62 protein-coding genes, 1 other RNA gene and 1 pseudogene (1 of these 64 cut by a window edge) are annotated in these 54,055 nt (G+C 62.4%); 39 read left to right on the top strand and 25 right to left on the bottom strand.

The features are described from left to right. The 6 genes from AC0L25_RS20865 to AC0L25_RS20840 all read left to right on the top strand — a co-directional run. A protein-coding gene (locus AC0L25_RS20865) for an ABC transporter ATP-binding protein (protein ID WP_473597251.1) crosses the window boundary here: on the top strand, positions 1–134 show its end. Its footprint begins 595 nt before the window's first position; 134 of the gene's 729 nt are visible here — the last part of the coding sequence; the start codon falls outside the window, past its left edge; it ends in the stop codon at positions 132–134. A gap of 17 nt (positions 135–151) precedes the next feature. After that, a complete protein-coding gene (locus AC0L25_RS20860) occupies positions 152–499 on the top strand; it encodes a DUF6867 family protein (RefSeq protein WP_473597250.1) in 348 nt (115 codons plus the stop codon). A gap of 139 nt (positions 500–638) precedes the next feature. Then, on the top strand, positions 639–1,757 hold the full coding sequence (locus AC0L25_RS20855; RefSeq protein ID WP_352965987.1) for a branched-chain amino acid ABC transporter substrate-binding protein: 1,119 nt from the start codon (positions 639–641) through the stop codon (positions 1,755–1,757). Positions 1,758–1,986: 229 nt separating this feature from the next. Further along, complete coding sequence (gene pyc / locus AC0L25_RS20850; RefSeq protein WP_473597249.1) at positions 1,987–5,445, top strand: pyruvate carboxylase; 3,459 nt, start codon at positions 1,987–1,989, stop codon at positions 5,443–5,445. A gap of 160 nt (positions 5,446–5,605) precedes the next feature. Further along, a complete protein-coding gene (locus AC0L25_RS20845) occupies positions 5,606–5,866 on the top strand; it encodes a DUF2312 domain-containing protein (RefSeq protein WP_023800031.1) in 261 nt (86 codons plus the stop codon). Positions 5,867–5,919: 53 nt separating this feature from the next. Continuing rightward, a complete protein-coding gene (locus tag AC0L25_RS20840) occupies positions 5,920–6,375 on the top strand; it encodes a hypothetical protein (RefSeq protein ID WP_473597248.1) in 456 nt (151 codons plus the stop codon). A 27-nt stretch (positions 6,376–6,402) separates the two neighbouring features. On the opposite strand, the pseudogene AC0L25_RS20835 reads toward AC0L25_RS20840, so the two are convergent. Beyond that, positions 6,403–6,914: pseudogene (locus tag AC0L25_RS20835) on the bottom strand (arsenate reductase ArsC). Between the two features lie 216 nt (positions 6,915–7,130). Between AC0L25_RS20835 and AC0L25_RS20830 the strand changes: the two are divergent. Next, entirely contained in the window at positions 7,131–7,475 is a 345-nt protein-coding gene (locus AC0L25_RS20830; protein ID WP_473597247.1) for a hypothetical protein, read from the top strand. A gap of 60 nt (positions 7,476–7,535) precedes the next feature. Here the strand turns inward: AC0L25_RS20830 and msrB are convergent, their stop codons facing one another. The 7 genes from msrB to AC0L25_RS20795 form a co-directional block, all read right to left on the bottom strand. Continuing rightward, entirely contained in the window at positions 7,536–7,940 is a 405-nt protein-coding gene (gene msrB / locus AC0L25_RS20825; RefSeq protein ID WP_473597246.1) for a peptide-methionine (R)-S-oxide reductase MsrB, read from the bottom strand. Between the two features lie 111 nt (positions 7,941–8,051). Then, positions 8,052–8,873, bottom strand: coding sequence for an MBL fold metallo-hydrolase (locus AC0L25_RS20820; protein WP_473597245.1), 822 nt, complete (start codon positions 8,871–8,873; stop codon positions 8,052–8,054). Next, positions 8,874–10,064: a vWA domain-containing protein gene (locus tag AC0L25_RS20815; protein WP_473597244.1), complete on the bottom strand. Its 1,191-nt coding sequence runs from the start codon at positions 10,062–10,064 to the stop codon at positions 8,874–8,876. Between the two features lie 9 nt (positions 10,065–10,073). Beyond that, entirely contained in the window at positions 10,074–10,478 is a 405-nt protein-coding gene (locus tag AC0L25_RS20810) for a type II toxin-antitoxin system HicB family antitoxin (RefSeq protein ID WP_354492713.1), read from the bottom strand. A 9-nt stretch (positions 10,479–10,487) separates the two neighbouring features. After that, a complete protein-coding gene (locus AC0L25_RS20805) occupies positions 10,488–10,682 on the bottom strand; it encodes a type II toxin-antitoxin system HicA family toxin (RefSeq protein WP_473597243.1) in 195 nt (64 codons plus the stop codon). Positions 10,683–10,744: 62 nt separating this feature from the next. After that, the gene (locus AC0L25_RS20800; RefSeq protein WP_473597242.1) at positions 10,745–11,191 is read right to left on the bottom strand and encodes a GNAT family N-acetyltransferase; all 447 of its coding nucleotides are present in this window, start codon (positions 11,189–11,191) and stop codon (positions 10,745–10,747) included. A 115-nt stretch (positions 11,192–11,306) separates the two neighbouring features. Further along, positions 11,307–12,146, bottom strand: coding sequence for an AAA family ATPase (locus AC0L25_RS20795; protein WP_473597241.1), 840 nt, complete (start codon positions 12,144–12,146; stop codon positions 11,307–11,309). A 182-nt stretch (positions 12,147–12,328) separates the two neighbouring features. Between AC0L25_RS20795 and ssrS the strand changes: the two genes are divergently transcribed. From ssrS to AC0L25_RS20765, 6 genes are all read left to right on the top strand, one after another. After that, positions 12,329–12,484: non-coding RNA, 6S RNA (gene ssrS / locus AC0L25_RS20790), on the top strand. A gap of 132 nt (positions 12,485–12,616) precedes the next feature. Beyond that, entirely contained in the window at positions 12,617–13,204 is a 588-nt protein-coding gene (locus AC0L25_RS20785; RefSeq protein ID WP_473597240.1) for a 5-formyltetrahydrofolate cyclo-ligase, read from the top strand. An 81-nt stretch (positions 13,205–13,285) separates the two neighbouring features. Then, entirely contained in the window at positions 13,286–14,110 is an 825-nt protein-coding gene (locus tag AC0L25_RS20780) for a TIGR00282 family metallophosphoesterase (RefSeq protein ID WP_095495408.1), read from the top strand. 71 nt (positions 14,111–14,181) lie between these two features. Next, the gene (locus AC0L25_RS20775) at positions 14,182–14,949 is read left to right on the top strand and encodes a TerC family protein (RefSeq protein WP_473597239.1); all 768 of its coding nucleotides are present in this window, start codon (positions 14,182–14,184) and stop codon (positions 14,947–14,949) included. 11 nt (positions 14,950–14,960) lie between these two features. Continuing rightward, positions 14,961–15,221: a BrnT family toxin gene (locus AC0L25_RS20770; RefSeq protein WP_473597238.1), complete on the top strand. Its 261-nt coding sequence runs from the start codon at positions 14,961–14,963 to the stop codon at positions 15,219–15,221. Further along, positions 15,178–15,564: a BrnA antitoxin family protein gene (locus AC0L25_RS20765; RefSeq protein ID WP_473597237.1), complete on the top strand. Its 387-nt coding sequence runs from the start codon at positions 15,178–15,180 to the stop codon at positions 15,562–15,564. Before AC0L25_RS20770 ends, AC0L25_RS20765 begins: the two co-directional genes overlap by 44 nt. Before the next feature lie 9 nt (positions 15,565–15,573). Here the strand turns inward: AC0L25_RS20765 and AC0L25_RS20760 are convergent, their stop codons facing one another. Genes AC0L25_RS20760 through AC0L25_RS20750 form a run of 3 tightly spaced genes read right to left on the bottom strand, consistent with a single transcriptional unit; the run spans position 15,574 to position 16,952 of the window. Next, on the bottom strand, positions 15,574–16,041 hold the full coding sequence (locus AC0L25_RS20760) for an SRPBCC family protein (RefSeq protein WP_473597236.1): 468 nt from the start codon (positions 16,039–16,041) through the stop codon (positions 15,574–15,576). 49 nt (positions 16,042–16,090) lie between these two features. Next, positions 16,091–16,453 (bottom strand): hypothetical protein, encoded by a 363-nt coding sequence (locus AC0L25_RS20755; protein WP_473597235.1) that lies wholly within the window; start codon positions 16,451–16,453, stop codon positions 16,091–16,093. A gap of 16 nt (positions 16,454–16,469) precedes the next feature. Next, positions 16,470–16,952 carry an SRPBCC domain-containing protein gene (locus tag AC0L25_RS20750; RefSeq protein ID WP_473597234.1) on the bottom strand — a complete coding sequence of 161 codons (483 nt, stop codon included), beginning with the start codon at positions 16,950–16,952 and terminating at the stop codon, positions 16,470–16,472. Positions 16,953–17,003: 51 nt separating this feature from the next. Here AC0L25_RS20750 and AC0L25_RS20745 point away from each other — a divergent pair, with 51 nt between their 5' ends. The 3 genes from AC0L25_RS20745 (at position 17,004) to AC0L25_RS20735 (ending at position 18,667) form a co-directional block, all read left to right on the top strand. Next, positions 17,004–17,327, top strand: coding sequence for an ArsR/SmtB family transcription factor (locus AC0L25_RS20745; RefSeq protein WP_473597233.1), 324 nt, complete (start codon positions 17,004–17,006; stop codon positions 17,325–17,327). A 225-nt stretch (positions 17,328–17,552) separates the two neighbouring features. Further along, entirely contained in the window at positions 17,553–18,302 is a 750-nt protein-coding gene (locus AC0L25_RS20740) for a YebC/PmpR family DNA-binding transcriptional regulator (protein WP_473597232.1), read from the top strand. Next, on the top strand, positions 18,299–18,667 hold the full coding sequence (locus AC0L25_RS20735) for an Rdx family protein (protein ID WP_473597231.1): 369 nt from the start codon (positions 18,299–18,301) through the stop codon (positions 18,665–18,667). Before AC0L25_RS20740 ends, AC0L25_RS20735 begins: the two co-directional genes overlap by 4 nt. Before the next feature lie 31 nt (positions 18,668–18,698). On the opposite strand, the gene AC0L25_RS20730 is transcribed toward AC0L25_RS20735, so the two are convergent. Together AC0L25_RS20730 and AC0L25_RS20725 are read right to left on the bottom strand one after the other, a co-directional pair. Next, the gene (locus AC0L25_RS20730; RefSeq protein WP_473597230.1) at positions 18,699–19,178 is read right to left on the bottom strand and encodes an anthrone oxygenase family protein; all 480 of its coding nucleotides are present in this window, start codon (positions 19,176–19,178) and stop codon (positions 18,699–18,701) included. Position 19,179: 1 nt separating this feature from the next. Beyond that, a complete protein-coding gene (locus AC0L25_RS20725; protein WP_473597229.1) occupies positions 19,180–20,013 on the bottom strand; it encodes an NAD(P)H-binding protein in 834 nt (277 codons plus the stop codon). A gap of 112 nt (positions 20,014–20,125) precedes the next feature. On the opposite strand from AC0L25_RS20725, the gene AC0L25_RS20720 reads away from it, so the two are divergent. After that, positions 20,126–20,767: a TetR/AcrR family transcriptional regulator gene (locus AC0L25_RS20720; RefSeq protein ID WP_473597228.1), complete on the top strand. Its 642-nt coding sequence runs from the start codon at positions 20,126–20,128 to the stop codon at positions 20,765–20,767. Positions 20,768–20,836: 69 nt separating this feature from the next. Here AC0L25_RS20720 and rpmE read toward each other — a convergent pair whose 3' ends face one another. After that, positions 20,837–21,058, bottom strand: a complete 222-nt coding sequence (gene rpmE / locus AC0L25_RS20715; RefSeq protein ID WP_006327661.1) for a 50S ribosomal protein L31 — start codon at positions 21,056–21,058, stop codon at positions 20,837–20,839. Between the two features lie 204 nt (positions 21,059–21,262). Between rpmE and AC0L25_RS20710 the strand changes: the two genes are divergently transcribed. Then, on the top strand, positions 21,263–23,065 hold the full coding sequence (locus tag AC0L25_RS20710; protein WP_473597227.1) for an ABC transporter transmembrane domain-containing protein: 1,803 nt from the start codon (positions 21,263–21,265) through the stop codon (positions 23,063–23,065). 58 nt (positions 23,066–23,123) lie between these two features. Here AC0L25_RS20710 and AC0L25_RS20705 read toward each other — a convergent pair whose 3' ends face one another. Both AC0L25_RS20705 and AC0L25_RS20700 read right to left on the bottom strand, forming a co-directional pair. Further along, entirely contained in the window at positions 23,124–25,148 is a 2,025-nt protein-coding gene (locus AC0L25_RS20705; protein WP_473597226.1) for a DUF3857 domain-containing transglutaminase family protein, read from the bottom strand. A gap of 206 nt (positions 25,149–25,354) precedes the next feature. Continuing rightward, positions 25,355–26,839, bottom strand: coding sequence for a carboxypeptidase M32 (locus AC0L25_RS20700; RefSeq protein WP_473597225.1), 1,485 nt, complete (start codon positions 26,837–26,839; stop codon positions 25,355–25,357). A gap of 186 nt (positions 26,840–27,025) precedes the next feature. Between AC0L25_RS20700 and AC0L25_RS20695 the strand changes: the two genes are divergently transcribed. Then, positions 27,026–27,379: a DUF1304 domain-containing protein gene (locus AC0L25_RS20695; protein WP_473597224.1), complete on the top strand. Its 354-nt coding sequence runs from the start codon at positions 27,026–27,028 to the stop codon at positions 27,377–27,379. Between the two features lie 150 nt (positions 27,380–27,529). On the opposite strand, the gene AC0L25_RS20690 is transcribed toward AC0L25_RS20695, so the two are convergent. From AC0L25_RS20690 to AC0L25_RS20655, 8 genes are all read right to left on the bottom strand, one after another. Beyond that, positions 27,530–28,561 carry a peptidoglycan -binding protein gene (locus AC0L25_RS20690; protein ID WP_473597223.1) on the bottom strand — a complete coding sequence of 344 codons (1,032 nt, stop codon included), beginning with the start codon at positions 28,559–28,561 and terminating at the stop codon, positions 27,530–27,532. A gap of 1 nt (position 28,562) precedes the next feature. Continuing rightward, positions 28,563–29,588, bottom strand: a complete 1,026-nt coding sequence (locus tag AC0L25_RS20685; RefSeq protein ID WP_473597222.1) for a MotA/TolQ/ExbB proton channel family protein — start codon at positions 29,586–29,588, stop codon at positions 28,563–28,565. A gap of 113 nt (positions 29,589–29,701) precedes the next feature. Next, on the bottom strand, positions 29,702–30,394 hold the full coding sequence (gene trhA, locus AC0L25_RS20680) for a PAQR family membrane homeostasis protein TrhA (RefSeq protein WP_473597221.1): 693 nt from the start codon (positions 30,392–30,394) through the stop codon (positions 29,702–29,704). A 108-nt stretch (positions 30,395–30,502) separates the two neighbouring features. Beyond that, positions 30,503–31,303 carry an inositol monophosphatase family protein gene (locus tag AC0L25_RS20675; RefSeq protein WP_473597220.1) on the bottom strand — a complete coding sequence of 267 codons (801 nt, stop codon included), beginning with the start codon at positions 31,301–31,303 and terminating at the stop codon, positions 30,503–30,505. A gap of 96 nt (positions 31,304–31,399) precedes the next feature. Then, positions 31,400–31,966, bottom strand: a complete 567-nt coding sequence (gene efp / locus AC0L25_RS20670) for an elongation factor P (protein WP_473597219.1) — start codon at positions 31,964–31,966, stop codon at positions 31,400–31,402. 160 nt (positions 31,967–32,126) lie between these two features. Next, positions 32,127–33,113 carry a tetratricopeptide repeat protein gene (locus AC0L25_RS20665; protein WP_473597260.1) on the bottom strand — a complete coding sequence of 329 codons (987 nt, stop codon included), beginning with the start codon at positions 33,111–33,113 and terminating at the stop codon, positions 32,127–32,129. Positions 33,114–33,159: 46 nt separating this feature from the next. Continuing rightward, positions 33,160–33,807 (bottom strand): thiamine phosphate synthase, encoded by a 648-nt coding sequence (locus tag AC0L25_RS20660; RefSeq protein ID WP_473597218.1) that lies wholly within the window; start codon positions 33,805–33,807, stop codon positions 33,160–33,162. Between the two features lie 134 nt (positions 33,808–33,941). Next, positions 33,942–34,859 carry a DMT family transporter gene (locus AC0L25_RS20655; protein ID WP_473597217.1) on the bottom strand — a complete coding sequence of 306 codons (918 nt, stop codon included), beginning with the start codon at positions 34,857–34,859 and terminating at the stop codon, positions 33,942–33,944. Between the two features lie 134 nt (positions 34,860–34,993). On the opposite strand from AC0L25_RS20655, the gene AC0L25_RS20650 reads away from it, so the two are divergent. The 11 genes from AC0L25_RS20650 (at position 34,994) to AC0L25_RS20600 (ending at position 42,358) form a co-directional block, all read left to right on the top strand. Beyond that, positions 34,994–35,452 (top strand): Lrp/AsnC family transcriptional regulator, encoded by a 459-nt coding sequence (locus AC0L25_RS20650; protein WP_473597216.1) that lies wholly within the window; start codon positions 34,994–34,996, stop codon positions 35,450–35,452. A 113-nt stretch (positions 35,453–35,565) separates the two neighbouring features. After that, the gene (locus AC0L25_RS20645) at positions 35,566–36,336 is read left to right on the top strand and encodes a sulfite exporter TauE/SafE family protein (RefSeq protein WP_473597215.1); all 771 of its coding nucleotides are present in this window, start codon (positions 35,566–35,568) and stop codon (positions 36,334–36,336) included. Positions 36,337–36,592: 256 nt separating this feature from the next. Next, positions 36,593–36,997, top strand: coding sequence for a hypothetical protein (locus AC0L25_RS20640; RefSeq protein WP_352954824.1), 405 nt, complete (start codon positions 36,593–36,595; stop codon positions 36,995–36,997). 379 nt (positions 36,998–37,376) lie between these two features. Continuing rightward, positions 37,377–37,907 carry a protease adaptor protein RcdA gene (gene rcdA / locus AC0L25_RS20635; RefSeq protein WP_095495383.1) on the top strand — a complete coding sequence of 177 codons (531 nt, stop codon included), beginning with the start codon at positions 37,377–37,379 and terminating at the stop codon, positions 37,905–37,907. 75 nt (positions 37,908–37,982) lie between these two features. Continuing rightward, positions 37,983–38,492 (top strand): crossover junction endodeoxyribonuclease RuvC, encoded by a 510-nt coding sequence (ruvC, locus tag AC0L25_RS20630; protein WP_473597214.1) that lies wholly within the window; start codon positions 37,983–37,985, stop codon positions 38,490–38,492. Positions 38,493–38,652: 160 nt separating this feature from the next. Next, the gene (locus AC0L25_RS20625) at positions 38,653–38,922 is read left to right on the top strand and encodes an AbrB/MazE/SpoVT family DNA-binding domain-containing protein (RefSeq protein WP_352954827.1); all 270 of its coding nucleotides are present in this window, start codon (positions 38,653–38,655) and stop codon (positions 38,920–38,922) included. Beyond that, entirely contained in the window at positions 38,900–39,319 is a 420-nt protein-coding gene (locus tag AC0L25_RS20620) for a type II toxin-antitoxin system VapC family toxin (RefSeq protein ID WP_473597213.1), read from the top strand. The genes AC0L25_RS20625 and AC0L25_RS20620 overlap by 23 nt, the downstream gene beginning before the upstream one ends. A 27-nt stretch (positions 39,320–39,346) precedes the next feature. Then, on the top strand, positions 39,347–39,967 hold the full coding sequence (gene ruvA / locus AC0L25_RS20615) for a Holliday junction branch migration protein RuvA (RefSeq protein WP_473597212.1): 621 nt from the start codon (positions 39,347–39,349) through the stop codon (positions 39,965–39,967). A 40-nt stretch (positions 39,968–40,007) separates the two neighbouring features. Further along, entirely contained in the window at positions 40,008–40,286 is a 279-nt protein-coding gene (locus AC0L25_RS20610) for an AbrB/MazE/SpoVT family DNA-binding domain-containing protein (protein WP_473597211.1), read from the top strand. Continuing rightward, on the top strand, positions 40,283–41,320 hold the full coding sequence (ruvB, locus tag AC0L25_RS20605) for a Holliday junction branch migration DNA helicase RuvB (RefSeq protein ID WP_027152903.1): 1,038 nt from the start codon (positions 40,283–40,285) through the stop codon (positions 41,318–41,320). Before AC0L25_RS20610 ends, ruvB begins: the two co-directional genes overlap by 4 nt. 129 nt (positions 41,321–41,449) lie before the next feature. Further along, positions 41,450–42,358, top strand: coding sequence for a metallophosphoesterase (locus tag AC0L25_RS20600; RefSeq protein ID WP_473597210.1), 909 nt, complete (start codon positions 41,450–41,452; stop codon positions 42,356–42,358). A 6-nt stretch (positions 42,359–42,364) separates the two neighbouring features. Here AC0L25_RS20600 and AC0L25_RS20595 read toward each other — a convergent pair whose 3' ends face one another. Then, on the bottom strand, positions 42,365–43,615 hold the full coding sequence (locus AC0L25_RS20595; protein WP_473597209.1) for a glycoside hydrolase family 5 protein: 1,251 nt from the start codon (positions 43,613–43,615) through the stop codon (positions 42,365–42,367). A gap of 132 nt (positions 43,616–43,747) precedes the next feature. Between AC0L25_RS20595 and ybgC the strand changes: the two genes are divergently transcribed. The 9 genes from ybgC (at position 43,748) to ftsH (ending at position 53,778) form a co-directional block, all read left to right on the top strand. Next, complete coding sequence (gene ybgC / locus AC0L25_RS20590; protein ID WP_473597208.1) at positions 43,748–44,221, top strand: tol-pal system-associated acyl-CoA thioesterase; 474 nt, start codon at positions 43,748–43,750, stop codon at positions 44,219–44,221. 280 nt (positions 44,222–44,501) lie between these two features. Further along, on the top strand, positions 44,502–45,212 hold the full coding sequence (tolQ, locus tag AC0L25_RS20585; RefSeq protein ID WP_029348869.1) for a protein TolQ: 711 nt from the start codon (positions 44,502–44,504) through the stop codon (positions 45,210–45,212). Positions 45,213–45,221: 9 nt separating this feature from the next. After that, entirely contained in the window at positions 45,222–45,680 is a 459-nt protein-coding gene (tolR, locus tag AC0L25_RS20580; protein WP_473597207.1) for a protein TolR, read from the top strand. A 7-nt stretch (positions 45,681–45,687) separates the two neighbouring features. After that, positions 45,688–46,845, top strand: coding sequence for an energy transducer TonB family protein (locus tag AC0L25_RS20575; RefSeq protein WP_473597206.1), 1,158 nt, complete (start codon positions 45,688–45,690; stop codon positions 46,843–46,845). A 69-nt stretch (positions 46,846–46,914) separates the two neighbouring features. Further along, positions 46,915–48,198 (top strand): Tol-Pal system beta propeller repeat protein TolB, encoded by a 1,284-nt coding sequence (gene tolB / locus AC0L25_RS20570; protein ID WP_240992820.1) that lies wholly within the window; start codon positions 46,915–46,917, stop codon positions 48,196–48,198. Positions 48,199–48,473: 275 nt separating this feature from the next. Then, positions 48,474–48,980, top strand: coding sequence for a peptidoglycan-associated lipoprotein Pal (pal, locus tag AC0L25_RS20565; protein ID WP_473597205.1), 507 nt, complete (start codon positions 48,474–48,476; stop codon positions 48,978–48,980). Between the two features lie 189 nt (positions 48,981–49,169). Further along, positions 49,170–50,282, top strand: coding sequence for a tol-pal system protein YbgF (gene ybgF, locus AC0L25_RS20560; protein WP_473597204.1), 1,113 nt, complete (start codon positions 49,170–49,172; stop codon positions 50,280–50,282). A 55-nt stretch (positions 50,283–50,337) separates the two neighbouring features. Next, complete coding sequence (gene tilS, locus AC0L25_RS20555) at positions 50,338–51,726, top strand: tRNA lysidine(34) synthetase TilS (protein ID WP_473597203.1); 1,389 nt, start codon at positions 50,338–50,340, stop codon at positions 51,724–51,726. Between the two features lie 123 nt (positions 51,727–51,849). Next, positions 51,850–53,778 carry an ATP-dependent zinc metalloprotease FtsH gene (gene ftsH / locus AC0L25_RS20550; RefSeq protein WP_065011263.1) on the top strand — a complete coding sequence of 643 codons (1,929 nt, stop codon included), beginning with the start codon at positions 51,850–51,852 and terminating at the stop codon, positions 53,776–53,778. The last annotated feature ends 277 nt before the right edge of the window (positions 53,779–54,055 follow it).

The raw sequence follows: 54,055 nt of genomic DNA, 5'->3' as shown, positions 1-54,055 counted from the left end.
CCTTCGGCGCGCTGAAACTCGCCACGCGCGGCTATGTCATGGTCAACGGCAACGTGACGATGAGCGGCACCGGCAAGGAGCTGCTCGCCGATCCGGACGTGCGCGCCGCCTATCTCGAAGGCGGCCATCACTGAGTTCAGGAGTCTTCATCATGCAGGGCATTCTCTATGAGGAACCCTCGGTCTGGCAGTTCTTCTTCGTCACCTGCCTGCTTGGCGGCTGGGCGGCATGGATGACGGGAAAGGCCTGCGCCCAGACTTGGCGCAGCTTCGTCCAATTGTTCGCCTATTTGCTCGGCCTCGGCATCGCCGTGAGGTTCATCCATCACGCACTGTTCGGCGGCACGATGTTCTCGCTGCAATACTACATCGTCGACTCCATCGTCCTGATGATATTGGGCTTCATCGGCTATCAATACACGCGCACCAACCAGATGGTGACACAGTATAACTGGCTTTACGAAAGAGCATCGCTTTTGAGTTGGAAACCAAAAGGTTGACGTTCACCATTAACGCCGTTTCGGGGATGAATCGGCGTGACAAGTGCCTGAAAATCGGCAAAGTACGTTTTCTGCGAGTAAAGGTGGGCATCGCATGAAAGCATCATCCACGCCCACTCTGTAAATGGGAGCGTTTTACATGAGAAAATCACTTTTGTCCGCCGTCGCCCTGACCGCGCTCGTCGCGTTCAGCGGAAGCGCGTGGGCTGACATCCTGGTCGGCGTTGCCGGTCCGATCACCGGTCCGAACGCCGCCTTCGGCGCGCAGCTGCAAAAGGGCGCCGAACAGGCTGTCGCCGACATCAATGCGGCCGGCGGCATCAACGGCGAGCAGATCAAGCTCACGGTCGGCGACGACGTCTCCGATCCGAAGCAGGGCATCTCGGTCGCCAACAAGTTCGTCGGCGACGGCGTCAAGTTCGTGGTCGGCCACTTCAACTCGGGCGTTTCGATCCCGGCATCGGAAGTCTACGCGGAAAACGGTATCCTCGAGATCACCCCGGCCGCGACCAATCCGAAGTTCACCGAACGCGGTATGTGGAACACGTTCCGCACCTGCGGACGCGACGACCAGCAGGGCAGCATCGCCGGCGCTTACCTCGCGTCGAACTTCAAGGATGCCAAGATCGCGGTCATCCACGACAAGACGACCTATGGTCAAGGTCTTGCCGACGAGACCAAGAAGGCGATGAACGCTGCCGGCGTGACGGAAGTCATGTACGAAGGCGTGAACGTCGGCGACAAGGACTTCTCGGCGTTGATCGCCAAAATGAAGGAAGCCGGCGTTTCGATCATCTATTGGGGTGGTCTGCACACCGAAGCCGGCCTGATCATCCGCCAGGTGGCTGACCAGGGCCTCAAGGCCACGCTGGTTTCTGGTGACGGCATCGTGTCGAACGAGCTGGCCTCGATTGCCGGCGACGCAGTTGCGGGCACGCTCAACACGTTCGGTCCGGATCCGCGTCTGATCCCGGCGAACAAGGAACTCGTCGAGAAGTTCCGTGCGCAGGGCTTCGAGCCGGAGGCCTACACGCTCTACTCCTACGCCGCCATGCAGGCCATCGCGGGAGCCGCGACGGCTGCCAAGTCGAACGATCCGCAGGAAGTTGCCAAGGCTCTCAAGGCCAACGGCCCGTTCAAGACGGTGCTGGGCGATCTTTCCTATGACGAGAAGGGCGATCCGACGCTGCCTGGCTATGTCATGTACGAATGGAAGAAGGGCGACGACGGCAAGTACACCTACATCCAGAAAATGTAAGCCTGTCGACGACAATTCCGGAATGCCTGGCGCTTCGCGCCGGGCATTTTTCGTTTGATGTGTTATCCGTTGTTAGAGCGTCCTTTGCGCATTCGAGGGAGCGCGCGGCCTGTAACGCAAAGAATCGATTTAAATCGGTTTAATCCCGGCCCGATTTTGTTTGCGCTGCAGCATTTTCACGTTAATCATGGCGCCACGCCCCTTCCCGTCAGCGTCCGGAGCCCTGTCCTTGGCAATCACGAAGATCCTTGTCGCCAACCGGTCCGAAATCGCCATTCGCGTCTTCCGTGCGGCGAACGAACTCGGCCTCAAAACCGTTGCGATCTGGGCCGAGGAAGACAAATACTCGCTGCACCGCTTCAAGGCGGATGAAAGCTACCAGGTCGGGCGCGGGCCGCATCTGACCAAGGATATGGGGCCGATCGAAAGCTATCTGTCGATCGAGGAAGTGATCCGCGTCGCCAGGCTTTCGGGCGCCGATGCCATCCATCCGGGCTATGGACTGCTGTCGGAAAGCCCCGAATTCGCCGAAGCCTGCGCCAAGGCCGGCATCATTTTCATCGGACCCAAGCCGGATACGATGCGCAGGCTCGGCAACAAGGTCGCCGCACGCAACCTGGCGATCGAGGTCGGCGTGCCGGTAATTCCCGCCACCGATCCTTTGCCGGACGACATCGAGGCGGTGAAGGCACTCGCCAAGACGATCGGCTATCCGGTGATGCTGAAGGCATCGTGGGGCGGCGGCGGCCGCGGCATGCGCGCCATCCGCTCGGAAGCCGATCTCGCTCGCGAGGTGACGGAGGGCAAGCGCGAAGCGAAAGCCGCCTTCGGCAAGGACGAGGTCTATCTCGAAAAGCTGATCGAGCGCGCCCGCCATGTCGAGGTGCAGGTGCTGGGCGACACACACGGCAATGCCGTGCACCTGTTCGAGCGCGATTGCTCGATCCAGCGCCGCAACCAGAAGGTGGTCGAGCGGGCGCCGGCCCCATATCTCGAAATGTCACGGCGCGAGGAGCTCTGCGATTATGCACTGAAGATCGCTCGCGAGACGAGCTATATCGGCGCCGGCACGGTCGAGTTCCTGCAGGATGCCGACACCGGCAAGTTCTATTTCATCGAGGTCAACCCGCGCATCCAGGTCGAGCACACCGTCACCGAGCAGGTAACCGGCATCGACATCGTCAAGGCGCAGATCCATATCCTCGACGGATTCGCCATCGGTACGCCGGAATCGGGTGTGCCGGCGCAGAAGGATATCAGGCTCAACGGCCACGCGCTGCAGTGCCGCATCACCACGGAAGATCCCGAGCATAATTTCATCCCCGATTATGGCCGCATCACCGCCTATCGCGGCGCCACCGGTTTCGGCATCCGCCTCGATGGCGGCACCGCCTATTCCGGCGCTGTCATCACCCGTTTTTATGACCCGCTGCTGGAGAAGGTGACGGCCTGGGCACCGACGTCGGCCGAGACCATCGCCCGCATGAACCGGGCGCTGCGCGAGTTCCGTATTCGCGGCGTGGCGACCAATCTCACCTTCCTCGAGGCGATCATCAATCACCCGAGTTTCGCCGACAATTCCTACACGACCAAGTTCATCGACACGACGCCGGAACTGTTCGCGAGCGTGAAGCGGCAGGACCGTGCGACCAAGCTGCTCAACTACCTGGCCGATGTCAGCGTCAACGGCCATCCCGAGACGCGCGGCCGGCCGCAGCCGAAGGCCGATGCGGCGGCACCCATGGTGCCCTATCTCAACGGCAATGTGCCCGATGGCAGCAAGCAGAAGCTCGACGCGCTTGGGCCGGAGAAATTCGCGGCCTGGATGCGCACACAAAAAGAGGTGCTGGTCACCGACACGACGATGCGCGACGGACACCAATCCCTGCTTGCGACGCGGGTGCGCACATATGACATCGCCGGCATTGCCGGCACGTATGCGCGTGCGCTGCCGCAGCTTTTGTCGCTCGAATGCTGGGGCGGGGCGACCTTCGACGTCGCCATGCGCTTCCTCACCGAAGACCCGTGGGAACGGCTGTTGCTGGTTCGCGAGGCAGCGCCCAATTTGTTGCTTCAGATGCTTTTGCGCGGCGCCAACGGCGTTGGCTACACCAACTATCCCGACAATGTCGTCCAGCATTTCGTCAAACAGGCAGCCGTCGGCGGCATCGACCTGTTTCGCGTCTTCGACTGTTTGAATTGGGTCGACAACATGCGCGTCGCCATGGACGCGGTCGGTGCCGAGGGCAAGCTGATCGAAGCGGCGATCTGCTACACCGGCGACATACTCGACCCGGCCCGCGCCAAATACGACCTCAAATACTATGTCGCGCTGGCCAAGGAGTTGCAGGCGGCCGGCGCCCATATCATCGCGGTCAAGGACATGGCCGGACTTCTGAAGCCGAGTGCTGCCCGCGCACTGTTCAAAGCGCTGCGCGAGGCGACCGATCTGCCGATCCATTTCCACACGCACGACACGTCAGGCCTGTCGGCGGCGACGGTGCTGGCGGCGGTGGACAGCGGCGTCGACGCCATCGACGCTGCGATGGACTCCCTGTCGGGCAACACCTCGCAGCCTTGCCTGGGCTCGATCGTCGAGGCGCTGAAGGGCACCGAACGGGATCCGGGTCTCGATCCGCAATGGATCAGGACCATCTCGTTCTACTGGGAGGCGGTGCGCAACCAGTATGCCGCCTTCGAGAGCGACCTGAAGGGGCCGGCTTCGGAAGTCTACCTGCACGAAATGCCAGGCGGGCAGTTCACCAATCTCAAGGAACAGGCGCGCTCGCTTGGTCTGGAGACACGCTGGCACGAAGTGGCGCAGACCTATCACGACGTGAACCTGATGTTCGGTGACATCGTCAAGGTGACGCCGTCGTCCAAAGTTGTCGGCGACATGGCGCTGATGATGGTAAGCCAGGACCTGACGGTTGCCGATGTCGAAAATCCGGCCAGGGATATCGCCTTCCCGGATTCAGTCGTGTCGATGTTGCGCGGCGATCTCGGCCAGTCGCCCGGCGGTTGGCCGGAGGCACTGCAGAAGAAGGTGCTTAAGGGCGACAGGCCAATCACGGCCCGGCCTGGCTCCCTGCTGAAGCCGGCCAATCTCAAGGCCAGCCGCAAGGAGATCGAAGACAAGCTCGAGCGCAAGCTCAGCGAATTCGAATTCGCCTCATGGCTGATGTACCCGAAGGTTTTCTCCGACTTTACCGCAGCGCAGGAAACCTACGGGCCGGTCAGCGTGCTGCCGACGCCGACCTATTTCTACGGTATGAAGCCGGAAGACGAGATCTTTGTCGACATCGAGAAGGGCAAGACGCTGGTGGTGCGCTGCCTGGCCATCGGCGAGGTCGACGAGAAGGGCATGGTCACCGTTTTCTTCGAGCTCAACGGCCAGCCGCGCCGGGTGAAGGTTCCAGACCGGGCCCACGGCGCTTCCGCCGCCAAGGCGCGGCGCAAGGCCGAGCCAGGCAACGAGGCGCATGTCGGCGCGCCGATGCCGGGCGTCGTCTCGGCGCTCGCCGTTGCCGCCGGCCAGACGGTCAAGGCCGGTGACGTGCTGCTGTCGATCGAGGCGATGAAGATGGAAACGGCACTGCATGCCGAGCGCGACGGCACAATCGCCGAAGTGCTGGTCAAGGCCGGCGATCAGATCGACGCCAAAGATCTGCTGATCGCATTCGGATGAGACAGAAATGTTGCCCGAACAGGGTTGTCTGCGTCTGGCGGCAGTCCTTCATGCCTCGTCGATAACAGCTTGACCGGTCGCCCCCGGTCGGGCATCGAACCGCTGCAAATTCGCCGCGACGGTTCGTGAGTCGCGGCATGGAAAACGACGCGGAGAAAAAATGGCCGACGACATCACCGAGACCAGCCAGACTGTTGCCGCCGGCCAGCTGCGAGCCTTCATCGAGCGCATCGAGCGGCTCGAGGAAGAGAAAAAGACGATCGCCGACGACATCAAGGAAGTGTTCGCGGAGGCCAAAGGCACCGGCTTCGACACCAAAGCGATGCGGTCGATCATCCGGCTGCGCAAGAAGGACCAGGCCGAGCGGCAAGAAGAGGAAACGATCCTCGACCTCTACAAAGCCGCTCTCGGCATGGTGTAAGGCTGGTAACAGCCCTGGGCGCCGCCGATTGCGCGCCCTCAACGGGTCGAACCATGAGCGAATTCGACTTTGGCGCCCGCCGCGCCTCTGAATTCCGCCAACGCGGCTTCTGGACGCTGTTTTCGGAACGGCATCCGGAAGAAAGGGCTCTGATGGCACGGCGTGGACCTTGGTTCTGGCAGCGCGGGCTGCCCGACTTCGCATTGGTCCTTTCGATGTATGTCGCGCCGGCGCAGAACCATGTCGGCGTCTTCTTCGGCCGCAACGAGAAGTTCGGGGCAACGGAAGCCTGGTCGCGGTTGAAGCCGTTCCAGGCGGCGATCGAAGACAGGTTGAAACTCAAGCCGGAACAGAGTTGCGAGGGCCTTGGCATCAATTCGCTGTGGCGGGTGAACTGCTTTGCCGAGGACAATTGGCCGGCCATGGCTGACTGGCTGGTGACGGAAACATCGCGCTTCGAGCGCGCCGTTGCCGAGGTTCTGGGCGAGGGCGGCGAAGCCGGTTCGTGACTTCGCCCGCCTGTTTGGCCGCTTGAGCTAGTTCGGCTTCGGCGTGTCGCGGCCGATCGCATCGAGATGGTGTTGCAACGCCAGATGGTCGAGTGCATCCACCCGCAGATTGGTGAACAGCGAGATGCGGTTGTTGAGCATGCGATAGGCATCGGCAAAGGCAAGGTGCAGTTCGGCTTCGGTGCCGTCCGCCTTGGCCGGGTCCGGTATAGACCAGAGCGCGGTCATCGGATGACCCGGCCAGATCGGACAGGATTCATTGGCGGTGCTGTCGCAAAGCGTGAAGATGAAGTTCATTTCCGGCGCGTCGGGCTCGGCAAACTCGTCCCAGCCTTTCGAACGGGCGAAGCTCGTATCGTAATTGAGGCTTTCGAGCAGCTGCAGTGCGTAGGGATTGAGACCTCGCCCTTCGGTTGCGAACCGGCGGAAAAGGCCTTGAACCTGCCGGCCCCGATCCGATTGAGGATGGCTTCCGCCATGATGGATCGCGCCGAATTGGCGTTGCAAAGAAACAGCACGTTGTAGACATTATCGCTCATCTCAAGACCTCCTTGGCAGGCGACTGGATGATGGGGGCGGCAGATTCGGGCAAGGTATCTTTGCCGAGATGCCGACAAGGGCGACGTAGAAAGGTTTCACGACCGTTTGATGACAATCTGTCCAATCATACGCCTGCGTGCCGATGATCGACTTGCGTTGACAGGCTTGCTGTTTTGGACATCTCTGCGGCTGTCGAATGAGAGAAAGCCGCATCGATGAGTGCGCCAGAGGCCTTCGAAGGCGAAGACGGCAAGGCAGGCCGTGCGGCGGGTTTCTTCCGCTCGCGCTGGCAAGGCACGGCCCCGCTCGATCGGCTGTTCTGGCGCGATCTTGTCCTTGTCGGCACGGCGATCAACATCGCAGTGTCGGTGCTGGCGCTGATCCTGCTCGGGCTGAAGCTGCCGCTCGCTCTCGTTCTGGCGGTACATTTCGCGCCGGTGCCGTACAATTTCTTTCTAACTTTTGCAGTGTGGCGGACCGCCGAGAAATCCCCCGGCGTCAAGGCTTCCCTGATGACGCTGGGGGCTGTGCTGTGGCTGATACTGGTGGTGGTGATCTGATAGAACAGTGCTGCCGACATAGGCCGGGCGAAGCCGTCCCTTACCACCGTCGAATTCCAGTCAGGCAGCCGGCTCGAACTTCAGCGCGACGCCGTTGATGCAATAGCGCAGGCCGGTCGGCGGTGGGCCGTCCTCGAAGACGTGGCCGAGATGGCTGCCGCAGCGGGCGCAGTGGCACTCGGTGCGAACCATGCCATAGCTGCGGTCGACGGTCGTCTCGACCGAACCGGGCACCGGATCGTTGAAGCTCGGCCAGCCGGTGCCGCTCTCGAACTTCAGCTTAGATTCGAACAAAGGCTGGTCGCAGCCGACGCAGGAAAAAGTGCCGGCGCGCTTCTCGTGGAGCAGGGCGCAGCTTCCCGGCCGCTCGGTGCCGTGGTTGCGCATTACCGTATATTGCTCCGGCGTCAGCCGGGCGCGCCATTCGGCATCGGTGCGCGTGACTGGGTAGGTGTGACTATCCATTTTTTGCCTCTTAGCTCATGCCGCTATTGGGGTTGTCTTCCCAAGTTCGCCTAAAAATAGGTATTTGTTACGGCGTCTGCCTGCTTTTCCAATCCTGTCGCGAAGAATTCCTCAGGCGATCGCCGCGAGATACCGTGCAACAGACCCTGCAAATGCCGTCTTTGCATCTCCGATGACGTTCTGGCTCCACCATGCGCCATAGATATGGTCGAACGCGAAAGGCTCCAGTGCAGCCTTGATGCCGAGCACTTTCGCCGCATTGAGCGGAATGTAGTTCGGGTAGCTGTACATGAAGCTGACATGGCGGCGGGTTGGCGTCACCTGCAAGATGTCGCCGGCCAGGATGGCGTCGCCGCCATCGCGCTTCCAGTGCAGCACCTGGCCACCGGCAAAGTGACCGCCGCAGCGGATAAGCGTCAGCGAGGGGTTTAGGGCGCGCGTCTCGCCCTCCCAACTGATAACAGCCGGATGCGGCCGCATGACCCACTGACGGTCATCGGCGTGCAGATAAATCGGCACGCCGCCAAACGCTTCGCTCCACTCGACCATTGCCGAGTAATAATGGCAATGCGAAATGGCGATTGCGGTGAGGCCGCCCCGTTGGTTGATTTCGGCCACCGCCTCGTCGCTGACCATCGAGATGCAGTCCCACAGCACATTGCCGTGCGGCGTTTGCGCCAGCAGCGCCCGCTGACCGATGGCGAAGCGCGGCTCTATGCCGAAGGCGAGCACGCCGGCATCGTCCTTCATCACGATCCGATGCCCGGCGGCAAGCTCTTCCGGCGTGATCCAGGCCTGGCCCTCCCAGCGCACATATTGCCGCTCGTCCTCGCAGATCGGGCAATGTTGCGGCGGCGTCGCTGCCGCCGCGAACTGGACACCACATTGCAGGCAGAAGAAACAGGTCGGCCGTCCTGTTTTGCGTGAATCCATTCAGTGCTTCCTTGAAAGTTGCTTCGTCGCGGCTTCGAGCCCGGCGAGCGTCAGCGGAAACATGCGGCCGCCGAAGATATCGCGGATCATGGCGATCGAATGAGTATAGCCCCAGTGCTTCTCATTTTCCGGGTTGAGCCACACCGCGTTCGGCCATTGCTGGAGCAGACGGCCGAGCCAGACGACGCCGGCTTCCGGATTCCAGTGCTCGACCGAGCCGCCGGGATGCGCGATCTCATAAGGGCTCATCGAGGCGTCGCCGACGACGATCACCTTGTAGTCCGGACCGTATTTGTGGAGCAGATCGAAAGTCGGAATCACCTCCGCATAGCGGCGGCGATTGTCCTTCCACACGCCCTCGTAGAGGCAATTGTGGAAGTAGAAATATTCGAGCTGGCGGAATTCGGCGCGGGCGGCCGAAAACAGCTCCTCGACGCTTCTGATGTGATCGTCCATCGAGCCGCCGACATCGAAGAACATCAGCAGCTTCACGGCATTGCGCCGCTCGGGCCGCGTCTGCACGTCGAGATAGCCATGTTCGGCGGTGGCGTGAATTGTGCCGGGCAGGTCGAACTCCTCCTCGGCGCCTTCGCGCACCCAGCGGCGCAGGCGCTTCAGCGCGATCTTGATGTTGCGGGTGCCGAGCTCGACGGAATCGTCGAAATTCCTGAATTCGCGCTTGTCCCAGACTTTGACCGCGCGGCGGTTGCGGCTCTCATGCTGGCCGATGCGAACGCCTTCGGGATTGTAGCCATAGGCGCCGAAGGGCGAGGTGCCGCCGGTGCCGATCCATTTCGAGCCACCCTGGTGGCGGCCCTTCTGTTCTTCCAGCCGCTTTTTCAGCGTTTCCATCAGCTTTTCGAAACCGCCCAAGGCCTCGACCAGCTTTTTCTCTTCATCGGTCAGGTGCTTTTCGGCAAGCCGGCGCAGCCATTCCTCAGGGATGTTTTCGACATCGACCGCGTTTTCGCCAGCCAGCGCTTCGACGCCCTTGAAAACGTGCGAAAAGACCTGGTCGAAACGGTCGATGTGACGCTCGTCCTTCACCAGTGCTGAGCGGGCGAGATAGTAAAATCCCTCGACGTCATAGTCGACCAGCCCCGCCTCTAGCCCTTCCAGCAGCGACAGATATTCTCGGAGCGAGACGGGAATCCGCGCAGCCTTCAGTTCGAGGAAGAAGGGGATGAACATCGTCCGACTTTATCTGTGCCCTTCGATCTTCTCCCGTGCGGCGCTGGCGATGAAGGCGGAACGCGTGAGGCCGCGTCGGCTCGCTTCGGCATCGATTGCGGCCAAAAGGCCTGCGTCGAGCGACAGATTGGCCCTGACAGGCCGTCCGGAATCGATCAGCACGGGGATCATCACGGCAGATTCGCCGGCAGCGCTATCGATTTCGCCCAGTCGGAGCAGATCTGCCACCGTGCGCGAGCCGGGCAAGGGCAAGTGTTTCGCCATCCGTGCCTCGGCCCACTCGCGAACGGCGGAGGTCGCATCGGCTATCGCCTCCTCGGGACTTGCGCCACCGCCGTGACATCCCGGAAGATCGGGCACCCGCACTCCCCAGACATCATCTGCGCCGTCAAGAATTCCGACATAGTGCGTCATGGTTCCTCCTTAAATCCATCCGGCAAGCCGGGCGATCGACCGCGCGACACCCAGAGATTGTTCGCGATGCCTCGGCACGATGATCATGATCTCCGGTCTCTCCGGATGCTCATACTTCTCATGCTTGCCGCCGCCTACTTTCACCCAGCCGTCACGTAAAAGCCTCGCGACGATCTTGCGTGTGTTGGTCTCGATCAACGGCACGAGCACTCCTGATCATGCGCAATATATTGCGCAACAGCGGCCGTTTCAATCGGCGGCAGTCATCACATCAAATCATACTCGATGAAGCCGGTGCGCCGCGCCACGTGATCGTAGAGCTTGCGCGCGGTGGTGTTGGTCTCGTGCGTCATCCAGTAGACGTTCTTGACGCCGATCTTGCCGGCTTCCTGCTTGACCGCTTCGATCAGGGCGGCGCCGACGCCTTTGCCGCGCACCTCCGGGTCGGCGAACAGGTCCTGCAGATAGCAGTTGTTTTTTTCGGACCAGCATGAGCGATGGTAGAGATAGTGCGTCAGGCCGACCGCCTTGCCGTCGAGGGTGGCGATGAACCCCTTCGGCTCGAATTCACCTTCCGTGAACAGCCGCTTCCAGGTGACGGCATAGACCTCTTCCGGCAGTCTGGTTTCGTAGAAGGTGAGGTAGGCGGTCCACAGACGTTGCCAGTCGGCATGGTCGGATTGCGCCAAGGGGCGGACAGTGATCTCGGTCATTTCATTTCCCTTCCGAAGCTTCGGCCCCAAGCTGCCTCGGTGCCTGGTTGGCGGCAACGGTCCAGTAAGGGGAAAGCGCTGTCCGATCCCTTTCGCTCGCTGCACGGGCCGCTCCTCACCCCTGCCTTCTCGCCATGAACGCCAGGCGCTCGAACAGATGGACGTCCTGTTCGTTCTTCAAAAGCGCGCCGTGCAGCTTGGGGAGCGCGTTTTTCGGGTCGGCGCGCAGGTCCTCGGGCGCGATGTCGTCGGCGACGAGGAGGCGGATCCAGTCGAGTGCCTCGGAGGTCGACGGTTTCTTTTTCAGACCCGGCGCGTCGCGGATCTCGTAGAACTGGGTGAGTGCGGCACGCACCAGGTTCTGCTTGATGCCGGGATAGTGCACGTCGACGATCCGGTGCAGCGTGTCGACGTCGGGAAAGCGGATATAATGGAAGAAGCAGCGGCGCAGGAAGGCGTCCGGCAATTCCTTCTCGTTGTTGGAGGTGATGATGACGATCGGGCGCACAGCGGCGCGGATCGTTTCGCCGGTCTCGTAGACGAAGAACTCCATCCTATCGAGTTCCTGCAACAAATCGTTGGGGAACTCGATATCGGCCTTGTCGATCTCGTCGATCAGAAGCACGACCTTCTTGGCCGTCGCGAAGGCGTCCCACAGTTTGCCGCGCTTAATATAGTTCCCGATGTTGTTGAAGCTGATATCGCCGAGTTGGCTGTCGCGCAGCCGCGACACGGCGTCATACTCGTAGAGGCCCTGCTGCGCCCTTGTCGTCGACTTGACATGCCATTCGATCAGATCGAGCCCGAGCGCCGCCGCCACTTGCCGGGCCAGTTCGGTCTTGCCGGTGCCGGGCTCGCCCTTGACCAGCAATGGCCGCTCCAGGGCGATCGCCGCATTGACCGCCACCATCAGGTCCTTGTCGGCGACATAGGCCGCCGTGCCTTCGAAACGCATTCTTGCTCCTCGGTTTGTGGTGGCAACCGTAAGGAGACAGTCCAGCCTGTGCAAGGCACCGCGGCGAGGACGCGGTGAAACCTCGTGTCGCGCAGGTCCCAGGCAGGGCTTTGCGACGAATTAAGCCGCCGAACATGGCCGTCTCTATGGCGCTTGGTCGATCGTCGGCCTATATTGGCCGTGACGGTCTGCGCTTCCCGGCAGGAGAACATTTTCCCCGGGGCCTTAATGATCCCTAGGGAGCTGTCCCTGGGAAGACCCGTGGGTTTTCTCATACGGCGCCCACCTACTTTGTAGGTTCCCGGGATCGCTCTCTCCACCGGTTGTGTGGATCGTCACCCATCAAGGCCAATTTAGCGGATTTGTCGTCGCGCCGCTTTGTGCGGTGCCAACGAACGAAAGTCGCTCCGTTCCTCCAAAACGTCGCTCCTAAAACTCCACCCAAATCTGACCTTTTCTACCGTCCGCGCATGAAATCCTCGAAAGATCTGAAAAGACATTTGCGACGCGAAGCACTCGGGCGCCGCGACGCGCTCGATCCATTCTGGCGGGTGGAGGCAGCGCTCGAAATGGCCGAGACGGCGCGGGACAGCATTGCGATAGAGCCTGGCCAGATCGTCTCCGGCTTCTGGCCGATGCGCTCGGAAGTCGACGTCCGGCCGCTGATGTTCGCTTTGCGCGAAAAGGGGGCAAGGCTTTGCCTCCCCGCCATTCTCGACAAGACCACCATCGTCTTTCGCGAACTGGTGCGCGGCGCACCGATGATCGACATGGGCTTCGGCACCGTCGGGCCGCATGAGGGGGCCGAGGTGCTCGATCCCCAGGTGATGCTGGTGCCGCTCGCGGCTTTCGACGCGCGCGGCCACCGCATCGGCTACGGCGCCGGTTACTACGACCGCGCGATCGCGCGCCTGGTCGACAAGGGGCAGCCGCCGCGGCTGATCGGCATTGCTTTCGACTGCCAGGAGGTGGCGCTGGTGCCGGACGAGCCGCATGACGTGATCATCTCGGAAATACTCACCGAGAACGGGTTGCGCCGGTTCGCGCCGAAATTGTAGATAAGTTCCTGGACGCATGGTCTTTTCCGAAAGTCATGCAGCTTTTTGCTTCGCTGACCTTCGGTTCGGGATCATGCTTATATGAGACTTCTCTTCCTCGGCGATATGGTCGGCAAGACGGGACGCACAGCGGTATGGGAACAACTGCCCGGCCTGATCTCGGATTTCAAACTCGACTTCGTCATCGTCAATGGCGAGAACGCCGCCGGCGGCTTCGGCATCACCGAAGAGATCTTTCGCGAGACGATCTCGGCGGGTGCCGATGTCGTCACCACCGGCAATCATGTCTGGGACCAGCGCGATGCGCTGGCTTTCGCGCCGCGCGAGGAACGGTTCCTGCGTCCGTCCAATTTTCCCAAGGGTACGCCTGGCCGCGGCTCCGGCGTCTACATCGCCAGGAATGGCGCGCGCGTTCTGGTCGCCAACATCATGGGCCGGGTGTTCATGCATCCCGAACTCGACGATCCGTTCCAGGCCGGTGAGCGCGAACTTGCCGCCTGCCCGCTCGGCGAGCAGGCCGATGCGGTGGTCATCGATTTCCATGCCGAAGCGACCTCTGAAAAAATGTGCTTTGCGCATTTCGTCGACGGCCGCGCCAGCCTGGTCGTCGGCACCCACACGCACCAGCCGACCGGCGACCACCATATCCTCAATGGCGGCACCGGCTATATCTCAGACGCCGGCATGTGCGGCGACTATGATTCCTCGCTCGGCATGGACAAGGAGGAGCCGCTCAACCGGTTTCTGTCGAAGGTGCCGAAAGGACGCTTCGAGGCGGCGACCGGCCCGGCGACATTGTGCGGCGTCGGCGTCGACATTTCGGATCGCAGCGGCCTGACCGAGCGGATTGCGCCGTTTCGCCGCGGACCGCGGCTCGAGGAAACGGCGCCATCTTTCTGGTCGTGACATTGATATCAACGCCTGCGATACCTAACTGCCGGCGACACTGCTCTAGATCGTAAGAGGGGACGACCTCCATGCAGCTCATCGAATTCCTGGCGCCGCATTTCGCCTTTGTCTCTGATCCGACCGCGTGGGTCGCGTTGCTGACGCTGATCGTGCTGGAGGTCGTGCTCGGCATCGACAATCTGATCTTCATCTCGATCCTGACCAACAAATTGCCGGAGGCACAAAGGGCCCGCGCCCGGCGGCTCGGCATTTCTGCCGCGCTGATCATGCGGCTGGTGCTGCTAGCCACCATCTCGATCATCGTCCAGTTGACGGCGCCGGTATTCACCGCCTTCGGCCACGGCTTTTCCTGGCGCGATCTGATCCTGATCGCCGGCGGCCTGTTCCTAGTCTGGAAGGCGACCAAGGAGATCCACCACACGGTCGATCTCGAGGATCACCAGGACACGATGATGGGCGAGACGCTGCAGCTTTCGCTGGCCGGCGCGATTTTCCAGATCCTGCTGCTCGACCTCGTCTTCTCGATCGATTCGATCATAACCGCGGTCGGCATGACCGACGAGATCGCCATCATGTATATCGCCGTCATCGTGGCAGTCACCGTGATGATGCTGGCGGCCGGACCGCTCGCCAACTTCATCGCCAAGAACCCGAGCATCGTCATGCTGGCGCTAAGCTTCCTGCTGATGATCGGCATGACACTGATCGCCGACGGCATGGGCTTCCATGTGCCGAAGGGCTACATCTACGCCGCCATGGGTTTTTCGGCGCTGGTCGAGGGTCTCAACATGCTGGCGCGGCGTCGGAGAAAGACAAAGGCCGGCGCCGGGCACTAAGCCATTGACGCTTGACTCTTAGGTATTGTACGTACAATATTGTAAATAATGGTGCTGCCTTGGAGTTTGAGTGGGATGCCGAAAAGGCCAAGCGCAATCTGGCCAAACATGGTGTCGCATTCGATCTCGCAAAGAATGTCTTCGACGATCCGCTCCATCTGATTGTGCCTGATCGGTTCGAAGATGGGGAGCAGCGATGGCATGCGGTCGGGATGGATCGAAACGCTGGTGATCCTGCTCGTCGTTCACACTTACCCCGATCTCGAAGATGAAGCGCGGGTTCGGATTATCGGCGCCCGAAAGGCGACGCCGCATGAAAGAGGCGCTATGAGCAGGAAGGAGCTTAGCCAGGATCAGCGCGATCAACTTGCCAAGCTGGCTGATTTGCCTGACGATGAAATTGATACTTCCGACATTCCGGAAGCGCCGGCCGAGAACTGGATTCATGCTCGCCGCGGGCATCTTTACCGACCGCTCAAGCAGCCGGTGACCATTCGGCTCGACGCTGATGTGCTGTCCTGGTTCAAGGAGCATGTCGAGGGTGGCGGTTATCAAACCGAGATCAATCGCGTGCTCCGTCGTCATGTGGCGGAGCAGGAAAAGCGGCGATCCTGAGCGCTCCAGCTAAGTCGTCGGCACACCCTTCGGATGGCGGTCGCCGATCAGGCCAAGCGTCAAGCCTTGCTCCAGCCAGGCCTTGGCGCCGGCGAGGACCAGCGCGAAGCCATCGGTTGAGCCGATCGCCTGCTTGACCTGCTCGTCGGCACTGCCGGCAAAGCCGAAATTCCGGACTTCGACAAAGGTCGTGCCGCCCGGCATCTCGCTAAAGGTCCAGACTACCGTGGTCGGCGGATCGCTCCATTGCATGACGATCTTTTCGTTCCTGACGATCTCGCTGACCGTGACCGGCGTCGAAACACCATACATGCGCCATTCCCAGCGAACCTCGTTGCCGCTGTCCAACCTGTCGCTGCCATGAGTGAACCAGAATTTCGTGGTGATCGCCGGATCGACGATGGCTTCGAACACTTCTGCGACCGGCCGCCGGATCAGCATGCCGGCTTCTGCGACCGGTGTCTCGCGGATGTCCATGTCGTCCTCCTTCTCAAGTCGATGCCGCCCCTGTCGCCAGGCGTCGGGGTCACCAGGCGTCGGGTTCGCGCACCAGGTGAATGATGTTGGCCGGATTGGTGATCCAGCCGCCGCGAAAACCTTCGCCGAGTGCCTCGATGGCGTCGCAGCGCACGACGCCGGCCTTGGCGAGATGATCGGCGGCGCCCGGAAAATCGTCGGTGAACAGCTCCAGCCAGACCTCGGCCTGGCTCAGCATCGGCGCTTCGTCGATCCACAGGCGATTGGGGCCGAGTTCGAAACCAACGGCCGGCGCCTTGGCTGTGAACGGTTTTAAGCCGACAACATCGCGGTAGAAAGCGATCGTCTCCTGGTATTGGTGCGGCGGCACCTTCATGGCGATGTTGACGCCGCCGGTAATTTTCGCAGTCATTCTTTCCTCCGTCTTCTCAGATATTGTCTTCATTGGCGGGCTCGCCCTTCATCTCGCTGCGGTAATAGCCGTCGCGCAGGTTGATGCCGTATTCGACATAGGCCTTCATGCAGGCCAGCATCTGCGACCAGCCCTCGCAATTGAGGTAGGACTTCTTCAGGCCGACCGCGTCCTCGCGCCAGCCGGTTTCGGCGATAGTGACGAAGGTGCCGCCGTCGTCCAGCGGCTCGAAATTCATCTCGATGCGCGTCTTGTAGGCCGGCTTGCCGTCGGCGTCGGTGGCGTCCCAGCGCAGCACGATGCGGCTGTCTTTCTTCACCTCGTCGACCTCGACCGGCACCTTGCCCCACCAGACGACCTCGGCGCCGGCCACCAGCGGCGCGCTGGCGCCGCCGATCGTGGTGAAATAGCCGCTGAGCTTCGTCGGATTGACGACCGCGTCGAAGACCTCGGCGACCGGTTTGCCGATGCGGCCCGAAACTCTGAATCCAAGAGACATATCCACAGCTCCTTCCTTGATCAGATCGGTATTATGTTATAAAAATATAACATGTCAAGCAAAACGCAGGACGACAATGTTTTCAAGGCGCTGGCGCATCCGCGCCGGCGTGCGCTGCTCGACGAGTTGAAGGACGCGCCGCGGACCACGGGCATGCTGTGCGATGCCTTTCCCGACATGGACCGCTGCACCGTCATGCTGCATCTGAAAGTGCTGGAGGAAGCCGACCTGATCGTGGCGCGGCGCGAGGGGCGCGAACGCTGGAACCATCTCAATGCGCTGCCGATCAAGCAGATCCACGACCGCTGGATCAGCCAGTACGCCACGCATGCGATCAGCATTCTCGACCGGTTGAAATCCGATCTGAAAGGGTGAAGGGCCGCAGGATGCAGCTGGCGGACGTGTCGCGCACCACCGGTTACGGCGCGGCTGGACGAATTGAGCCGATTTATCTATAAGCCGGCCATTCCGACATAGAGCGCCGTACGTCCATCCGGACGCACCTGGGACGTTCTGAAGTTTTAAATTCGAGCGTTTTGGCAAAAGGCGAGGTGACTACCTCGCTGCAGGATGCTCTGCCAAGAAGACGACAGGGGTGCCATGGCTGGCCATTCACAGTTCAAGAACATCATGCACCGCAAGGGCCGCCAGGACGCGGTGCGGTCGAAAATGTTTTCCAAGCTGGCGCGCGAAATAACCGTCGCCGCCAAGAGCGGCACGCCGGATCCGTCGATGAACCCGCGCCTGCGTCTTGCCGTGCAGAACGCCAAAGCGGTGTCGATGCCGAAGGACAATATCCAGCGCGCCATCAACAAGGCGTCGATGGGCGATGCCGAGACTTACGAAGCCGTGCGCTACGAAGGCTACGGGCCGGGTGGCGTTGCGCTGATCGTCGAGGCGCTGACCGACAACCGCAACCGCTCGGCGTCGAATGTGCGCGCCGCCTTCACCAAGGCCGGTGGGGCGATGGGCGAAACCGGCTCGGTGTCGTTCATGTGGGACCGTGTCGGCGAGATCTTCTATCCGGCGTCAGTAGGCAGTGCCGAGAAGGTTATGGACGCGGCGATCGAGGCCGGTGCCGACGACGTCCAGTCGGACGAGGAAGGCCACACGATCTATTGCGCCTTCGAGAATCTGGGTGAGGTGTCGAAGGCGCTGGAAGGCGTGCTCGGCGAGGCTGAATCGGTGAAGCCGATCTGGAAGCCGCAAACCAACATTGCGGTTGACGAGGAACGGGCACAGTCGCTGATGAAGCTGGTCGCGACGCTCGAGGACGATGACGACGTGCAGAGTGTCTACGCCAATTTCGAGGTCGACGACGAGACCATGGCGAAGCTCAGCGCGGCATGAGCGGCGCTCAGCCAGGCACGAGCGGAGCTCAGCCAGACATAAGCGAACAGGCTCTGCCCGGGGTCCGCATCACCTATTGCACGCAGTGCCAGTGGCTGCTGCGGGCCGGCTGGATGGCGCAGGAGCTGCTGTCGACCTTCGGAACGGATCTGGGCGAGGTGACGCTGGTGCCGGGCACCGGCGGCATCTTCACCATCAGCTGCAACGAGACCCTGGTCTGGGACCGCAAGCGTGATGGCGGCTTTCCCGATGCCGCAAAGCTCAAGCAACTGGTTCGCGACGTGATCGATCCGGACCGCGATCTCGGCCATGCCGATCGAAAGGGCCATAAGTCAAAAGACCCCGGGTCCAAAGACCCTGCCTGACGCAGGGTCTTTTGCATTTCTGCCCCTGCATTCATTGCCACGCTAAAATGAAGCAGCCCAGCGCGGCGATGGCGGTGATGGTGCGGACATGGTTCCACATCACCCAGTCCCTGAGATAGGTGGTCCACACAGCGGCGCCGTTGGCGCTCGCCGGATCGACGGCGGCCAGCGCGTTGTTGAGCGGCACGTTGAAGATCATCGTCACGATCAGGTTGCCGACGACATAGATCAGGGCGCCGGCGAGAAGCCAGAACGAACCCGGCTGGTTCCAGCCGAGAATGGCGCCGACGACGAGGATGAGGCAGACCAGCCCGGTGCCGAAAAGCGCGGTCATGAATATCGGCGTCACCGCAGTGACGTTGATCGAATTCATGGCGGCGATGCCGCCCGCGGCAGGCATGCGGGCCAGGCCCGGCATGACGAAGCTGGAAAAGGCGAAGAAGACACCAGCGACGACGCCCGAGCCGAGCGCGGCGATGAAGGTTAGGGTAGGGAGCAGTTTCATGATCATGTCAGTTGCTCAAGATGCCCGTAGCGGCGGTTTCGGTTGCATAGGCGGAAAAGTCCTTTGGGGCGCGGCCGAGCACCCGCTCGACGCCGTCGGTCAGCGCCTCGTTGCGGCCGTCGAGCACCTCGGTGAACAGTTCGTTGAGCAGCCAGGCGAACTCGGCCGGCAACTCGTACCCGGCTACTGCGGCGGTGAACTCGGCATGCGAAACCCGTTTGAACCGGATGTCACGGCCGCTCGCCTTGCCGATCTCGGCGACCGCCTCGGCAAAGCTCAGCAGCCGTGGCCCGGTCAGCTCGTAAAGCTGGCCGATATGGCCCTGCCGGGTAAGCACCGTAACGGCGGCGTCGGCGATGTCGTCGGCATCGACGAACGGTTCTCCGACAGTGCCGACCGGCAAAGCCACCTCACCGGTGAGCAGCGGATCGAGCAAAAAACTCTCGCTGAAGTTCTGGGGAAACCAGGCGCAGCGCAGGATTGTCCAGTCGGCGCCTGAGGCTTTCAGGATCTCTTCGGCGCGTTGCGCTTCCGTTTCTCCGCGCCCCGACAGCAGCACCAGCCGGCGCACACCGCGCTCCACGGCAAGATTGGCGAAGGCGCCGACCGCTTCGGCCGCACCGGGCACCGCAAGATCAGGATAGTAGCTGATGTAGACGGCGCCGACACCATCGAGTGCAGGTTCCCAGGTCGCGTCGTTTTCCCAGTCGAAGGGTGGCGCGCCCAAGCGCGAGCCGATCCGTACCGGCAGGCCCTGCGCCGTCAGCCTGTCTGCGAGACGACGGCCGGTTTTGCCGGTCCCGCCGAGGATCAAAATCGGTTTTTTTGCTGTGTCGATCATGGCGATTTACCTTCGTTCACAAACATGAGTAATCCTCACATTTGCAAAATGTGATAAACCCTCGTATTTTGCGAGTCAAGCCAATTTGTTGATCATTCGTCGGGAGACAGTGATGGAAGGCTCGACCGTAGCGCGTTCACAGGATGGCCAGATCGCATCGCCGCGCCGGGCGCCAAGCCAGCAGCGCAGCCGCGAGCGAGTCGAGCGGATGCTGGCCGCCGCCTCCGCGCTGATCGCCGAGCAAGGCAGCGACGTCATGCGCATGGGCGAGGTGGCGGAACGGGCCGGCGTGTCGATCGGTTCGCTCTACCAGTTCTTCCCTGACAAGCGGGCGATCATCTGGGCACTAGCCGAGCGTTACACCGCCGAAAGCCAGGCCTGCATCGCGGCAGCGCTTGCACAGGTCAGCGACGCCGAAGGGCTGCGGCGGGCGTTTTCCGAGCTGGTGGATATCTATTACGGGCTGTTCCTGGCGGAGCCGGTGATGCGCGACATCTGGTCGGGCACACAGGCCGACAAGGCGCTGCGCGAACTCGAGCTCGCCGACAGCCGGGCCAACGCCGAATTCCTCACCGCCGTGCTGAAGCGGCTGCGGCCTGCCGCCGATCCGGCGGCGCTCGAAACGACGGCGCTTCTCATCTGGCAGATGGGCGAGGCCGCTATGCGGCTGGCGATCTCGGTCGGTCGAAAAGAAGGCGACGATCTGGTCGCCGCCTATAAGCGGATGGCGCTGCGCGAACTGGTCGGCGAATAGAGCCGCATTTCGGCAACAAAAAAACCCGCCACGAGGGCGGGTTCTTCGATCCGAAAAAGGGCCTGCGGCTTAGAGGCCGAAACCTTCGAAACGCTTCTTGAACTTCGACAGGCGGCCACCGCGGTCGAGCAGGGTCTGCTGGCCGCCGGTCCAGGCCGGATGGGTGGTCGGGTCGATGTCGAGGTTCATCGTATCGCCCTCCTTGCCCCAGGTCGAACGGGTCATGTATTCGGTGCCGTCGGTCATGACGACCTTGATGGTGTGGTAGTCGGGATGGATGTCGGTCTTCATTGTGCTATTCCTGGTTCGCCGGCGCTGCTGACGGGCATAAAGCCTGCGTCGATGCGCCCCTTTTTAAAACTCGAAGCCGCAGCTATTGAGGAGCCACGGCTTTTAAAAACGGTCGGCGAGCCTATACATCAGCCGGAATTGAATCACAAGGCCGCTGCAAGCGCATATTAAGGCGCATGCCCAGAAGAGCCAGAGGAAACGGTCATGGCGCACACCAGCGGCGATGCAGACGAGCGTAGGCGCTCGCTCAAGCCGCTGCGGCGCCTGTTCCCCTACATCACCCGCTACCGGAAAATGGTCATTGGCGCGGTCGTCTCGCTCACCGTCGCGGCGGCGACGACGCTGGCGCTGCCGCTCGCCGTGCGGCGGATGATCGATCACGGCTTTTCCGCTTCCGATTCCAGTTTCATCGCCGAGTATTTCGCCATGCTGGTGGTGATGGCCGCCTTGCTCGCTGCGGCGTCGGCCAGTCGCTATTATTTCGTCATCACGCTGGGCGAGCGCGTCGTCGCCGACATCCGCAGCGATGTGTTCCGCCATGTCACGACGCTGTCGCCATCCTTCTTCGATACCGCCCAGTCGGGCGAGATCGTGTCGCGGCTCGCCGCCGACACGACGCAGGTCAAGTCGGCGGTCGGTGCCACCGCATCGGTGGCGCTGCGCAACGTCATCTTGGGTCTCGGCGCCGTGGCGATGATGATCGTCACCAGCCCGAAACTGTCCGGCCTCGTCATCGCCGCCATCCCGGTGATCGTGCTGCCGCTGGTTGCCTTCGGCCGCTCAGTGCGGCGCAAATCGCGGCTGGCGCAGGACACGCTGGCCGACGCCACGGCATATGCCGGCGAGCAGATCGGCGCGGTGCGCACGCTGCAGGCCTTCACCAACGAAAAGCTGGTCACCGGGCATTTTTCATCGGCCGTCGAAGCCGCCTTCGAGGCGGCGCGATCCTCGATCTTTGCCCGATCCTTCCTCACCTTCTTCGCCATCTTCATGATCTTTTCCTCGGTGGTGGCGGTGCTGTGGTTCGGTTCGCGCGACGTGCTCGACGGCACGCTGTCGCCTGGCACGCTCGGCCAGTTCCTGCTCTATTCGGTGTTCGCCGCCGGCGCACTCGGCGCGCTGTCGGAAGTGTGGGGCGAGCTTTCCCAGGCGGCGGGTGCTGCCGAACGGCTGACCGAGATCCTGGCCGAGAAGCCCGCGATCCAAGCCCCCGCGCATCCGAAACAGCTGCCGGCGACGGCCAGAGGCGCAATAAGTTTCGACGACGTATCGTTCTCCTACCCGGCCGGGCCCGACCGTGCCGCCGTCCACGGTCTGAATTTCCAGGTCAAGCCCGGCGAGACGGTGGCGATCGTCGGCCCCTCCGGCGCCGGCAAGAGCACCGTCTTTTCGCTGCTTCTGCGCTTCTACGACCCCGAGACCGGCAAGATCATGATCGACGGCGTCAACGTGCGCGAGGCCGACCCCGTCGCCATACGAGAGCGCATCGCCATTGTGCCGCAGGACGTCACCATCTTCGCGGCCAGCGCGCGTGACAATATCGGCTTCGGTCGTCCGGACGCCAGCCAGGCCGAGATCGAGGCGGCGGCCAAGGATGCGCTTGCCGACGAATTCATCCTGAAGCTCGAGAAAGGCTATGACGGCCAGGTCGGCGAGCGCGGCGTGACACTGTCCGGCGGCCAGCGCCAGCGCGTGGCGATTGCCCGCGCGATTCTGCGCGACGCACCCATTCTTCTGCTCGACGAGGCGACCTCGGCACTGGACGCCGAAAGCGAGACGCTGGTGCAGACGGCGCTGGAGCGGCTGATGCAGGGCCGCACCACCATCGTCATCGCCCACCGGCTGGCGACGGTGTTGAAGGCCGACCGGATCCTGGTCATGGATGGCGGCTGCATCGTCGAGGAAGGCACCCACCAAAGCCTCGTCGGCAAGGGCGGCATCTATGCGCGGCTGGCCAAGCTGCAGTTCGAAACCGGGGCGAATGCTTTCAGGGGCGCCGCGGAGTAGCATCGGGCAACGCTGATGGGTCACCCTCCAGCCAGCCAACAGGCTGCTGAAGTATTTATCAGCCACCGAAGACTGGGCGTTTGCTGCGTCGATAAGCGATGAAGAGTGGAACTCCGACGAGCAAGGACAGTAAAAACGTGCTGGCGATAACTTGTCGTTGTTCCATGGCCGGGTCGCGGACCTTCACCTTTGCGGGCGGCGGGTCTTCGTAAGTAAGATCATACTGCCACTGGATGTTGTCTGCGATGTCGTCAACGGATTTCAGATAATCGACGATCGCCTTGGCCGGCACCTCCGTCTCCAATGTCCGGAAGTCCCAACCAACACGAAATTCGGTTGGGGTGTTGCTCCAGGATGCCTTGAGCGAAACGTAGGGCGTAACGACGTCCTTTATCTGCTCCCCGGAAAACCTGGCTTTTAGATTGCGTATGATGATGCTGTAGCGCTTGTAAAATGGAGTGCCGAGAGAAACGGGACCGATCCTGCCGACCATCGTTGGGACCGGAAGACTGCTCCCGAGATCGGCCTTGATGGTAAATTGCTTGCCGAGGTCGTTGGCCGCCAGCGCATCTGCCGGCAACTGGTAACTCTCTTTGACACTCAGCACGTTGCCGTCGCGGCGATCGACGATATCCAGTCCGGCGACGCTTCGGATACCGGGATACTGCTTGCTGTAATACTGCAGATAGGTGTTGGAGAGATCGGTCAACGACTGGCTGGCCAGTTTTTGACGCATCCAGTCGGCGTTGGCGTCCCCATACATCGAGAAGACCGTCAGGGTCAGCGGGTCGCCCGACTTCTTTGGAAAGTCGAATTGTTCCTCAACCTGGACCGACGGAGTGGTAAGCACCGGACTTGGCATCTTTTCCAATCCGCCAGTGCTGGAAAGCGGCAGCGCGAAGCCGTAGTCGGGTTCTGCGAAATTGCTCGCCTTGCCTCCCTGAAGATCGTTGGTGGCGTCCAGCCAATATGTCTGGGTTCCGATCTTTACCTTCACGATAGCATGATCGAAATTGCTAAGCGCCGGCAGATGCTGATCCAAGGCCCGGCCTTGGTCGAGATCCGCCAGGGCGACTTCGGCAGAGATGCCAAGTCGCACGAGCGACGAAGCAAGCAGCAATGCCTTGTCCTTGCAATCACCAAATCCGCTACGCAGGACAGTCGCAGGGTCGCGCGGAATGTGAGATCCGGCACCGATCGACAGGCTGACATAGCGTATCTGGTCCTGCACCAATCGCATCGCCTGGACCATCCGGTCCGCGGGCACGGGATGCTTGATGGCTATAGCGTCGAGCTTTGCGGCGAAGTCGGCAGGAAAGCTGGTCACGGGCTTATAATGGGCCGCAACTGCATCGACCACACTTTGCCAATTCGCAGTGGAGGACACATCGAAAGAGCCCCAGGCCGGATACTCTACCGGCAGATTGTCCTCAACCTTGATCGGTTTCGGGTTTGCAATTTCCCACAAATAGACACTGTCCGATCCCGATGAAGAGATCGAAGGCTTGAGTTGGGTTCCCCGTGCCTTGACGTGCAGCGGCTGGGCGGTCGGCCAGGTGATGATGGTCCTGATAAGCGCCACCGGCTCGTCCCATTCGGACGCGAAACTTTTGAAGAAAAGGTCTTTCCCGACGAGCGGGGTTATCTCATAGGTCGATCCATAGTCGATGATGTCGCCGACGCGCACGTCATCGATATTGGCATGCGCTGTCAGCCAGCCATCGAAGACGCCTTTTTCGGCGTCTCTTTCCTTGCGGAAAATGTCGAATTTGACGTCTTCCAGCCGGTCCAGCACGGCGCCATCGCGGATGATGTGAAGATGGTTGAACGTGACCTTATGCCGGGACGGATCGAACTGCAGGTCGATCCGCGCGCCCTGTTCGAGGCCGGGGCGGTCGACGATTTTGTAGACGGTGCGCCAGTATTCGACATAGCCGACGGCGCGGTGCTTGATCTGATCGTCCGAAAGCAGCCATGAAATGCCGTTTTTGACCTGATCCGATCGCGCCGGGTCGGCAGCCGGAATATCAACCCGCTTTACCCAGCTTTCCGCAGGGCCCTTGGGAACCATGTCGTCAGACATGGCGGGAGAACTCAAACCGATCAATAAGATGAAAAATACGACGAGGCACCGTAAAGACTTGACCTCGCGAAAACTGATACAGGCCGACATCTGCCCCCGCAGAGTTGAAGACAGCTCTTTCTCTGAGGCTTTCCAGTCAAAGTAAAGTCTGGCCGTGCAGATTTTTACAGCCTGCGGTAGCAGGAAGCGACTTGGGGTGGCGGTGTTCAGCCGCCGTAGCGCTTCTTCAGGTGATCGGTGAAATGCGCGGCGTTGAGTTTCTCGCCGGTGGCGCGTTCGAGCAGGTCGGGGGTCGACCAGCGGGAGCCTTGCGACCAGATCCTTTCACGGCGCCAGTCGTTGATCGCCGCGAAATTTCCCTTGGCGAGGTCTTCGTCGGCCGAAGGATGGTCTCTGGTCAGCGCCGCCCATTGCTGCGCCGCCATCATGGCGCCCAGCGTATAGGACGGGAAATAGCCGAAGGCGGCACCCGGCCAGTGCACGTCCTGCATCGGCCCGTCGGCCGAGTTGTCGATGGTCGACAGGCCGAGATAGTCGCGCATCTTGGCGTCCCAGGCCTCGGGCAGGTCGGCTGCCTCCAGCCGTCCCGAGACAAGCTCCTGTTCCAGCTCGTAGCGCAGGATGACATGCAGCGGATAGGTCACCTCGTCGGCGTCGACGCGAATCAGGCCGCGCTCGACCCTATGAACATGCGGCAGGATGTCGTCGATCGACCAGGTCTCGCCGAGGTGCTTTTCGACCACCGGCAGCGCCCAGCGCCAGAATTCGGGGTTGCGGCCGATCTGCTTTTCGACGAACAGGCTCTGGCTTTCATGCACGGCCATGCCGCGCGCCTTGCCGAGCGGCCAGTGCGCCCACGCCTTCGGCAGGTTCTGTTCGTAAAGCGCATGGCCGGTCTCGTGCAGCACGCCCATCAGCGCTGACAGGAAATCGGAGGTCTTGTAGCGGGTGGTGATGCGCACGTCGCTCGGCACGCCGCCGCAGAACGGATGATGCGATACCGAAAGCGAGCCGTGGGTGAGGTCGAAGCCGACCGCCGCCATCATGGCGAGGCCAAGCTCGCGCTGCTTTTCGATCGCATAGCTGCCCGAAAGCGGCTTCAGCGGGTGTTTCGCTAGCCGCTTTTCCTGCACGGCCAGTGCCTCCGGTACGAAATCCCTGAGAAAGGTCTTCAACTCGGCGAAGACCGGCGTGATGTCGGCGGCGCGGTTGCCGGGATCGTATTGCTCCATCAGCGCGTCATACGGATCGAGGCCGAGCACGTCGGCGCGAAGCGCTGCTTCCTCGCGCACCAGCGCCACGACGCCTTCGAGCGCCGGCAAAAACCCCGCCCAGTCGTTTTTCGCGCGCAGGTCGCGCCAGAGCTGCTCGGAGCGCATGCGCGCGGTCGTTTGGCGCTCGACGAATTCAACCGGCAGGCAGGTCAGGTTGGTATACTGCCGCCGGAACTCCTTGACCGCTGCCTGCTGTTCTTCGTTCAGCGTCTCCTGTTCGGCCGCTGCAATCCAGTCGGCGATCTCCGGCGCGGTCGATCTGGCGTGATGCATGCCAGCCAGCGCCGACATCGCCTCGGCGCGCTTTTCGCCGCCGCCGACGGCCATGTGGGTCGCCTCGTCGGCACCGAGAATGGCGAGCGCATGCTCCAGCGCTTCGAGCTTGTGACCGAGGTCGTCGAGTTTTTGAAAGGACATGGTGGGTTCCGCTGAATTTGAACGGCGGGAAAAGATACCAACGCGCGGGCATTGGCAACCCTGAAGGCCGTCGGCGATAGGCACATTGGTTGCTAACACGATGCACGCCGCAGATGCGTCTTGCGAGAGCGGCGGCGTGCGTGATCATATCGCGATACGGCGCCGTGCCGCGACGGGAGACAAAGCATGATCGCCAATGTGCTGGTCGGGTTGGTGGCGCTGATCCACGTCTACATCGTCTATCTGGAGATGGTGCTGTGGAACACGCCACGCGGCCACAAGGCGTTCAAGCTGACGCCGGAATTCGCCAGCGCATCGAAAGTGCTTGCGGCCAACCAGGGGCTTTACAACGGCTTTCTCGCCGCCGGTCTGATCTGGGGACTCTACCTCGGCGAGGCCGGTTTCCAGATCAAGATCTTCTTCCTGCTCTGCGTCGCCATCGCCGGCCTCTATGGCGCGGCGACGGTCGGCAGGAAAATCCTCTACATCCAGACCGTACCGGCGGCAGCTGCTCTGTTCGTACTTTGGCTGGGCGCATGACCCCGAAAGTCGATCGATTTTCGGGTCATGCGCGGACCTGCTGCGCGGGCTTCGGTGCGGAACGGATCTTGCGCAAAAAAGGTAATGTTTTCAGGCCTTGCTAGCCCGCATTGCCGCCCTAAATGCGGCCGCCGCCTGGAGCCGGGGCGATCAGCGCTCGGTCAGTTTCAGCTCGATGCGGCGGTTCTTGTTGCGCGCGTCTTCGGTGTCGGCGGGGTCGAGCGGCTGGAATTCGCCGAAGCCGGCCGCAACCAGGCGGTTGGCCGGCACGCCGTTCTCGATCAGGAACTTCACCACCGAGGTCGAGCGCGCCGTCGACAATTCCCAATTGTCGCGGTAGCGGCCGGTGCCCGACAGCGGCTTGTCGTCGGTGTGGCCGTCGACGCGCAGCACCCAGTTGATCTCCGGCGGGATCTCCTTCTGCAGGTCGATGATGGCGTCGGCGAGCTTCTTCATCTCGTCCTTGCCGGCGTCGTTGATCACTTCGGAGCCCGTCGGGAAAAGCACTTCCGACTGGAAGACGAAACGGTCGCCGACGATGCGGATGTTCTCGCGGTCGGCGAGGATTTCGCGTAAGCGCCCGAAGAAGTCGGACCGGTAGCGGTTCAGTTCCTGCACACGCTGCGCCAGCGCGACGTTCAGGCGGCGCCCGAGATCGGCGATCTTGGTGTTGGACTCGCGATCGCGCGTTTCGGACACGTTGAGCGCTTCTTCGAGCGCTCCGATCTGCCTGCGCAGCGCCGAGATCTGCTGGTTGAGGATTTCAACCTGGCTCAGCGCCTGCTGGCTGATCTGGCGCTGGTTGTCGAGCTCGCCCGAAAGCGCCGTGGCGCGCTGGTTGGCCGCGTCGCCGGCACCGGCGCCTTGCGCCAGCAATTGCTCGAGCCGGCTCTTTTCCGCCTCCGACGCCGACAGCGACGCCTGCAGATTGGCGAGCGAATCTTCCTTGTCCTGCGTCGTCGAGCGCTCCAGCGCCAGAAGCTGGGTCAGTTCGTTGATCTGCGAATTAAGGCGGTTGAGCACCGTGTCCTTGCCGGAGATTTCGCGGCCGAGCAGGAACTGCGCCAGCACGAAGACCGTGAGCAGGAACATGATCGCCAGCAGCAACGTCGACAGCGCGTCGACGAAGCCTGGCCAGTAATCGATACGGCGATCGCTACGCCGGCTCCTGGCGAGAGCCATGCTAATGGACTCCAGTCTTCTTCAGGGCGTCGGCTATCTTCTCCAGCGTATTGCGCATCGCCTTCTGCTCGTCCGACTGGGCCTCGACCCAGTCGCGCATGATCTGCTGCTCCGAGCGCATGTTCTTGACCAGGCCCGATATGCCGTCGGCAAGATTGGCCATGGCGGTGGCGACACGCGGATTGGCGCCGCCGCCGTTCTCCTGCATGCTACGCAGTCTTTCCGACAGGACGCGGATCTCGTCGGAGGATTCGGTCTTGGCCGGTTCGGCGACAACAATATCGGACGACAGGTCGGTGACCGAGGACAGCCAGTTTTCGAGCTCGGTGTAGAAGCGTGTCTGGGCGCGGCCAGCCTGCAGGTCGAGGAAGCCGAGCACCAGGGAACCGGACAGGCCGAACAGCGAGGACGAGAAGGCGGTGCCCATGCCGGCCAACGGCGCGGAAAGCCCCGCCTTCAACGATTCGAGCACGGCGGCCGCATCGCCGGTGCCGGGATCGAGCGACTCGATGGTTTCGCGGATCGAGCCGATCGTGTTGAGCAGGCCCCAGAAGGTGCCGAGCAGGCCAAGGAACACCAGCAGCCCGACAAGGTAGCGCGAGGTGTCGCGGCTTTCGTCGAGGCGGGTGGCGATCGAATCGAGCATGGTGCGCATCGAGCTGGTCGAGAAGGCGATCGTCGACGAGCGGCCGATCATCGCCTTCATCGGCGCCAGCAGCACCGGTTCGGTGGTTTCGGAGCCGGCCCGAAAGGAGTTGACCCAGCGCACTTCGCGAAACAGCCGGCCGACCTGCACGAAGGCCAGCAGGATGCCGACCACAAGCACGCCGATGATCAGGCCGTTGAGACCGGGATTGGTGGCAAAGGCGGTCGAGATCTGACGGGTCAGGATGGCGGCGATGAAGGCGACGATCATCAGGAAGATGACCATGGTCAGCAGAAAAACCTGCGGGCTCGACAATTTGTGCGGGTCGTACATCAGAACGTCGGAGCGTCTGCCCATGCCGAACGATTTGAGAAAAGCCATCCGTGCCCCGTTTCCGATGCCACTGCCGCCAATTCACGTTTGACGGCGACTCTAAACGCAATTGTGACGAAATTGAATGGCGCTTGGCAATATTGCCAAGCGGACCATTGGCGTCAGAGTCGGTTGATGACCAGGCAGTCGACCATGGCGGCCAGATGCAGGCCGGCGCCGGTGACGACAAAGCCGTGCCAGAGAGCATTGTGGAAGCGCAGCCCCTTCCAGGCGAAGAAGATGACGCCGCAGGAATAGACGATGCCGCCGGCAACGATCAGCGCGATCGATGTTTTCGGCAATGTCTGGACGAGCGGCTCGACAAGAACGATGCCGCTCCAGCCGATAGCGAGATAGAAGACGATCGCCAGCCGGTCGAAGCGACCGGGAAGAAGCACTTTGATGGCGATGCCGATCGCTGCCGCAACCCAGACCAGGACGATCATCGAGATGGCCAGCCGCGAGCCGTCGAGCTGAGCGAGGAAAGGCGTGTAGGTCGCGGCGATCAGCAGATAGATCGCGGCATGATCGAAGCGCCGCAATATCCACTTGGTTGGCGACGACACCGGCCACAGATTGTAGGCCAGCGACACCGACAGTACGGTGAGCAGCGAAACCACGTAGAAAGCGGCGGCGATATATTCGCCCGGACCGGCACGGAAGGCGGCCAGCGCCAGCAGCGCCGAGCCGGCGGCAATGGCGAGCACGATCCCCACTGCATGGACGATGCCGTCGGCGATCATTTCGGCGCGCGAATAGTGCCAGCGTCCCATGAAGGGGATTTCGATCTGGGATTTGGGCCCGATATGCGTCATGAATGATCCTGCATCCCCTTATCTGGGCGGATGCCGGACAGTATTTCAAGCTTTGGTTGCGATTTTGCGACTGCGGCGGTTCAGCGCGCCAAGTCCGCTAGCTGGAGCCTAGCGCGGCGTCACCGGCTTCCTCACGGTCTTCAACAGCGCACGCTGGATGATCTCGTTGCCGACGACGATGGAACCGCCATCCAGCATGTTCTGCCCGCCGGCGAAGTCGGAGATGAAGCCGCCCGCCTCGCGGATAAGCAGGATGCCGGCGGCGACATCCCAGGCCGACAGGCCGGTTTCCCAGAACCCGTCCATGCGGCCGGCAGCGACGTAGGCGAGATCGAGCGAGGCGGAGCCGAGGCGGCGCACGCCCGAGACTTCAGCCATCACGTTGCGCAGCTCGACCAGGAAATTGCCGTGCTGGCCGCGCCCGAGATGCGGCACACCGCAGCCGATCACCGCGTCGATCAGCTTGGTGCGGCCGGCGACGCGCAGCCGGCGATCATTCATGAAGGCGCCGCCGCCGCGCTCGGCGGTGTAGAGTTCGTCCATCGCCGGATTGTAGACGACGCCGGCGACGATCTGGCCCTGGCGCTCCAGCGCGATCGAGATGGCGAAGAGCGGAATGCCGTGCAGGAAATTGGTGGTGCCGTCGAGTGGGTCGACGATCCAGCGGTGCTGGCCGTCATCGCCCTCGATCAGGCCGCGTTCCTCCATCAGGAAGGCATACCCCGGCCGCGCCTTCGATAGCTCGGTGAAGAGTATTTCTTCTGCCTTGCGGTCGGCTTGGCTGACATAGTCGCCCGGCCCCTTCATCGAGACCTGCAGGTTCTGGACTTCGCCGAAATCACGCGACAGCGAGCGCCCGGCCTTCATGGCGGCCTGGACCATTACATTGAGGATCGCGGAACGCGCCATTGTACTTCTTCCTGCTGCGCTTCTTCCTGCTGCCGGGCCTATTTGCTTTGAGGCATGATCTTATCCAAAAAGTCTGCAACTTTTTGGGATCATGCCTTAGTCGGCGCGGCGCACGTAAGTGATTTCGTTGGTGTCGACGATGATAAGTTCGCCCGAACCGATGAAGGGCGGCACCAGCACGCGGATGCCGTTCTCCAGTATCGCCGGCTTATAGGATGAAGCGGCCGTTTGACCCTTCACCACCGGATCGGCCTCGGTGATGGTCAGCGTCACCTGGTCGGGCAGTGAAATGCCGATCGGCCTTTCATCATAGAGCTGCACCGTCACCATCATGCCGTCCTGCAGGAAGGCGGCGCGATCGCCGACGAAATCCTTTTGCAGTTCAAGCTGCTCGTAGCTTTCGGTGTCCATGAACACCAGCGCTTCGCCCTGCTCATAGAGGTAGGAGAAATCTTTCATCTCCAGCCGGATCTGTTCGACGGTTTCGGCGGAGCGGAAACGCTCGTTGAGCTTAGTGCCGTTGATCAGGTTCTTCAGCTCGACCTGGTTGTAGGCGCCGCCCTTGCCGGGCTTGACAGCGTTGGTTCTGACCGCCACCCACAGGCCGCCATCATGCTCGATGACGTTGCCGGGACGGATTTCGTTGCCATTGATCTTGGCCATGCTGATGTGATCCGGAATGAGATTTTCGCCGTGAAAGCGATTTGGCGCCTCCAAGACCACAAATCGCCAGGAGAGGCAAGGGAGTGGACAGGAGGGGAACGGGGGCGGAGCTATCCCCTCGTCAGCATCCGCTGCCAGATAATTCACCGTCCGCGGCGCTTTACGGCAGGCGGTTGGCCTTCTGCAGCGCCTGCTTCGTCTGGTCGTCGGTCAGGCCCTGCAGAAAATCGTCCATCTGCGGATCGATCAGCCCGGCGCGGCGTGCGACGACATACCAGGCGCCGGCAAGGATCGGATCCGGATCGGTGCCGATGCCGCTCATGTAAAGCTTGGCGAGGCGGTTCTGGGCGGCGACATTGCCGCCCTCGGCGGCCTGTTTCATCCAGCCGAAGCCGGACTTCAGGTCGCGGGCGCCACCACGTCCTTCGATCATCCAGGAGGCGAGATCGATCTGCGCCGTATCGTAGTTCTGCCGTGCTGCCTGCGCCAGCAAGCCTCGCGCCTGGACATCGTCGCGCGGCTTGCCGCCGACGCCATTGGCATAGACCTGCGCCATAGCATATTGCGCGTCGGCAAGGCCGGTCGCGGCGGCGCGCTGATAGTAGGACACGGCCTTTGCGATGCCGGCATCGCCGGGGTCCTGTTGCACCAGCAGCTGCGCGAAATTGAACTGCGCCAGACGGTTGCCGGCCTCGGCGGCGGCCTGCATCAGCGCGTAGGCCCCCTTTTCGTCCTTCTTGACGTAGCGGCCGTCGAGCAGCATCAGCGCATATTGGAACTGCGATTCCGGTATGCCCTGCTCGGCGGCAAGCGCATACCACTTCGCTGCCTCTGCCGCATTGACCGGCACGCCAAGGCCGCGCGACAATATCTCGGCGATCAATGTCTGCGCCGCCGGATCGCCGTTCTGGGCGCGAACCAAAGCGAGGTTGTAGGCCGTCTTGTAAAGGCCGCGCTGGAAGGCGCCATAGGCAGAATCGGAAGGCTTGGCACCGAAGCGGTCGGGATTGATGGCGTCGGCCGATGGCAGGGGCGCCGTGGTGGCGGGCTGCGGCAGCGGCATGGCGATCGGCTTGTCCGTGTCTGCACCGATATCGGGCTTGGATTGCGGCAACGGGACGGTTTCCGCCACTGCGGCCTGCACCATGAGCGCCGCAAGCAAAGCACTGAAAAGGATTGTCCGCGCCGGCACGTCAGTCCTCGAAACGCGGCGCGGTTTCGTCGAGCAGCGCGTTGGCGCTGACGACTGCCATCTTCGGGTCGACGCCGTCGGCAAACACGGCGCTCGACAGCGCCACGAATTCGGCGCCGGTGGCAGCCACCGCTTCGACCGAAGCGATGTCGGACCCGGCCATGACGATGCAAGGGATCTGGATCACATCCGCCCACCATTGCCCCAGCGACAGGTTGCGCGGGTGCGGCTCCGGCTTGTTGTCGTAGCCGAAGCGGCCGAAGAAGATGTAGTCGGGCCTGAGCTCGCCGAGTTCCAGCGCATCGTCGCGGGTCTTGGCGCCGCCGGTGCCGACCATCATTTTTGCCTGGAAGCGTTCGATCGTCTCGGCGAGTTCGGCCTTGCCGACCTCGACATGGATGCCATCGGCCTGGACGCGGCCGGCGATGCGGGTGTCGCCGGCAATGACGACGGCAACGCCTGCCGCTTGCGCCGCCGGCACGATCTGTTCGGCGAACGCCTGGAAGGAGGCCTCGTCCATGCCGTTTTCGGGCAGGATGAGCGAGGCGACGTCGCCGCCCTCGAACGCCGCGCCGATGCGCTCAGCCGGCACGCCGGGCGGCGCGATCAGCACGATGCGGCAGCGATTTGGAGGCGTTGCGTCGTTCATTGGTTTTCGATCCCGGTTTTCGCCTATGCCGGGCGAAGATGGTTGCATTGCGGCATAGAGCAAAGTGCCGGCCTTGAACAGGCGGGCGGGGCAGGATCATTGGCGCATGATTGTCGTCCGGCGACGTTCTTGCTTCACTTGATCGCCTGAGTGCTCTCGGCTGGGACCTTCGATTTCCACAGTGTCCAGCCAAGATTCATGCGGGCGGCGGCGACCAGGATGGCGGCGGCGCCGACGATCTGGGCCGGATGCAGCCGATGGCCGAAGGCGACGACATCGACCAGGATCGCGACCACAGGGTAGATAAAGGACAGCGACCCCTGCAGATGCGTTGGCAGCTTCTGAATGGCGCCGTACATCAGGATGTACATCAGACCGGTATGGACGACACCAAGCGTCGCCAGCATGCTCCAGCTCCACGCATCGGCGGGAAGATGGGCAAAGTTGGCGAAGGGTGCCAGCATGACGACGCCGACGCTGACCTGGATCAGGGCGATCAGGTGCGGTGGCGTGCCTCTGAGCTTCTTGGTGACGATGGCGGCGACGGCCCAGAAGAAAGCTGCACCCAGCGCCATCGCGATACCGGTAAAATAATCCGTGCCAACACTACCTGTATTGGGGCTTACCTCAGGTGAGGCCTGCACGATCAGCAGCATGCCGGCGAAGGCGATGCCAAGCCAGGCCAGCTTTGTCATGGTCAGCCGCTCTGAAAAGAAGAGCGCGCCAAAGCCGACCAGCATGAAGGGCTGCGTGTTGTAGACTGCCGTGGCGATCGAGATCGAGGCGCGGGAAAACGAGCTGAACAGCAGCAGCCAGTTGACGACGATGGCCGCGCCGCCAAGGGCCGCAATTGCCACGATGCGCAGTGACAGCCTGCCGCGCAGCAGCCCGAGCGCGGCGCAGATGATCAGCAATGTTATCGCGCCGAAGGCGCAGCGCCAGAAGACGACGTCCATGATCGGCTCGCCCGACATGACGACGAACCATCCGATCGTGCCGAGGATCGCCATTGCCGCCGTCATTTCGATCGTGCCGCGCACCGTGCTGTCCATGAAGAGTACCTCTCGAGACCCTGATGGTTGATAATCCCATGCGGCACCAGCCCTTTCCATAATTTGCGCTAGGTGGTATGCTAGTAATACCTAATTAAATAAGGTGATGACGGCCTTCTTCCTGGGAATGTTAAATGCTGGACGATCTGGACCAACGCCTTCTCGAAATCTTGATCCGGGATTCACGAACCTCGTTGAAGGAACTGGCCCAGCAGGTCGGGTTGTCGTCGCCAAGCGTTTCGGAGCGGCTTCGGCGTCTCGAGGATCGCGGCGTCATCCGGGCCTTCACCGTCGAGATCGACCCGCAAGCGCTCGGCTATTCGCTGCAGGCGATCGTTCGCATCCGGCCCTTGCCGGGCAAGCTGCATATCGTCCAGAAGCTGATCGAGGAGATCCCGGAGTTTGGCGAATGCGACAAGGTGACGGGCGACGACTGCTTTGTTGCCCGGTTGTTCGTGCGTTCGATCGGCGATCTCGACAAACTCCTCGACCGTATCGCCGACAAGGCCGAAACGAGCACAGCCATCATCAAGGCGCAGCCGATCCGCAGGCGCCCGCCGCCGCTCGGCGCAACCGCCATCTCAAAAACGTGACAGGCCTCAGCGCTCACGACGCACAGCGTGTGTGTGCACATTTGCAGTCGCGGCGCGAAAGTTTATCGGCTATTCCAGCGTCTACACGCTTTCCCTCCAACTGCTCCCCGCCGATGTCAGGTCTGCTGCTCGATCCGTGGTTCTATGCCGCCGCCATTCCAGCCGTCATCCTGGTCGGTCTGTCCAAGGGCGGCTTTGGCGGTGCGGTCGGCTTCCTCGGCGTGCCGCTGATGGCGCTGGCCATGCCGCCGGTGCAGGCCGCCGCCATCCTGCTACCTATACTGTGCCTGATGGACATCGTCTCGGTGTGGACATGGTGGGGTGTCTACGACCGCAAGATGCTTGCAGACATGATGCCAGGGGCGGTGATCGGCATCGGCCTTGGCTGGCTGACCGCGGCGCTGGTGACGGCGGAAATGGTGCGGCTGATCGTCGGCGCGGTGGCCATTATCTTCGTGCTTCGCTGGGTCTATTTACAGATGCGGCACGGTGCGAGCCACTCAGCCGAGCCCAACCGCGCGGCTGCAGCCTTCTGGGGGACGGTCGCCGGCTTCACCAGCTTCGTCGCCCATGTCGGCGGCCCGCCCTTTCAGGTCTATGCGCTTCCGATCCGGCTCGACCCGAAAGTGCTGTCGGGCACCGCCGCAATCTTCTTTGCCGCCACCAACGCATTGAAGCTCATCCCCTATTTTGCGCTGGGACAGTTCGACACCACCAACCTGACCGCGTCGGCGGTTCTGGTACCGCTGGCGCCGCTTTCGACCATCGCCGGCGCCTGGCTGGTGCGGCGGATGCGGCCGGAACTGTTCTACCCCTTCACCTACGCGACCGTGGCGGTCGTCGCGGTCAAGCTTCTGTGGGACGGGATCGCCGGCCTTCTCTAGATCGCCGTGGCCGAGCTGCCATCAGATTCACGGCAGATTTCGGGCGGCGCTCGGCACCGGCATCGTTCAACGATTGCGCAAGCGCGTCGCGCTTTTTTCTGCTATTTCTGACAGCGCCGGGAAGGGTCGGGCACCACGCGACATCGTCCAGAAACATTGCCGATGCTAATGCGCCGATGCCGGGGACCCGGTGGCGGGTCGACCGCCTGAATTCAACCCATTCCCATGACGGGAAAAGGCAAATCGGGGGATTACTATGCAAAAGGTAGCACGAAATTTCTTCACGCTGGCCGTCATCTACGCGATGTTCGGGATGGCGCTCGGCCTTCAGATGGCGATCAGCCAGGACCATGCGCAGATGCCGACCCACGCGCACATCATGGTGGCCGGATGGCTGATGTCAGCGGTGTTCGCCTTCTTCTACCATCTGTTTCCGGCAGTCGCGGAAAAGAGGCTTGCCACCGTCCATTTCTGGTTGACGGCAATCAGTGGCATCGGCCTGTTGATCGGCCTTTACATCATGCTTGCCGGCAATCCGGCGATCGAGCCGCTGGTGGCAACGTCCTCCATGGGCTTTTACGCGGGATTGCTGCTGTTTGCCTACATCGCACTGCCGGTGGTTTGGAAAGCCGAGCGGCTTCCTGAGGCGCAAAAGGCCTGAGTTCCAAAGGGTTTGAGCATGTGCTGTTACGGCACAGGCGGGCGACGCTTGTTCAAAAAATATCCGCGTCGTTAAGGCTTCATTAAGCTTTACAGGCGTTTACTATGTGCATCCAGTGATCTGGATTCTTACCGAGTGGTTGGAGCCACTTTGTTTGACGCCTCCCTGTTAAACTCCTGAGAGCCGCCTTATCCGCGGCTCTTTTTTTGCCCGCAATCCGGATTGCCTGGGTGTCTGCGCCGCCGTTAACCGTTTGTTAAACATGTGCTTGCCTTCACCCGCCCGGAAGCGCATTTTCAAGCCTCGGTCATATAGGGTGCAGGACGTGACGGCGATGACGCCGATTCGGCCGGCTGTAAGGCAAGTGCAGGGCGTATCGATGAACGACTCTTCGAAGGGAAGCGCGAAGACCATCAAGCTGGCGGAGCGCCGGGTTTTCTCCCAATCCTTCAAGCCGCTGTACCAGGAAGGCATGGGTCTGGTCGAGCAGGCGGCCGAATATCTGGACGGCAAGGGCCGGGCCGAAGCGAAGAAACTGTCCAGGCTGGCGGCGACGCTCTATGCCGCCGAATCGATGCGGCTGACCACGAGGCTGATGCAGGTCGCCTCCTGGCTGCTTTTGCAGCGCGCGGCCAATTCCGGAGAGATGACCCGCGATCAGGTTGCATCCGAAAAATCCAAGGTGCGTCTCGATACCGCTTCCGCCAATAACGATGCCGCAGGCTGGGTCGAACTGCCCAAGGATTTTCTTGACCTCGTCAACCGCTCGCTGCGCCTGCAGGCGCTGGTGCGCCGCATGGACGAGGAGATCTACGGCAGCGCCGTGGCCGACGTTTCGCCATCCGGCCGCCGCGTCAATCCGGTTTCCGACCAGATCACGCTGCTCAACACGGCTTTCGCCCGCGGCTGATAGGCAATCGCTTCTTCGTTTCTGGTTTGTTCACATTTCGCTGGCATCGCTGTCCGCCAAGGGTAGACTTGGCGGATGGGGGAAACGATTCGCATCATCGGCATCGATCCGGGGCTGAGGCGCACCGGCTGGGGCATCGTCGAGAGCCTCGGCAATTCACTGCGCTTCGTCGCCTCCGGCACCGTGCGTTCCGACGACAAGGCGGCGCTGGCGACGCGGCTTTGCCAGTTGCATGATGGGCTCGCCGAGATACTGCATACCGCTATGCCGCACGAGGCGGCGGTCGAGCAGACTTTTGTCAACAAGGATGCAGTAGCGACGCTCAAGCTCGGCCAGGCGCGCGGCATCGCCATGCTGGTGCCGGCGCTGGCCGGCTTGGTCGTTGCCGAATATGCGCCCAACGCCATCAAGAAAGCGGTGATCGGCGTCGGTCATGGCGACAAGAAGCAAATCCACATGATGGTCAAGGTGCTGATGCCGAAGGCGACTTTCGACACCGACGATGCCGCCGACGCGCTGGCCATTGCCATCTGCCACGCGCATCACCGGCAGAGCGTTGCCTATAGGATGGCGGCGCTGGTCTAGAGCGACGTGCGTCCATGTGGACGCACAAAGTACCGTCTAGCACCTTTGAATGCACGCATCGTGCTTTCCGAAAATCGTTTCCGATTTTCGCGCCGATGCGATAAGTTTGTTCTTGACTTGTTCTTGGCTCAGCAATAAGTAATACCTGCGAGGTATTACCATGCGGGTGACAACCAAAGGACAGGTGACGATCCCGAAAGAGATACGGGATCGCCTGGGTATCGGCCCAGGCTCGGAGGTGGAGTTCTTGCCTGCCGACGACGGCGTCCGCGTCGTTGCGGTCAACGAAAATATTTCCGAAGAAGAGGCTTCCCGTAGGTTCAGCCAGCTGCTCGATCATATGGCCGGTACGTTGGATCTGGGAGGCATGACGACGGATGAATATATGGAGTGGCTGAGGGGTCCACGTGAAGATCTCGACATTGATTGACACAAATGTCCTGATCGATGTTTGGGGTCCTGCCAGGCGGGAGGCGAAGTGGTCGGTATCGGCGATCACCGCATGCCGGCGCGATGGCGCTCTCGTTATCAACACGATCGTCTGGTCCGAACTGGCGCCGCTGATAGCGACGGGGCCGGCACTTCGTAAAGCAGTCGAAACGCTCAAGATGGATCGCGAACTCTTGCCATGGGAAGCGGCATTCCTCGCCGGTGTAACGCATTCCCGCTATCGCCGCGCTGGCGGGGTCCGCGAACGAACCCTGCCGGATTTCTTCATTGCAGCCCATGCCGTTGTTGCTGGACATCGTTTGCTGACACGCGATGCCGCGCGCTATCGCAGCTACTTCCCGGACCTCGACATCATGTCTCCGGAAACCTATCCATGAGGGCTTTGTACACATGAGAGCTTTGGCATGATCGGCAAGCTTAAAGGCACGCTGGACGAAATCGACGAGGATTTCTGCATCGTCGACGTGCACGGCGTCGGCTATGTCGCCCACTGCTCGGTGCGTACGCTTGCCGCGTTGCCGGCACCCGGCGAGGCGGTGGTGCTGTTCATCGAGACCTATGTGCGCGAGGACATGCTGCGGCTCTACGGTTTCCAGTCGGTGCTGGAGCGCGAATGGTTCCGGCTGCTGATGAGCAATGTGCAGGGCGTCGGCGCCAAGGTGGCGCTGGCTATTCTCTCGACGCTGGCGCCGGCCGATCTCGCCAATGCCATCGCGCTCCGTGATATTGCCATGGTCAGCCGCGCGCCGGGCGTCGGCAAGAAGGTGGCCGAGCGCATCGTCACCGAACTGAAGAACAAGGCGCCAGCCTATGCGGGCGCTGCCTCCGGCACCATCGGCCTGAAGCAGGAACTCGGCGAAGGCGTCGCACCGGCGCCGATCACCGACGCCGTCTCGGCGCTGGTCAATCTCGGCTATTCGCGCGACATCGCCGCCAATGCGGTGGCGGCGGCGCTGAAAAGCGCCGGCCAGGATGCGGATGCATCGAAGCTGATCCGCTTCGGGCTGAAGGAGCTGGCGCGGTGAGACGTTGCCCGAGAACTAAATTCCGACTAGGAACAAGAGCATGGGCGGATATGCGGGCTTGACCCCCAGGGGGCAGCTTTCGATTCCAAAGAAAGTCCGGGACGAGTTGTCGCTCAAGGCAGGCGATACGATTGCGTGGACGGTCGTGGATGGTCTCCTGATAGGAACGCCGCGCAATCTCGGATTTGCCGACCTCGCTGGATTTCTGGGCGATCCGCCCGGCGGTCTCGCCACACTGGAGGAAATCGACGCCGCGGTCGGGGATGCCGTCGGTCGCCATGTCGCTGGTGATCGCGATGGAAGTGGGCGCGCCGCATGAGCCTTTCGCCACGCCTCATTGCTCCCGACAAGCGCGGCGAGGATGCCGAGCAAACCTTGCGGCCGCAGACGCTCGGCGATTTTGTCGGCCAGGCGGCGGTGCGGGCCAATCTTAAAGTGTTCATCGAGGCCGCCAAGGGCCGCAGCGAGGCGCTCGACCACGTGCTGTTCGTCGGCCCGCCCGGCCTCGGGAAGACGACCTTGGCGCAGATCATGGCGCGCGAGCTCGGCGTCAATTTCCGCTCGACCTCCGGTCCGGTCATCGCCAAGGCCGGTGATCTGGCGGCCCTGCTCACCAATCTCGAAGACCGCGACGTGCTGTTCATCGACGAGATCCACCGGCTCAACCCGGCGGTCGAGGAAATTCTCTATCCGGCGATGGAGGATTTCCAGCTCGACCTCATCATCGGCGAAGGGCCGGCGGCGCGCTCGGTCAAGATCGATCTTGCCCGCTTCACCCTGGTCGCCGCCACCACCCGGCTCGGCCTTTTGACCAACCCGCTGCGCGATCGCTTCGGCATCCCGGTCCGTCTCAATTTCTACTCCGTCGAGGAACTGGAGCAGATCGTGCGGCGCGGTGCCCGCATTCTTGCCATGCCGCTCGGCGACGACGGCGCGCTGGAGATCGCGCGACGCGCGCGCGGCACGCCGCGCATCGCCGGCCGGCTGTTGCGCCGCGTGCGCGATTTTGCCTCCGTCGCCGGCGACGGTCATGTCGACCGGCAGATCGCCGACGAAGCGCTGACGCGGCTGGAGGTCGATGCGCTCGGCCTCGACGCGCTCGACCGCCGCTACCTCTCGATGATCGCGCGGAATTTTGGCGGCGGGCCGGTCGGCATCGAGACGATCGCGGCAGGGCTTTCCGAGCCGCGCGACGCCATAGAGGACATCATCGAGCCCTATCTGATCCAGCAGGGTTTTATTCAGCGCACACCGCGCGGCCGCGTGCTGACCGCCAATGCCTGGCGGCATCTCGGCCTCGATGCGCCGAAGGACCTGGCGCAGCAGCAGATCAGCCTGTTCCAGGAAGAGTAGCGTCCGCGCCGCCTTGCGGCTTCACTCCTGCGCAAAATCTCCTAATCCTGGTCAGCTTGCCGGCGCATTTGCGGGCTCTAACAGCTTCGCTGTGGGGACCGTCGGTTCCACAAACGACGGGGTCGAGCAATGATCACCAGGCGTGGCTTCCTGCGCCTCATCGGCGGTTCGTTCTTGTCGGCCGTGTCGCTCAGCGCTTATGCGGTTGGCCTCGAGCCGATGCTGCTGACGCATGTAAAGCGCTATTCATTGACGCCGCCAAACTGGCCTGCAGGATTGCGGCTTCGCGTTGTCGCTCTCGCCGATATTCATGCTTGCCGGCCATGGATGACGCCGGAGCGGATCAGGTCGCTTGCCGAACGGGCGAACAGCCTGCAGCCGGATCTGATTGTCCTGCTTGGCGACTATGCAGCCGGCACACGCCTGGTTTCGGACTGGGTGGGTTCCTCCGAATGGGCGCCGGCGTTGTCCGGCCTGAAGGCGCCGCTCGGCGTGTGGTCGATCCTTGGCAACCACGACTGGTGGGAGGACCTTTCCGCGCAGAAGGCCGGGTTTGGACCGACGGTGGCGCGCCGGGCGCTCGAAAGTGCCGGCATCCCGGTCCTGGAAAACGATTCGGTGCGCCTGGAAAAAGACGGGCATGGCTTCTGGGTCGCCGGACTTGCGGACCAACTTGCGCTGCGGCCGGGCAAGGCCTGGGGCCGCAGCAGATTCAAAGGACTGGACGACCTGCATGGCACGCTGGCAAAGGTGCCCGACAAGGCTCCCGTTATCCTGCTGGCGCATGAGCCGGACATATTCCCGAAGGTCCCGTCCCGGGTATCGTTGACGCTTTCCGGTCATACCCATGGCGGACAGTTGCGGTTGCTCGGCTATTCTCCGGTCGTGCCGTCCCGCTTCGGCAACCGTTTTGCCTATGGCCACATCGTCGAGCAAAACCGCAACCTGATCGTCTCCGGAGGGCTCGGTTTTAGCATCCTGCCGGTGCGTTTTGGGATGCGCCCAGAGATTCTTTCGATCGAACTGGGTTCCGCCTGAACCGCTTCAATGAAGTGACTTGATCGCGTCCATAACATCCGGCTCGGCCTTGTCGCCATCAAACGCCTGGACGATGCCGAAGGCGCCGCCATAGCTCCAGACCGACCACGAGAAGCCATGGGCTTCTGCGCGCGCGATCATGTCCCTGACATAGGCGGCGCGGTATTCGGCCGGCATCACATGGGCATTGCCGTATTCCTGGCGGATCATGCCGAATTCGCCGAGCGTGATGTTCTCCGGCTTGATGCCGTTGGCCTTTGCCCAAGCTTCGACCCTGGTGAACGGCGCATCCATCAGTCGGAGTAGCTTCTCGTCCGAGTCCATGCCGGCGACCTGTTCGTCGAGATAGGCGAGCAGCCCGCTCTGTCGCGTCCATGGCGCCTCGGCCTTGATCCTTGCGCGGATCGTATCGAGCGTAACCTCCAGCTGGGCACGGGGGACCGCGCTGAACGGATAGGGCAGGCCGGTCACATAGGGAATGAAATCGCCGGCCCAGGTCGCGCCCTGATGGGTCAGCAGGAACGGGTCGTAGGAGTGAAAGGTCCAGATGATGTTGTCGTCCGGGATCGCCTTCGGATCGATCTTTGCCAGCGATGCCGCACTGGAATAGCAGGCGCCGGTCAGGATCAGGGTGAGCTTGGTGGCCGACGAACGCGCCGCCGCGAACAGTCTCTGCTGGCGCTCCGGCCAGAGGCCGGTGCCATCGGCGTCACAGTCGACAACCGGCTCGTTCATCGGCTCGAAAGCGACTTGGCGCGGATCCTCATCGGCCAGCGTGCGCGCCATCTTGCGCACCATTTCGACATAGGCTTCGAAGGTTTTCGGGTCGTTCATCACCTCTCCCATGCCGATCTTGCGGCTGCTGCCGCTGGGGATCAGGTGCATGTCGACGATCACCTTCAGCCCGGCGCGATTGACCATGCGCACCGAGTCCAGCACGCTGGCATAGAGATCGTCGCGCAGCGCCAGCGTCTCGCCGGACAGGAGCGGCGACGGGTCGACCGGCATGCGCAGGAAATCGAAGCCGGCGCTCTTCAGCGCCTTAAGGTCGTCGTCGTTGAGGAACTTGCGCCATTCCGGATAGGGCAGTATCGCGTGCCGGTCGCCCCACTTGTCCTCGCCCGGCCATGTCGTCCATTGGTCGAGATTGAGGCCGCGCTTCACCGAAAAGCTCGCCGCCTGGCCCGGCAGCACCAGCGCGGTCAACACAAGCAGCGCCGCCATCAAGGTCTTGATCATCGCCGTCAACAGTGCCATCGGGTTCTTGCGCCAAACTAATGCGTGTCGCCCAAAAATGTGTAGCGGTTTTGGGACAACGACCGCACTGAAACAACTGCCTAAAGCGCGTCACGCTTTAGGTGCCCGGTCAGTCCCGAAAAGGAAAGCGCAATGGACGATCATGGTGAATCGGCGGCGCTCTGCGCTGGGCTTTCCGGCGCTCTGACGGAATTCGGCCACCGGCTGATGGCGCGGGTCTATTATGCCGACACCGATTTCTCCGGCGTCGTCTATCACGCGCGCTATCTCGAATTCTTCGAGCGCGGCCGTTCCGACTATCTCAGGCTTGCCGGCGTCCATCACACCGAGCTCGCCGAGGGCAAGCACGGCGAAAGAATAGTCTGGGTGGTGCGGCGCATGGAGATCAACTTCCGCGGATCCGCTCGTATGGACGACATCTTGACCATAGAGACGCGCACCGAGGACATTTCGGGCGCCCGCATCTTCATGGCGCAGCAGCTGAAGCGCGGCAGCGAGGTGCTGGTCGAGGCGCGGGTCGAGGCGGCGATCATCGGCGAGAACGGCCGGCCAAGGCGTTTTCCTAAGGAATGGATCGCTGCCTTCATGCCCGAGGCAAATCAGTAGGTTACCGACGTCAATAATTCGCTGACGGTCCCACGCGACTCGCTCAAGGCGCGGCAATGCGCCGCGCCGGTACATCCTAACCGATCCTTAACCATAACGGTTCATGAAGAGAGTGGTGAAGATTGGAGGAATCCAGCGCCTTCCTTTCACCAAGATTTGCCCCGAAAAGGCCGCCAACGGTGCATTTTGGGTTATTCCGCAAGCTTTGCGCGAACGGATCATAAGGGATGCCCATGGGCCAGCCGCCAGCCGTGCCCGGAAAATTCTTAAGGACGTAACCATGGAAAATATCGCACTCGCCGAACCGGGCGCGCATTTGTCGATTTGGGCGCTGTTCATGCAGGCCGGCTGGGTGGTCAAGCTGGTCATGATCGGGCTGCTCTGCGCCTCGATCTGGACCTGGGCGATCATCGTCGACAAGCTCGTCGCCTATGGCCGCATGCGGCTCGCGCTCAATCGCTTCGAACAGGTATTCTGGTCCGGGCAGTCGCTGGAGGAACTCTACCGCACGCTCGCCGACCGCAAAACGACCGGCATGGGCGCCATCTTCGTCGCCGCCATGCGCGAATGGAAGAAGAGCTTCGAGAAGGGTGCGAAATCGCCGCTTGGCCTGCAGACCCGCATCGACAAGGCGATGGACCTAGCGCTGACCCGCGAAATGGAAAAGCTGGAAGGACGGCTTGGCTTTCTCGCCACCACCGGCTCGGCGGCGCCCTTCATCGGCCTGTTCGGCACCGTGATCGGCATCATGACCTCGTTCCAAGCGATCGCCGCATCCAAGAATACCAGCCTGTCGGTGGTCGCACCCGGCATTGCCGAAGCGCTGCTGGCCACGGCAATAGGCCTGCTCGCGGCCATTCCCGCCGTCATCGCCTACAACAAGCTGTCGTCGGACGCGAGCAAGATCGCCGTGCGCATGGAAGGGTTCGCGGACGAGTTCTCCGCCATACTCTCGCGCCAAATCGATGAAAAAGTCGCGCAGAAGACCTGAGGGACAATCATGGGAATGTCTGTAGGCGCGGGTGGCGGAGGACGCGGTGGTCGCGGCCACAGGCGGCGCGGCCGCCATCACGCGATGATATCGGAAATCAACGTCACGCCGATGGTCGACGTGATGCTGGTGCTGCTGATCATCTTCATGGTCGCGGCGCCATTGCTGACGGTCGGCGTGCCGATCGACCTGCCGGACACACAGGCCAAGGCGATGAACGCCGATACGCAGCCTATAACCGTCTCCATCAACCCGGCCGGCCAGATTTACCTGCAGGAAACTGAGATCCCGATCGACGAACTGGTGGCGAAGCTGCAGGCGATCTCGAAGACCGGCTACGACGAGCGCATCTTCATCAGGGGTGACAAGGCGACGGATTATGGCACCGCCATGAAGGTGATGGCCCGCATCTCGGCCGCCGGATACAAGAATATCGGCCTGGTTTCACTTCAGGAACAGGATCAGTAGACGCAAGATGAGGACCGGCCTCACCACATCGGTGATCTTGCATGCGGTCGTGATCGGCTTCGGCCTGTTCACGCTGTCGGCGCCGGCTGCATTGCCGGCGTCCGATGCCGAGTCGCTGGCGGTCGAAATCGTGCCGATGGAGGCGATCGCGCAAATACAGAAAGGCGACAAGAAAGCTGCGGTGAGTGAAAAGCCGGCGCCATTGCCGACCCAGCGCCCGGACATCGTGGCCGACGCCCAGACGGTCGGCGACAACAGCGTCGATACCGACAAGCCGCCGACGCCGGATCCCAAGCCCCAGCCAGTCGATAAGGCTGAGGCGCCGCCGCCCGCGCCGACGCCAAAAGAGAAGCCGAAGCCTGAGGACGTGCCGAAGCCGAAGGAGCAGCCCAAGCCTGTTCCGGCGACAGAGGTCGCACCGGTCCCGCAGCCGAAGGAAGAGGTCAAGCCCGAGCCGGTCAAGCAGGCGGAGCCAAAACCGACACCAGCCAAGGAACCGGCGCCGACGCCGCCGCAGGACAAGACCGCCGCCATCGACCCGCAGCCTGAGGTCAAACCCGACGCCGTCGCCGAAGCGATTGCCAAGGAACCGCCCACCGTGACGACGCAGCTTCCGGACTCTGCGCCTGCCCCGCAGGCGCGGCCGAAGCCGCAGCCGGCCCAGGCCGAAAGCGCCAAGGCGCCGGAGCGCAAGGACGCCGACAAGCCGGTCAAGGAGGCCTCGTCCAAGCCGAAATCGGAAGACAAGCAGTTCAACGCCGACGAGATTTCCGCTTTGCTCGACAAGCGAAAGCCGTCCGGCGGCGGCGCCAAGCGTTCGACCCAGCAGGCATCGCTCGGCGGGGACAAGAATCAGGGCCAAAAGCTTTCAAGGTCGGAGCAGGGGGCGTTGGAGGCTCAGCTTGGTGGTTGCTGGACCCTGCCGGTAGGGCTCGAGGGTTCCGAGAATTTCGTCGTCGTCGTCCGGTTCAACCTCGACGCCTCCGGCAAGCTGGACGGACGGCCATCCGTTGAACAGTCGAGCGGAAACCGCCCGTTCGACGAAAGTGCCGTGCGCGCGGTTCAGAAATGCGATGTGGCCGGCCTGCAGGTTCCCGCGGGCAAACAAGACATCTGGGCCGACGTCCGGGTCACTTTCGATCCGAGGGAGATGCTGGGCCTTTAGGCCTGGCGCCCCCGTAGAATCATTGAAGAGAAGCGAGAAGACATGAAATCCATCCTCAAGCCGCTCCTGATGATCGTAGCGATGGCGCTGGGCATGACTGCCGCCGCCACCTTGCCGGCGCGGGCGCTCGTTGAACTCAACGTCAACAAAGGCAATGTCGAGCCGCTGCCGATTGCCATCACCGATTTCCAGGGCGGAGATGCGTTGGGCGCGGAGATTTCCGGCATCGTCAGCGCCGACCTGAAACGCTCGGGCCTGTTCGCGCCGATCGACAAGAGCGCCTTCATTGAAAAGATCTCCAATCCGGATGCCACCCCCCGCTTCGAGGACTGGAAGGTGATCAATGCCCAGGCGCTGGTCACCGGCAGCGTCAGCAAGGAGGCCGATGGCCGCGTCCGCGCCCAGTACAGGCTGTGGGACACCTTTGCCGGCCAGCAGATGTCGGGCGAGCAGTTCTTCGCCAACGACGCCAACACAAGGCGCGTCGCCCATATCATCGCCGACGCGATCTATGAGCGGCTGACCGGCGAGAAGGGCTATTTCGACACGCGCGTCGTTTTCATCGACGAATCGGGCGCAAAGAACGCGCGCAAGAAGCGCCTCGCGATCATGGACCAGGACGGCGCCAACGTCCGCTATCTGTCGGATGGCAGGTCGATCGTGCTGACCCCGCGTTTCTCGCCAAACCGGCAGGAAATCACCTACATGTCCTATGAAAGCGGCCAGCCGAAGGTCTATCTGCTGCAGATCGAGACAGGGCAGCGTGAACTGGTCGGCGACTTTCCCGGCATGACCTTTGCACCGCGCTTCTCGCCCGACGGCCAGAAGGTGATCATGAGCCTGCTGCGCGACGACGGCAATTCCAACATCTTCGCCATGGATCTGAGAAGCCGCTCGACGACCAGGCTCACCAATTCGACGGCCATCGACACCTCGCCGTCCTATTCGCCGGATGGCAGCAAGGTTGTGTTCACCTCCGACCGCGGCGGCCGCGCGCAGATCTATGTGATGGGCGCCGACGGTTCGGGCCAGACCCGCATCTCCTTCGGCGACGGCGTCTATTCGACGCCGGTGTGGTCGCCGCGCGGCGATCTCATCGCCTTCACCAAGCAGACTGCCGGCGAATTCCAGATCGGCGTCATGCGCGTCGACGGTTCGGGCGAGCGCATCCTTTCGACCGGCTTCCAGCAGGAGGGGCCGACCTGGGCGCCCAACGGGCGGGTGCTGATGTTCTTCCGCGATTCAGCCGGCGGGCCGAAACTCGTTTCGGTCGATCTCACCGGCCGCAACGAACAGTCGATCCCGACCGCGAATTTCGCGTCGGACCCGGCCTGGTCGCCGCTGCTCGAGTGAGAGGAATTGGAGAATTGAAGAATTGAAGAATTGAAGAGATGGAGAAAACGGGATTCCTCAGCTCTTCAATTCACTCCTTTCACCGCTTGGTCGCGTTTTAGCCGCATTTCCGCCTACGGTCCGCGCACATTGTGGACCCGTCGGGCGGCGCCTGGCAAAACGGCTGCGGACGGCAGCCGAAACCAAATTTTAACCGTGTTTCTTGAGCGCCGGTTAACCCAAACGTGGTTACTGGACGATCAACGAAATCACTCGAATTGCGAAGGAGAGGCGGCATGGACCGTATCGCAGCACTTACCAGAAACCCGGTGATGATCGCGCTGGTGGCATCGCTCGCCATCGCCGGTTGCGCCTCGAAGAAGACCCCGAACAGCGCCGCCGATCTCGGTCTCAGCGGCGCCGGGGCGGCAACGCCCGGATCGGCCCAGGACTTCACCGTCAACATCGGCGACCGCATCTTCTTCGATACGGATTCGTCCTCAATCCGCGCCGACGCGCAGACGACGCTTTCGCGCCAGGCGCAATGGCTGAACCAGTATAGGCAGTATGCCATCGTCATCGAAGGCCATGCCGACGAGCGCGGCACGCGCGAATACAATCTGGCGCTCGGCGCCCGCCGTGCCGCCGCCACCCGCGACTTCCTCGTCGCCAGAGGTGTTTCCGGCCAGCGCCTGAAGACCATTTCCTACGGCAAGGAGCGTCCGGTCGCGGTTTGCGACGACATCTCCTGCTGGTCGCAGAACCGCCGCGCCGTCACCACGATCAGCGGCGCCGGTTCTTGATCGGCAAAAATGCAACATATATGTGCGAAAGGCGGCCGCGGCCGCCTTTTTCATGTCGGGCGCCCGTATATGGGACTTGAAACAAAATTTGGCCGAAGTTCCTGCGTCCTGCTAAGAGCCGAAGCGCCTGACGGTCCCACTACGATCGGAAGGCACGCAACAGGCTAACAATTTTACGGCGAGAGGCACATGCATTTCAGATCGGTCTTGAGCGGCACGCTTGCGCTGCTGCTCGTATCAAGCGTCGCCGCACTTGCTGGCGGTACGGGGGCAAGCGGCAATGAGCCACAACCGCCGAAAGGCGGCTTTTCCTTCCAGTTGCCGACCATCAAGCTGCCCGGCGTTTTCGGTGAAAGAAAGAAACCGGATCAGGTTCAATTCGCCCAGGATGGCACCGGCACTACGGCGCTGGAGGAACAACTCCGCCAGATGAATGGCAAGATTGAGGAGCTCAACTTCCAGGTGCTGCAGATGCAGGAACAGATCCGCAAGCAGCAGGAAGACAACGAGTTCCGCTTCCAGCAGCTGGAAGGCGGTTCGCAAGGCGCGCAGCAACCGGCCGAGCAGAAGAAGTCGGACGCCACCACCAACACCGACAGCAGCGTCGCCGAGGCTCCGGCGACGCACGCGCCGGCCGATGCGGGCACACCGCCAGCCGGCGACCAGATCGGGGAGGTCATCGTCGAATCGCCGACGGGCGAACCCGGCACTGTGATCCCGGGCACGCCGCCGAAGACGTTCGGCACCATCACCGTCGACAAGAACGGCAATGTGATCGACGCCGACGGCAACACCCAGGCACATGCACCGGCGCAGAACACCGCCCCTGCCACCAGCGACCAAGCCCCCGGCGACCAAGCCGCTGGCACGCAGGCCGGCAAGTCCGACGATACGGTGGTCGCGGCGCTGCCCGCCACCGACGACCCAGAGGAGCTTTACCGCAACTCCTACCAATTCATCCTGTCGGGCGACTACAGCACTGCCGAACAGGGTTTTCGCGACCACATCGCCCGCTTCCCCAAGGACGCCAAGGCGGCGGACGCGCATTACTGGCTGGGTGAGTCGCTGCTCGGCCAGCAGAAATACCGCGACGCGGCCGAGACTTTCCTCGCCGCCAGCAAGGACTATCCGAAGGCCAAGAAGGCTCCCGACATGCTGCTGAAGCTCGGTGTCTCGCTGGTCGGATTGAATCAGCGCGACGTGGCCTGCGCCACTTTCGGCGAGATCGGCAAGCGCTATCCCAACGTTTCCGGCACGCTCAAGGAACGCGTCAAGCAGGAAAGGGCGCTCGCGGCGTGCTAGTTTTTCTCTTGCATGTCATTGCCCCAAAACCGGGCCTACTTTTGGGCGACATGCATTGACGCTCGAAACCGAGCCTGACCCTTCGGTTTTTTCGCAGATCGACTTTACCAACGGCGCTGTTGCGGCCGTGTCCGGCGGCAGCGACTCGACCGCCCTTCTCCTTCTCCTCAAAGATCACCTCGACCGTACCGCGCCCGCAACGAAATTGCTGGCTGTGACGATCGATCACGGCCTGCGGCCGGGCTCGGCAGCGGAAGCGCAAGCCGTGGCCAGGTTTTGCGTCGGGCGCGGCATTGCCCACCGCACCCTGGTTTGGTCCGGGCGCAAGCCGTCGACCGGCCTGCCAGCTGCCGCGCGAGAGGCACGCTACCGGCTGCTGGCCGAGGCAGCGCAGGCGGAAGGTATGGGCCTGATCCTGACCGGCCACACTGCCGACGACCAGGCCGAGACCGTGCTGATGCGGAAAGCACGCGAGGATAGGGCACGCGAAGATGGGCGAGGTCTCGCCGGCATGGCGCCTGCAACCCTTTACGACTGGCGGATCTGGATCGCACGGCCGCTTCTCGGCACACGGCGGGCGGCGCTGCGCGAAGTCCTGCAGCGCGCGAATGTCGGCTGGGCCGAAGACCCGACCAATGAAGACGAGGCTTTCGAGAGGCCGCGTATCCGCGCAGCGCTTGCCGACGGCAATGGTGCGCAGCGCGTGGAAGACGCGGTGGCGCTGGCCGCGCGGGCTGCGGTGGAGCGCGAACAGCTTGGCCATCGCGCCGCCACGCTGATCCGCGGCTTTGCCAGCAGGCCCGCCGCCGGCCTTATCCGTCTCGATCCGGGCTTCGTGACGGCCGGCGACGAGGCGGCGGCCGTCTACGCGCTGCGCATCCTGCTGGCGACTGTCGGCGGCGTTGCCTTTCTGCCCGACCAGGTTCGCAGCGAGGCGCTGCTCGATCGGCTGCGGGCCACCCCGTTTTGCGCCACATTGTCGCGGACGGTGGTCGATGCACGGCGTACCGGCCTCTTCCTGCGTCGCGAAACCCGCAACCTGCCGCCCGCTGCTCCTGCCGTGGACAATGCCCTCTGGGACGGCCGCCGGAGGATCAAATTGGGCGACGAGCCAGGTGCATTTTTGATCGCGCCGCTCGGCGCGGCTCGTGCCGTAAAACAGGCAATTGCCGAAGACGGCACGCCGCCAAGCCTTGTCCGCGCGGCTCTGGCGGCCGAGCCGGTGCTGTGGCGCGCAAGTGAACTTCTTGGCGAATACCTTGGCGAATGCGTTGGTTCGGCGCAGGACAGCCCGGGCTTGCCGGGAATGGCGTTATGCCCGGTCGTTGCGCCCTTTGCCCGCTTCCTGCCGTCCTTCGACCTGGCGCCGGCCGGAACTGTCGCCGCGCTGATCGGCGCGCCGCTTCTTCCTGCCACGCCTTTTAGCGGCCACACTGCCGGTTGATCGTGGGCGAAAGCTTAACTGCGACATGCTGTTCTGCTTGGCAAGGGAAGGCGCCATCCCTATGTTAGACCCAAGTTTCCTCTCACGACGCGTGTCCGCCAGCGGACACCCACGGGACAATTGATGAATCCGAATTATCGCAATCTCGCGCTCTGGGCGATCATAGCGGTCCTGCTCATCGCTCTCTTCAATCTGTTCCAGACGCCGCAGACGCGCGGGGCAGCGAGCGATGTCCCTTATTCGCAGTTCCTGCAGGATGTCGCGGCTGGCCGGGTCAAGACAGTGACCATAGCGGGTGCCCGCATCTCGGGCACCTATACCGACACCTCTACCGGCTTCCAGACCTATTCGCCGGGTGATCCGTCGCTGGTTTCGAGACTCCAGGACAAGAACGTCACCATCAACGCGCGCCCCGAATCCGACGGTTCCAATTCGCTGTTCGGCTATCTCATCTCCTGGCTGCCGATGATCCTCATCCTTGGCGTCTGGATATTCTTCATGCGCCAGATGCAGTCCGGCTCCGGCCGCGCCATGGGCTTCGGCAAGTCGAAGGCCAAGCTTTTGACCGAAGCGCATGGTCGCGTCACCTTCCAGGACGTCGCCGGCGTCGACGAAGCCAAGCAAGATCTTGAAGAGATCGTCGAATTCCTGCGTGATCCGCAGAAGTTCCAGCGGCTCGGCGGCAAGATCCCGCGCGGCGTGCTGCTCGTCGGTCCTCCCGGGACCGGCAAGACGCTGCTTGCCCGCTCGGTCGCCGGTGAGGCCAACGTGCCGTTCTTCACCATTTCCGGCTCGGACTTTGTCGAGATGTTCGTCGGTGTCGGCGCCAGCCGCGTCCGCGACATGTTCGACCAGGCCAAGAAGAATGCGCCCTGCATCATCTTCATCGACGAAATCGACGCGGTCGGCCGCCATCGCGGCGCCGGCCTCGGCGGCGGCAACGACGAACGCGAGCAGACGCTGAACCAGTTGCTGGTCGAGATGGACGGCTTCGAATCCAACGAAAGCATCATCCTGATCGCCGCTACCAACCGGCCGGACGTACTCGATCCGGCGCTGCTCAGGCCTGGCCGTTTCGACCGCCAGGTGGTGGTGCCGAACCCCGACATCGTCGGCCGCGAGAAGATCCTGAAGGTGCATGTGCGCAACGTGCCGCTGGCGCCCAATGTCGACCTCAAGGTGATAGCACGCGGCACGCCGGGCTTTTCCGGTGCCGACCTGATGAACCTGGTCAATGAATCCGCCCTGATGGCGGCGCGGCGTAACAAGCGCCTTGTCACCATGGCCGAGTTCGAGGACGCCAAGGACAAGATCATGATGGGCGCCGAGCGCCGCTCGTCGGCCATGACCCAGGCCGAGAAGGAACTCACCGCCTATCACGAGGCCGGCCACGCCATTCTGGCGCTGAACGTGCCGTCGGCCGATCCGCTGCACAAGGCGACCATCATCCCGCGCGGCCGGGCGCTTGGCATGGTCATGCAGCTGCCGGAAGGCGATCGCTATTCGATGAGCTACAAATACATGATCTCGCGCCTCGCCATCATGATGGGTGGCCGCGTCGCCGAGGAGTTCAAGTTCGGCAAGGAGAACATCACCTCGGGTGCCTCCTCGGACATCGAGCAGGCAACCAAGCTGGCGCGCGCCATGGTCACGCGCTGGGGCTTCTCCGACAAGCTCGGCCATGTCGCCTATGGCGATAACCAGGAAGAGGTCTTCCTCGGCCATTCGGTGGCGCGCACGCAGAACGTCTCGGAAGAGACGGCGCAGATCATCGACGCCGAAGTGCGCCGGCTGATCGACGAGGCCTATTCGACGGCGAAATCCATCTTGACCAAGAAAAAGAAAGAATGGATCGCGCTGGCGCAGGGGCTTTTGGAATACGAGACGTTGTCCGGCGAGGAGATCAAGCAGCTGATCGCCGGCCACAAGCCCGCCCGCGATCTCGGCGACGACACGCCGCCGAGCCGTGGTTCGGCCGTGCCGAAGTCCGGCAGCCGCCGCAAGAAGGGTCCGGAGCCCGAAGGCGGCATGGAGCCTCAGCCGTCAAGCTAGGGGCCGGCCCAGGAGATTGATTTCGAACGCCGCGGCTGGACCGCGGCGTTTTTTGTTCAGGAGGTTGCCGACAGCCGATCGCGGCGCGAAAGCCTTTCACCCCCACATCGCATCCGCTCCGATAACTGGAATCGGCAAATGTTGAGTTACGAGGGCGCGCTGTCCTGCCGACCTCTCAAGACCTGGGTTCCTCGCCCACCGCGAAGCGGGGGGGAGGTGGGGGGGGCGGGGCCCGCGCGGGGGGGGGGGGTGGGGGCCGCGCCCCCCCGACCGGGGG

Source organism: Mesorhizobium sp. WSM4813, assembly GCF_055811555.1.
This window is presented reverse-complemented; position numbering and strand designations above follow the sequence as displayed.

Coding starts and splice junctions, on each gene's coding strand:
- AC0L25_RS20810 (WP_354492713.1), bottom strand. CDS start 10,478: ATGACGCACTATGTCGGAATTCTTGACGGCGCAGATGATGTCTGGGGA.
- AC0L25_RS20660 (WP_473597218.1), bottom strand. CDS start 33,807: ATGAACGACGCAACGCCTCCAAATCGCTGCCGCATCGTGCTGATCGCG.
- AC0L25_RS20610 (WP_473597211.1), top strand. CDS start 40,008: ATGGGCGGATATGCGGGCTTGACCCCCAGGGGGCAGCTTTCGATTCCA.
- AC0L25_RS20845 (WP_023800031.1), top strand. CDS start 5,606: ATGGCCGACGACATCACCGAGACCAGCCAGACTGTTGCCGCCGGCCAG.
- AC0L25_RS20730 (WP_473597230.1), bottom strand. CDS start 19,178: ATGATCATGAAACTGCTCCCTACCCTAACCTTCATCGCCGCGCTCGGC.
- ruvC (WP_473597214.1), top strand. CDS start 37,983: ATGGGGGAAACGATTCGCATCATCGGCATCGATCCGGGGCTGAGGCGC.
- AC0L25_RS20655 (WP_473597217.1), bottom strand. CDS start 34,859: ATGGACAGCACGGTGCGCGGCACGATCGAAATGACGGCGGCAATGGCG.
- tolQ (WP_029348869.1), top strand. CDS start 44,502: ATGGAAAATATCGCACTCGCCGAACCGGGCGCGCATTTGTCGATTTGG.
- AC0L25_RS20860 (WP_473597250.1), top strand. CDS start 152: ATGCAGGGCATTCTCTATGAGGAACCCTCGGTCTGGCAGTTCTTCTTC.
- AC0L25_RS20695 (WP_473597224.1), top strand. CDS start 27,026: ATGATCGCCAATGTGCTGGTCGGGTTGGTGGCGCTGATCCACGTCTAC.
- rpmE (WP_006327661.1), bottom strand. CDS start 21,058: ATGAAGACCGACATCCATCCCGACTACCACACCATCAAGGTCGTCATG.
- AC0L25_RS20575 (WP_473597206.1), top strand. CDS start 45,688: ATGAGGACCGGCCTCACCACATCGGTGATCTTGCATGCGGTCGTGATC.
- AC0L25_RS20745 (WP_473597233.1), top strand. CDS start 17,004: ATGTCAAGCAAAACGCAGGACGACAATGTTTTCAAGGCGCTGGCGCAT.
- AC0L25_RS20735 (WP_473597231.1), top strand. CDS start 18,299: ATGAGCGGCGCTCAGCCAGGCACGAGCGGAGCTCAGCCAGACATAAGC.
- AC0L25_RS20725 (WP_473597229.1), bottom strand. CDS start 20,013: ATGATCGACACAGCAAAAAAACCGATTTTGATCCTCGGCGGGACCGGC.
- AC0L25_RS20755 (WP_473597235.1), bottom strand. CDS start 16,453: ATGACTGCGAAAATTACCGGCGGCGTCAACATCGCCATGAAGGTGCCG.
- ruvA (WP_473597212.1), top strand. CDS start 39,347: ATGATCGGCAAGCTTAAAGGCACGCTGGACGAAATCGACGAGGATTTC.
- AC0L25_RS20840 (WP_473597248.1), top strand. CDS start 5,920: ATGAGCGAATTCGACTTTGGCGCCCGCCGCGCCTCTGAATTCCGCCAA.
- AC0L25_RS20705 (WP_473597226.1), bottom strand. CDS start 25,148: ATGTCTGACGACATGGTTCCCAAGGGCCCTGCGGAAAGCTGGGTAAAG.
- AC0L25_RS20685 (WP_473597222.1), bottom strand. CDS start 29,588: ATGGCTTTTCTCAAATCGTTCGGCATGGGCAGACGCTCCGACGTTCTG.
- efp (WP_473597219.1), bottom strand. CDS start 31,966: ATGGCCAAGATCAATGGCAACGAAATCCGTCCCGGCAACGTCATCGAG.
- ftsH (WP_065011263.1), top strand. CDS start 51,850: ATGAATCCGAATTATCGCAATCTCGCGCTCTGGGCGATCATAGCGGTC.
- AC0L25_RS20855 (WP_352965987.1), top strand. CDS start 639: ATGAGAAAATCACTTTTGTCCGCCGTCGCCCTGACCGCGCTCGTCGCG.
- AC0L25_RS20750 (WP_473597234.1), bottom strand. CDS start 16,952: ATGTCTCTTGGATTCAGAGTTTCGGGCCGCATCGGCAAACCGGTCGCC.
- ruvB (WP_027152903.1), top strand. CDS start 40,283: ATGAGCCTTTCGCCACGCCTCATTGCTCCCGACAAGCGCGGCGAGGAT.
- AC0L25_RS20720 (WP_473597228.1), top strand. CDS start 20,126: ATGGAAGGCTCGACCGTAGCGCGTTCACAGGATGGCCAGATCGCATCG.
- AC0L25_RS20780 (WP_095495408.1), top strand. CDS start 13,286: ATGAGACTTCTCTTCCTCGGCGATATGGTCGGCAAGACGGGACGCACA.
- AC0L25_RS20830 (WP_473597247.1), top strand. CDS start 7,131: ATGAGTGCGCCAGAGGCCTTCGAAGGCGAAGACGGCAAGGCAGGCCGT.
- tolR (WP_473597207.1), top strand. CDS start 45,222: ATGGGAATGTCTGTAGGCGCGGGTGGCGGAGGACGCGGTGGTCGCGGC.
- ybgF (WP_473597204.1), top strand. CDS start 49,170: ATGCATTTCAGATCGGTCTTGAGCGGCACGCTTGCGCTGCTGCTCGTA.
- AC0L25_RS20740 (WP_473597232.1), top strand. CDS start 17,553: ATGGCTGGCCATTCACAGTTCAAGAACATCATGCACCGCAAGGGCCGC.
- AC0L25_RS20690 (WP_473597223.1), bottom strand. CDS start 28,561: ATGGCTCTCGCCAGGAGCCGGCGTAGCGATCGCCGTATCGATTACTGG.
- AC0L25_RS20600 (WP_473597210.1), top strand. CDS start 41,450: ATGATCACCAGGCGTGGCTTCCTGCGCCTCATCGGCGGTTCGTTCTTG.
- rcdA (WP_095495383.1), top strand. CDS start 37,377: ATGAACGACTCTTCGAAGGGAAGCGCGAAGACCATCAAGCTGGCGGAG.
- pal (WP_473597205.1), top strand. CDS start 48,474: ATGGACCGTATCGCAGCACTTACCAGAAACCCGGTGATGATCGCGCTG.
- AC0L25_RS20785 (WP_473597240.1), top strand. CDS start 12,617: ATGAAATCCTCGAAAGATCTGAAAAGACATTTGCGACGCGAAGCACTC.
- msrB (WP_473597246.1), bottom strand. CDS start 7,940: ATGGATAGTCACACCTACCCAGTCACGCGCACCGATGCCGAATGGCGC.
- AC0L25_RS20595 (WP_473597209.1), bottom strand. CDS start 43,615: ATGGCACTGTTGACGGCGATGATCAAGACCTTGATGGCGGCGCTGCTT.
- AC0L25_RS20760 (WP_473597236.1), bottom strand. CDS start 16,041: ATGGACATCCGCGAGACACCGGTCGCAGAAGCCGGCATGCTGATCCGG.
- AC0L25_RS20625 (WP_352954827.1), top strand. CDS start 38,653: ATGCGGGTGACAACCAAAGGACAGGTGACGATCCCGAAAGAGATACGG.
- AC0L25_RS20815 (WP_473597244.1), bottom strand. CDS start 10,064: ATGTTCATCCCCTTCTTCCTCGAACTGAAGGCTGCGCGGATTCCCGTC.
- AC0L25_RS20700 (WP_473597225.1), bottom strand. CDS start 26,839: ATGTCCTTTCAAAAACTCGACGACCTCGGTCACAAGCTCGAAGCGCTG.
- AC0L25_RS20640 (WP_352954824.1), top strand. CDS start 36,593: ATGCAAAAGGTAGCACGAAATTTCTTCACGCTGGCCGTCATCTACGCG.
- AC0L25_RS20795 (WP_473597241.1), bottom strand. CDS start 12,146: ATGCGTTTCGAAGGCACGGCGGCCTATGTCGCCGACAAGGACCTGATG.
- AC0L25_RS20665 (WP_473597260.1), bottom strand. CDS start 33,113: ATGGTGCAGGCCGCAGTGGCGGAAACCGTCCCGTTGCCGCAATCCAAG.
- AC0L25_RS20645 (WP_473597215.1), top strand. CDS start 35,566: ATGTCAGGTCTGCTGCTCGATCCGTGGTTCTATGCCGCCGCCATTCCA.
- AC0L25_RS20800 (WP_473597242.1), bottom strand. CDS start 11,191: ATGACCGAGATCACTGTCCGCCCCTTGGCGCAATCCGACCATGCCGAC.
- AC0L25_RS20820 (WP_473597245.1), bottom strand. CDS start 8,873: ATGGATTCACGCAAAACAGGACGGCCGACCTGTTTCTTCTGCCTGCAA.
- AC0L25_RS20675 (WP_473597220.1), bottom strand. CDS start 31,303: ATGGCGCGTTCCGCGATCCTCAATGTAATGGTCCAGGCCGCCATGAAG.
- AC0L25_RS20710 (WP_473597227.1), top strand. CDS start 21,263: ATGGCGCACACCAGCGGCGATGCAGACGAGCGTAGGCGCTCGCTCAAG.
- AC0L25_RS20775 (WP_473597239.1), top strand. CDS start 14,182: ATGCAGCTCATCGAATTCCTGGCGCCGCATTTCGCCTTTGTCTCTGAT.
- tolB (WP_240992820.1), top strand. CDS start 46,915: ATGATCGTAGCGATGGCGCTGGGCATGACTGCCGCCGCCACCTTGCCG.
- trhA (WP_473597221.1), bottom strand. CDS start 30,394: ATGACGCATATCGGGCCCAAATCCCAGATCGAAATCCCCTTCATGGGA.
- ybgC (WP_473597208.1), top strand. CDS start 43,748: ATGGACGATCATGGTGAATCGGCGGCGCTCTGCGCTGGGCTTTCCGGC.
- AC0L25_RS20650 (WP_473597216.1), top strand. CDS start 34,994: ATGCTGGACGATCTGGACCAACGCCTTCTCGAAATCTTGATCCGGGAT.